At 31.3% G+C, this 57,671-nt stretch carries 52 protein-coding genes, 2 pseudogenes, 2 riboswitches and 1 other annotated feature (1 of these 57 running past the window's edge); of the genes and pseudogenes, 41 read left to right on the forward strand and 13 right to left on the reverse strand.

Annotated features, from left to right (window positions below; all coding sequences use genetic code 11):
• The first annotated feature begins 164 nt into the window (after positions 1–164).
• The 15 genes from RPL90_RS08800 (at position 165) to RPL90_RS08870 (ending at position 20,178) form a co-directional block, all read left to right on the forward strand.
• A complete protein-coding gene (locus tag RPL90_RS08800) occupies positions 165–2,060 on the forward strand; it encodes a glycosyltransferase (protein ID WP_313547869.1) in 1,896 nt (631 codons plus the stop codon).
• A gap of 1,013 nt (positions 2,061–3,073) precedes the next feature.
• Entirely contained in the window at positions 3,074–6,460 is a 3,387-nt protein-coding gene (locus tag RPL90_RS08805; protein ID WP_313547872.1) for a YSIRK-type signal peptide-containing protein, read from the forward strand.
• Between the two features lie 1,005 nt (positions 6,461–7,465).
• Positions 7,466–8,140 carry a Wzz/FepE/Etk N-terminal domain-containing protein gene (locus RPL90_RS08810; RefSeq protein WP_313547874.1) on the forward strand — a complete coding sequence of 225 codons (675 nt, stop codon included), beginning with the start codon at positions 7,466–7,468 and terminating at the stop codon, positions 8,138–8,140.
• A gap of 13 nt (positions 8,141–8,153) precedes the next feature.
• Entirely contained in the window at positions 8,154–8,840 is a 687-nt protein-coding gene (locus RPL90_RS08815; RefSeq protein WP_313547876.1) for a polysaccharide biosynthesis tyrosine autokinase, read from the forward strand.
• A complete protein-coding gene (locus tag RPL90_RS08820; protein ID WP_313547879.1) occupies positions 8,837–9,586 on the forward strand; it encodes a tyrosine-protein phosphatase in 750 nt (249 codons plus the stop codon). The genes RPL90_RS08815 and RPL90_RS08820 overlap by 4 nt, the downstream gene beginning before the upstream one ends.
• Positions 9,587–9,612: 26 nt before the next feature.
• Positions 9,613–11,415 (forward strand): polysaccharide biosynthesis protein, encoded by a 1,803-nt coding sequence (locus RPL90_RS08825; protein ID WP_313547882.1) that lies wholly within the window; start codon positions 9,613–9,615, stop codon positions 11,413–11,415.
• A complete protein-coding gene (locus RPL90_RS08830; protein WP_313547884.1) occupies positions 11,408–12,601 on the forward strand; it encodes an MATE family efflux transporter in 1,194 nt (397 codons plus the stop codon). The genes RPL90_RS08825 and RPL90_RS08830 overlap by 8 nt, the downstream gene beginning before the upstream one ends.
• Positions 12,591–13,793 carry a hypothetical protein gene (locus tag RPL90_RS08835; RefSeq protein ID WP_313547886.1) on the forward strand — a complete coding sequence of 401 codons (1,203 nt, stop codon included), beginning with the start codon at positions 12,591–12,593 and terminating at the stop codon, positions 13,791–13,793. The genes RPL90_RS08830 and RPL90_RS08835 overlap by 11 nt, the downstream gene beginning before the upstream one ends.
• Before the next feature lie 5 nt (positions 13,794–13,798).
• Complete coding sequence (locus tag RPL90_RS08840; protein ID WP_313547888.1) at positions 13,799–14,350, forward strand: acyltransferase; 552 nt, start codon at positions 13,799–13,801, stop codon at positions 14,348–14,350.
• Between the two features lies 1 nt (position 14,351).
• Entirely contained in the window at positions 14,352–15,353 is a 1,002-nt protein-coding gene (locus RPL90_RS08845; RefSeq protein ID WP_313547890.1) for an NAD-dependent epimerase, read from the forward strand.
• A gap of 18 nt (positions 15,354–15,371) precedes the next feature.
• A complete protein-coding gene (locus RPL90_RS08850) occupies positions 15,372–16,646 on the forward strand; it encodes a nucleotide sugar dehydrogenase (RefSeq protein WP_313547892.1) in 1,275 nt (424 codons plus the stop codon).
• A gap of 2 nt (positions 16,647–16,648) precedes the next feature.
• A complete protein-coding gene (locus RPL90_RS08855; protein WP_313547894.1) occupies positions 16,649–17,803 on the forward strand; it encodes a glycosyltransferase family 4 protein in 1,155 nt (384 codons plus the stop codon).
• 5 nt (positions 17,804–17,808) lie between these two features.
• The gene (locus RPL90_RS08860) at positions 17,809–18,405 is read left to right on the forward strand and encodes a sugar transferase (protein WP_313547896.1); all 597 of its coding nucleotides are present in this window, start codon (positions 17,809–17,811) and stop codon (positions 18,403–18,405) included.
• Positions 18,402–19,019 (forward strand): acetyltransferase, encoded by a 618-nt coding sequence (locus tag RPL90_RS08865; RefSeq protein WP_313547898.1) that lies wholly within the window; start codon positions 18,402–18,404, stop codon positions 19,017–19,019. Before RPL90_RS08860 ends, RPL90_RS08865 begins: the two co-directional genes overlap by 4 nt.
• A gap of 7 nt (positions 19,020–19,026) precedes the next feature.
• Positions 19,027–20,178 (forward strand): DegT/DnrJ/EryC1/StrS family aminotransferase, encoded by a 1,152-nt coding sequence (locus tag RPL90_RS08870; RefSeq protein ID WP_313547900.1) that lies wholly within the window; start codon positions 19,027–19,029, stop codon positions 20,176–20,178.
• Positions 20,179–20,476: 298 nt separating this feature from the next.
• On the opposite strand, the gene RPL90_RS08875 is transcribed toward RPL90_RS08870, so the two are convergent.
• On the reverse strand, positions 20,477–21,292 hold the full coding sequence (locus RPL90_RS08875; RefSeq protein ID WP_313547902.1) for a helix-turn-helix transcriptional regulator: 816 nt from the start codon (positions 21,290–21,292) through the stop codon (positions 20,477–20,479).
• Positions 21,293–22,976: 1,684 nt separating this feature from the next.
• On the opposite strand from RPL90_RS08875, the gene menE reads away from it, so the two are divergent.
• Positions 22,977–24,374, forward strand: coding sequence for an o-succinylbenzoate--CoA ligase (gene menE / locus RPL90_RS08880; RefSeq protein ID WP_313547905.1), 1,398 nt, complete (start codon positions 22,977–22,979; stop codon positions 24,372–24,374).
• Between the two features lie 12 nt (positions 24,375–24,386).
• A complete protein-coding gene (menC, locus tag RPL90_RS08885; protein ID WP_313547909.1) occupies positions 24,387–25,391 on the forward strand; it encodes an o-succinylbenzoate synthase in 1,005 nt (334 codons plus the stop codon).
• Here the strand turns inward: menC and yidD are convergent.
• The gene (gene yidD, locus RPL90_RS08890) at positions 25,381–25,623 is read right to left on the reverse strand and encodes a membrane protein insertion efficiency factor YidD (protein ID WP_313547997.1); all 243 of its coding nucleotides are present in this window, start codon (positions 25,621–25,623) and stop codon (positions 25,381–25,383) included. The two genes, menC and yidD, sit on opposite strands and share 11 nt — an antisense overlap.
• Positions 25,624–25,678: 55 nt before the next feature.
• On the opposite strand from yidD, the gene ytkD reads away from it, so the two are divergent.
• From ytkD to RPL90_RS08910, 4 genes and pseudogenes are all read left to right on the forward strand, one after another.
• Complete coding sequence (gene ytkD / locus RPL90_RS08895; RefSeq protein ID WP_313547912.1) at positions 25,679–26,155, forward strand: RNA deprotection pyrophosphohydrolase; 477 nt, start codon at positions 25,679–25,681, stop codon at positions 26,153–26,155.
• A complete protein-coding gene (locus RPL90_RS08900) occupies positions 26,139–26,933 on the forward strand; it encodes an alpha/beta hydrolase family protein (protein ID WP_313547915.1) in 795 nt (264 codons plus the stop codon). The genes ytkD and RPL90_RS08900 overlap by 17 nt, the downstream gene beginning before the upstream one ends.
• 54 nt (positions 26,934–26,987) lie before the next feature.
• Positions 26,988–27,179 (forward strand): annotated as a pseudogene (locus RPL90_RS08905) (hypothetical protein).
• Positions 27,180–27,303: 124 nt separating this feature from the next.
• Positions 27,304–27,506: pseudogene (locus RPL90_RS08910) on the forward strand (IS5/IS1182 family transposase); the annotation flags it as partial.
• On the opposite strand, the gene pckA reads toward RPL90_RS08910, so the two are convergent.
• On the reverse strand, positions 27,496–29,088 hold the full coding sequence (gene pckA, locus RPL90_RS08915) for a phosphoenolpyruvate carboxykinase (ATP) (protein WP_313547917.1): 1,593 nt from the start codon (positions 29,086–29,088) through the stop codon (positions 27,496–27,498). The pseudogene RPL90_RS08910 and the gene pckA overlap by 11 nt on opposite strands.
• A 154-nt stretch (positions 29,089–29,242) precedes the next feature.
• Positions 29,243–29,361: riboswitch (SAM riboswitch) on the forward strand.
• A 107-nt stretch (positions 29,362–29,468) separates the two neighbouring features.
• Between pckA and metK the strand changes: the two genes are divergently transcribed.
• From metK to RPL90_RS08930, 3 genes are all read left to right on the forward strand, one after another.
• A complete protein-coding gene (metK, locus tag RPL90_RS08920; RefSeq protein WP_313547920.1) occupies positions 29,469–30,665 on the forward strand; it encodes a methionine adenosyltransferase in 1,197 nt (398 codons plus the stop codon).
• A 93-nt stretch (positions 30,666–30,758) separates the two neighbouring features.
• A complete protein-coding gene (locus RPL90_RS08925) occupies positions 30,759–31,667 on the forward strand; it encodes a nuclease-related domain-containing protein (protein WP_313547922.1) in 909 nt (302 codons plus the stop codon).
• Positions 31,668–31,989: 322 nt separating this feature from the next.
• A complete protein-coding gene (locus tag RPL90_RS08930; protein ID WP_313547924.1) occupies positions 31,990–32,826 on the forward strand; it encodes an aldo/keto reductase in 837 nt (278 codons plus the stop codon).
• 68 nt (positions 32,827–32,894) lie between these two features.
• Here RPL90_RS08930 and RPL90_RS08935 read toward each other — a convergent pair whose 3' ends face one another.
• The 3 genes from RPL90_RS08935 to RPL90_RS08945 are packed head-to-tail and all read right to left on the reverse strand — an operon-like array spanning position 32,895 to position 33,982.
• On the reverse strand, positions 32,895–33,251 hold the full coding sequence (locus tag RPL90_RS08935; protein WP_313547926.1) for a fluoride efflux transporter FluC: 357 nt from the start codon (positions 33,249–33,251) through the stop codon (positions 32,895–32,897).
• A complete protein-coding gene (gene crcB, locus RPL90_RS08940) occupies positions 33,251–33,616 on the reverse strand; it encodes a fluoride efflux transporter CrcB (protein WP_313547927.1) in 366 nt (121 codons plus the stop codon). The genes RPL90_RS08935 and crcB overlap by 1 nt, the downstream gene beginning before the upstream one ends.
• 60 nt (positions 33,617–33,676) lie before the next feature.
• Positions 33,677–33,982, reverse strand: coding sequence for a hypothetical protein (locus tag RPL90_RS08945; protein WP_313547929.1), 306 nt, complete (start codon positions 33,980–33,982; stop codon positions 33,677–33,679).
• A gap of 289 nt (positions 33,983–34,271) precedes the next feature.
• On the opposite strand from RPL90_RS08945, the gene RPL90_RS08950 reads away from it, so the two are divergent.
• The 3 genes from RPL90_RS08950 (at position 34,272) to RPL90_RS08960 (ending at position 36,645) form a co-directional block, all read left to right on the forward strand.
• The gene (locus tag RPL90_RS08950; RefSeq protein WP_313547931.1) at positions 34,272–34,985 is read left to right on the forward strand and encodes a transaldolase; all 714 of its coding nucleotides are present in this window, start codon (positions 34,272–34,274) and stop codon (positions 34,983–34,985) included.
• Positions 34,986–35,235: 250 nt separating this feature from the next.
• Positions 35,236–36,063, forward strand: a complete 828-nt coding sequence (locus RPL90_RS08955) for a helix-turn-helix transcriptional regulator (RefSeq protein ID WP_313547933.1) — start codon at positions 35,236–35,238, stop codon at positions 36,061–36,063.
• A 132-nt stretch (positions 36,064–36,195) separates the two neighbouring features.
• Positions 36,196–36,645, forward strand: a complete 450-nt coding sequence (locus tag RPL90_RS08960) for a hypothetical protein (RefSeq protein WP_313547935.1) — start codon at positions 36,196–36,198, stop codon at positions 36,643–36,645.
• Positions 36,646–36,651: 6 nt separating this feature from the next.
• Here the strand turns inward: RPL90_RS08960 and RPL90_RS08965 are convergent, their stop codons facing one another.
• Together RPL90_RS08965 and RPL90_RS08970 are read right to left on the reverse strand one after the other, a co-directional pair.
• Entirely contained in the window at positions 36,652–36,981 is a 330-nt protein-coding gene (locus RPL90_RS08965) for a competence protein ComK (protein WP_313547937.1), read from the reverse strand.
• 103 nt (positions 36,982–37,084) lie between these two features.
• Complete coding sequence (locus RPL90_RS08970) at positions 37,085–37,564, reverse strand: sigma-70 family RNA polymerase sigma factor (protein WP_313547939.1); 480 nt, start codon at positions 37,562–37,564, stop codon at positions 37,085–37,087.
• A 212-nt stretch (positions 37,565–37,776) separates the two neighbouring features.
• Here RPL90_RS08970 and RPL90_RS08975 point away from each other — a divergent pair, with 212 nt between their 5' ends.
• Entirely contained in the window at positions 37,777–38,001 is a 225-nt protein-coding gene (locus RPL90_RS08975; protein ID WP_048794442.1) for a hypothetical protein, read from the forward strand.
• Between the two features lie 138 nt (positions 38,002–38,139).
• On the forward strand, positions 38,140–39,000 hold the full coding sequence (sagB, locus tag RPL90_RS08980; RefSeq protein ID WP_313547942.1) for a peptidoglycan release complex glucosaminidase SagB: 861 nt from the start codon (positions 38,140–38,142) through the stop codon (positions 38,998–39,000).
• A 338-nt stretch (positions 39,001–39,338) separates the two neighbouring features.
• On the opposite strand, the gene RPL90_RS08985 is transcribed toward sagB, so the two are convergent.
• Complete coding sequence (locus RPL90_RS08985) at positions 39,339–40,148, reverse strand: glycine betaine ABC transporter substrate-binding protein (protein ID WP_313547946.1); 810 nt, start codon at positions 40,146–40,148, stop codon at positions 39,339–39,341.
• Between the two features lie 180 nt (positions 40,149–40,328).
• On the opposite strand from RPL90_RS08985, the gene RPL90_RS08990 reads away from it, so the two are divergent.
• From RPL90_RS08990 to ribH, 5 genes are all read left to right on the forward strand, one after another.
• Complete coding sequence (locus RPL90_RS08990; protein WP_313547950.1) at positions 40,329–41,795, forward strand: FAD/NAD(P)-binding protein; 1,467 nt, start codon at positions 40,329–40,331, stop codon at positions 41,793–41,795.
• A 167-nt stretch (positions 41,796–41,962) separates the two neighbouring features.
• A riboswitch (FMN riboswitch) is annotated at positions 41,963–42,094 on the forward strand.
• Positions 42,095–42,236: 142 nt separating this feature from the next.
• Positions 42,237–43,280, forward strand: coding sequence for a bifunctional diaminohydroxyphosphoribosylaminopyrimidine deaminase/5-amino-6-(5-phosphoribosylamino)uracil reductase RibD (gene ribD, locus RPL90_RS08995; protein ID WP_313547953.1), 1,044 nt, complete (start codon positions 42,237–42,239; stop codon positions 43,278–43,280).
• A 6-nt stretch (positions 43,281–43,286) separates the two neighbouring features.
• Positions 43,287–43,919, forward strand: coding sequence for a riboflavin synthase (ribE, locus tag RPL90_RS09000; protein WP_313547955.1), 633 nt, complete (start codon positions 43,287–43,289; stop codon positions 43,917–43,919).
• 10 nt (positions 43,920–43,929) lie between these two features.
• Positions 43,930–45,111, forward strand: coding sequence for a 3,4-dihydroxy-2-butanone-4-phosphate synthase (ribB, locus tag RPL90_RS09005; protein WP_313547957.1), 1,182 nt, complete (start codon positions 43,930–43,932; stop codon positions 45,109–45,111).
• Between the two features lie 11 nt (positions 45,112–45,122).
• Positions 45,123–45,587 carry a 6,7-dimethyl-8-ribityllumazine synthase gene (ribH, locus tag RPL90_RS09010; protein WP_313547959.1) on the forward strand — a complete coding sequence of 155 codons (465 nt, stop codon included), beginning with the start codon at positions 45,123–45,125 and terminating at the stop codon, positions 45,585–45,587.
• 248 nt (positions 45,588–45,835) lie between these two features.
• Here the strand turns inward: ribH and RPL90_RS09015 are convergent, their stop codons facing one another.
• On the reverse strand, positions 45,836–46,837 hold the full coding sequence (locus RPL90_RS09015) for a proline dehydrogenase family protein (RefSeq protein WP_313547961.1): 1,002 nt from the start codon (positions 46,835–46,837) through the stop codon (positions 45,836–45,838).
• 233 nt (positions 46,838–47,070) lie between these two features.
• Between RPL90_RS09015 and RPL90_RS09020 the strand changes: the two genes are divergently transcribed.
• The 3 genes from RPL90_RS09020 (at position 47,071) to RPL90_RS09030 (ending at position 49,580) form a co-directional block, all read left to right on the forward strand.
• Positions 47,071–47,898, forward strand: coding sequence for an alpha/beta hydrolase (locus RPL90_RS09020; protein ID WP_313547963.1), 828 nt, complete (start codon positions 47,071–47,073; stop codon positions 47,896–47,898).
• Between the two features lie 167 nt (positions 47,899–48,065).
• Complete coding sequence (locus RPL90_RS09025; RefSeq protein ID WP_313547965.1) at positions 48,066–49,025, forward strand: L-lactate dehydrogenase; 960 nt, start codon at positions 48,066–48,068, stop codon at positions 49,023–49,025.
• Between the two features lie 153 nt (positions 49,026–49,178).
• Entirely contained in the window at positions 49,179–49,580 is a 402-nt protein-coding gene (locus RPL90_RS09030; protein WP_313547967.1) for a transcriptional regulator, SarA/Rot family, read from the forward strand.
• Between the two features lie 112 nt (positions 49,581–49,692).
• Here RPL90_RS09030 and mnmM read toward each other — a convergent pair whose 3' ends face one another.
• Both mnmM and mnmL read right to left on the reverse strand, forming a co-directional pair.
• Entirely contained in the window at positions 49,693–50,253 is a 561-nt protein-coding gene (mnmM, locus tag RPL90_RS09035) for a tRNA 5-(aminomethyl)-2-thiouridylate-methyltransferase MnmM (RefSeq protein ID WP_313547969.1), read from the reverse strand.
• On the reverse strand, positions 50,250–51,203 hold the full coding sequence (gene mnmL, locus RPL90_RS09040) for a tRNA modification radical SAM protein MnmL/YtqA (RefSeq protein ID WP_313547971.1): 954 nt from the start codon (positions 51,201–51,203) through the stop codon (positions 50,250–50,252). Before mnmL ends, mnmM begins: the two co-directional genes overlap by 4 nt.
• 106 nt (positions 51,204–51,309) lie before the next feature.
• Here mnmL and RPL90_RS09045 point away from each other — a divergent pair, with 106 nt between their 5' ends.
• The 3 genes from RPL90_RS09045 (at position 51,310) to RPL90_RS09055 (ending at position 55,543) form a co-directional block, all read left to right on the forward strand.
• Complete coding sequence (locus RPL90_RS09045; RefSeq protein ID WP_313547973.1) at positions 51,310–52,488, forward strand: MDR family MFS transporter; 1,179 nt, start codon at positions 51,310–51,312, stop codon at positions 52,486–52,488.
• Positions 52,489–52,550: 62 nt separating this feature from the next.
• Positions 52,551–52,744 (forward strand) — a binding site (T-box leader).
• Positions 52,745–52,792: 48 nt separating this feature from the next.
• Complete coding sequence (gene leuS, locus RPL90_RS09050; RefSeq protein ID WP_313547999.1) at positions 52,793–55,210, forward strand: leucine--tRNA ligase; 2,418 nt, start codon at positions 52,793–52,795, stop codon at positions 55,208–55,210.
• A 21-nt stretch (positions 55,211–55,231) separates the two neighbouring features.
• On the forward strand, positions 55,232–55,543 hold the full coding sequence (locus RPL90_RS09055) for a rhodanese-like domain-containing protein (protein ID WP_313547975.1): 312 nt from the start codon (positions 55,232–55,234) through the stop codon (positions 55,541–55,543).
• Positions 55,544–55,744: 201 nt separating this feature from the next.
• On the opposite strand, the gene RPL90_RS09060 is transcribed toward RPL90_RS09055, so the two are convergent.
• Entirely contained in the window at positions 55,745–57,010 is a 1,266-nt protein-coding gene (locus RPL90_RS09060) for a BaiN/RdsA family NAD(P)/FAD-dependent oxidoreductase (protein ID WP_313547977.1), read from the reverse strand.
• 365 nt (positions 57,011–57,375) lie between these two features.
• Between RPL90_RS09060 and RPL90_RS09065 the strand changes: the two genes are divergently transcribed.
• Positions 57,376–57,671, forward strand: the start of a protein-coding gene (locus tag RPL90_RS09065) for a putative polysaccharide biosynthesis protein (protein ID WP_313547980.1). Its footprint extends 1,342 nt past the window's final position; the window shows 296 of its 1,638 coding nt (coding positions 1–296); it begins with the start codon at positions 57,376–57,378; its stop codon lies off the right edge, out of view.

Genomic DNA, 57,671 nt, shown 5'->3' on the forward strand with positions numbered 1-57,671 from the left:
TATTATTAATATTAATTAATAAAATAGTTAAAAGAGCATATATTGATTAATAGTTACAAATAGTTTTTAAAATATTATTCTATTGATATTAATATAAAACTACTTATTTTTTTATATTTATGATAATGTATAGTGCAAGAATGTAATTTAAAGGGGAGTTATATTTGAAAAATATAATTTTTATAACTAGTAGGTTAGACAAGGATCATGGTGGTTTAACTGCTTCATTATTAAACAAAGTTCGTATACTCTATGACTATGAAGGGGTTAAATCTAAAATACTCACTTTTCATGCTGCTCATGACTTTGAACAAACGCGTGCAGCAATTATGAAACGTTATAACTTAGAGGGTAAAGTTGAAATTTTAAATTTAAATGAGTATTTTAGAAAGCAGTGTATTAATACTGATGCTGTTAAATATCAAATTAATACTGAAAATTTATTATCTGTTTATGTAAATGACAATATAAGAGAGTTTTACGATGAGGGAATAAAAAAACTTGAAATTATTTATAAAAATAGTTTAATTCATGAAGTCAAACATTTTAGCGATAATAGCATTTGTGTTCAAAAAGATATCATTGATAAAGATGGGTATCTATATTGGACAAGTTACTATTTTAATAACAAGTTAGCGAGACAGGTATTTTTTAAACTGGATCAAACACCTATTACTACAAGAGAATATGAAGCTACGAGTAATAACCAAAAAATTAAAAATGTTGTGCTGTTAGAAAAAGCACCAATAAGATTTAAATCTTTTGATGAATTTAAAGAATACTTTATAAAGCAATTTATAACTGATGATTATACTTATTTAGTAGGGGAAGCTAGAGCTCAGGATCCAAATATAATGAATATTAATGATGACAGAGTTAGAAAAATTTTTATGACTCATAGTATACATATGCGACCAGGATCAGATGTCATTAGATTGGGAAATAGAAAAGTATTAAACAATTTGAATGATATTGATGCACTCGTATTATTAACGAACAAACAAAAAGAAGATATAGTTGAACGTTTTGGATATAGAAATAATTATTATGTAATCCCACATTCAATTAAAATTTCTGAAATTTCTGAATCGAAAGAAGAGAAGAAAGTTGTTTTGATTTCTCGTTTACATGAGGAGAAGAGATTAGACCATGCAATTAAAGCGTTTAAGCAGGTAGTCAAAGTTATACCAGACGCTCAGCTAGATATTTATGGTGATGGAGAAGCGCGCATAAAACTTCAAAATTTAATTAATGACTTAAATTTGCAAGAAAATATAAAATTAATGGGGTATACCCATAATGTTAATACAATTTTACAAAGAGCAACATGTTCTTTATTAACTTCTCAATATGAAGGCTTTGCATTAGTTATACAAGAGAGTATCGCTAATGGTACACCTGTTATTGCATATGATATTAAGTATGGGCCTTCAGATATGATTGATGATGGTGTTAATGGATTCTTAGTGAATAACGGAGATATTGACGGTTTAGCAACATCTTTAATTCATTACTTAAATAAATCTCCTTCAGCGCATCAACAATTTTCTGCAGCTGCAATTGCAAAAGCACAACAATTTTCTAATGAAAACTTTGCCAAGTCTTGGATGCATTTATTTGAAAATACAGAGCATCAGGAAAAAGGATTTAATCCAGAAGCAAAACTAGTTAATATTACGCAGAAAAAAATTAATAAAAATAATTTCAAAATTGATGTGAATGTTAAATTGAATACTGAAAGGAATCTTATCCCTCATTTCGAAGGGGTATTCTATCATCGATCTACTATTGAAAGTAAAGCAACTACAAAATATAATGCTGTTGAACCAAAGGTTACTGCGCTAGAAGATAATTTGTTCAGAATTGAAATACCGTTCCATGCAGAAAAATTTAAGAAAAAAGAAATATATGATTTGACACTGGTAGTGAGAGAGGAATCACAGCATCATAAAATTAGAATTGGTAATCGAAGAGAAAATTTTAATATTAGTCAATTAGCAACTAGAAAAGTGAAACCTTATTATACAAAGGATTATGATAATTTAAGTTTTCGTTTATAATTTTTTGCAGGAATAATAAAAAACTTCGTTATACTCTTTTTCGGTATAGCGAAGTTTTTTAGTACTACAAGTAAATTATAAATTGAAGTTATTAAATTGTTTAATTCACTATCTTAAGATACTTATAGAGTGAAAACTTAAATATTTTTTGATTTAAACATTAGAAGTGATTGTATGCAGAAAATATTGATAGAAATAAATTTGAATCATACGAATGAAGCATTGACGATAAATAGTAATAAGGACTAATTTTTTACTCTGCTAGCACGATAATTTACTTAATTGAAAGTAGCTATATACTTATATCACTAGTAACAGTATTATTTTTAACGGAGATGAACTAGGTTCTCCACAACATCAATTAGCGTCTGATTTTATATTTAGACGCATATTTAGAAATCTAGCTTATATTTGAAATCGTGAAGGAGGTTATTAAGTTGAACAACACAGTAAGATTATTGGGTTTTATGAGTTTATTATTTTTAACTTTTAATGGTTACATATTAGCAATTTAAAGTAGGCTAACTAGTTATTTCAATCACATCACATTAATTTAAACATCCGTAAATATGCGGGTGTTTTTTTGAAGATGATGTTATTAAATTTACTTTTAATGTACTAATATTTACTTAAACAAGACTACTATATTAATAATTGTTAAATCTGTATATTTAACAAAAGATGATATTACTTGTAGATGTATATTTTAAAAGTATATTTATCGTCTAATCTTACAATAATTTATTTTTTTATGAAGTCCACTTATAGTAGTGGGCTTTTTAATTATTTATTGAAAAATATATTTCAGTGAATGCTCATAAAAGATAAATAAATACAATTTTCTTATGTGTTTTTTACCTGCTTATATATGTTCTTTTACTATAATCACTATATATCTTTTAATGAATGATAAAGCTTTATATAATTCAGTTCTAACCAACTCTAATAAATTTATTGCAAATAAATTATAGGGTAATGTTAGGCAAAAATTTAATAATAGGAGTAGGTCTAAATTGAAATATAATAAAGAATTTTCAGCTAGAAGATACAACAAATATTCAATTAGAAAATTTAGTGTAGGTCTTGCATCGATACTTGTAGGTAGTATCTTTTTTTATGGACAGCATGCGCAAGCAGCTGAAGGACAACAAAGTGATGTTTCAACTGAACAAAGTAACGATGGACATGTACAAAAAGATTCATCTGCCGCTCAATCAGCTTCACAAAGTAATCATAGTGCAAATGTTCAATCAGTAAATGCTGATGATAGCAGTGTTGCAGTTAGTAGCTCAAATGATGGTGTTCAACAACCCAATGCACAGGCTATTTCAAATTCAAGTCAGCCACAAGCTGTACAAGCACCGGTCCAACAAGCTAACCAAGCACAGCAAAATGTTGCTCAACAAAGCCAACAACCAGCCAAACCAGTTTTAAAGCAAGCTCAAATAGAGAAAAAAGATATTACGACACAAACAAAAGAAGTTGATGTTTTTAAATATGTAGAAGAAAATAGTAAATATTTAACAGAAAATGAACGTCAATTTTTCTTACGTACAGTAGCACGTAAAACGCCTATACTAACAAAAGAGTGGAACAACGTTTATAACAAAAATTACGGGGCCAACAGTGATAATGCGAGCACGCGTACTATTCAAGAAAAAGATGTACAAAACGTAAAAATAGCTACTGATGCTTTGCAAAGGTTAATAGAAAATAGAGACAAAGACGAATTTTACACAGATTTCAGAGCTGATAATAAGGCAGCACGAACGAATAGTTTTACTGTAAATAATAGCATTGATAAAGATAAAGATGGCAAACAATCTATCAAATTAGGGTTAAAGAAAAAGTTCGTATATGTAACTTATCCTGATAAGGGTAAATGGCTTAGTTGGAATCATAGATTTGAACATTGGGGCATACGTACAAATGATTCAATTAATAATAAGATAGAAGAAGTAAGATTGAAATATGGCTGGAATGGCAAACAATACGATGAAGTGGTAACTAGAGATAAAGACGGATTCTACTGGTTTAAAGAAGATGAAAAGCACGGTTATAAAGGACACCTAGGTGGCGCCGCAGATTTCGTAGTTAAGTTTAAAAAGAATGCTGTTATAGATAAAGCTAAAGATGCGATTTGGGGTTATATATTAAGTGATGCTGAACATAAAAACCCAATGGCTATTGTAAATTATGAATTTAAGAAATTTAATTTCGGTCAGTCAAATTTTGAAAAGAATTTTAACGATGGTTCGTTGGCTACATTAAAACAAAATGTAACGAGCAAAATTAATGATGTGACACGTGGATTCTCAGATCAAGACGCACAAAAAAATTACTACCTGGGATTAGTGAACAATGCTACAGAAACAGCAACGACACCTGAGCAATATGCAGAAGTTATGGCTAAATTATCAAATATCGAGCAACGTGTTACCCATGCTTTAAGAGAAGTTAGACCCGCTATGCCTATACGTAGAACAGTTAATGAAAATACGAAAGACGTTAATGTTTTAAAATATATTGAAGAGAATAGCAAATATTTATCTGATGAAGAACGTAAATTTTTCTTACGCCAAGTTACGCGTCATTCCGGATTCCATAACCGCGATTGGAACAACATTTATAGAAAAGATTATGACAGTATCTCTGCAAATGTAAACACGCGAACAATTGGTACAAATAACGTCGCACAAATTAATAAAATATTATCTTCAATGTATGAGTTAATTGAAGGTCGTAATAATGATCAATTTTATAAAGAATTAACTACCGATGCAGCAAGCAACAATTTGCCGAACAGTTATACGTTAGATAACAACGTAACTCAAAGCAATGGGCAACAAACAATAAAAGTTAATGTAGGTAAACAAACGCTACAATTTTCTGAGTATCAAAATGGTAGTTGGTGGAATTGGAAACACCGATTTGCACAATGGGGCTTGAGAACAAGTGAAGCACTAGATAGAAAAATTGATAAAGTTGTAGCCAAATACCGTTGGTCTGGTGAAGATAAAGAAGATGTTTTAGTAAGAGATAGCAAAGGTTTTTATTGGTTTAAAGAAGATGAAAAATTCAGCGATGGAAAATCTAAAGTTGGTGGCAATGTTGATTTCTTATTAACGTTTAAGAAAGACGCAGTCATCGATAAAGATAATGATAAGTTATGGGGTTATGTTATTAGTGATTCTAATGAATTAGAAACAAGAGCAGGTGCTAACGTAGGTTTTGGAAAAGTTGATTTCTCACCTATATTAAGCAAGTTTAATGGTCAAACAGTTTCTACATTAAAACAAGAGTTATTAAGTAATATTGAAACGTTAAAACCAGTCTTAACTGCAAATGAACAAGATGCCGATGCATTAAAAAATAAAGTTGAAGCAATAGGTACTAATAATTTAACTGAAGAACAGTTCGGACAAGTTAAATTAAAATTGGATGCCCTAACTAAAGAAGTTGCACAAGCTGCTTTGAATAATAATTTAGTATCAGTTCCTGGTAACAAAGAACATTTAAGACAATATGCTCAGACAACTAACGATAGCTATTTTTATAATTTCCAATCATTAAATACTGATCCTGTAAACTCACTTAATGCGGATGGCTCGGTAACACTCAAACCAAAAGGGTACTTATTCTATAACTTAAAAACAGAAAATGAATTAGCGCCAGGTAAACAAGTTAATTTAATTATTTTAGCTACACAAGTTGATGAGAAAGCTAAGTTTGAATATGCCGTTCAAGGTGAGAACAATAAATATATCGTTGGCATTAGCCAAATACCTAAAAAGGTTGACGGTCAATATGAATTACAAAACTTTACGATTCCGCAAGGTGCAAAGAAATTTGCAATAAGACTTGATAACCGCGAAGGCACGACAAATACTCACGTCAACGTCTTTACATTGGTACCTGAAAGCAACAAGAAAAATAAAGCTGACAACTTACTAGTTATTCCAGACAACTTACAACATATTCGTAAATATGCTGAATATACTAAGAATGGCCAATTTTTAAGTTTCCAATCATTAAATACAACACCGATTAACTCATTTAATCCGGATGGTTCATTAACACTTAAACCAAAAGGTTATCTATTCTATAATCTAAAAGCTCAAGATGAATTAGCACCAGGAAAACAATTTAATATTTTAGTATTGACAAGTCAAATTGACCCTAATACGAAATTAGAGTATGGCTTCCACGACCAAAATAATAGACTAAATAAAACAGTAACAGCAATTACTAAAACAATTGAAGGTACATATAGCATTGATAACGTTACGGTGCCTGAAAATGTAAAAGACATAGCACTTAGATTAGATAACCGTACAGGTACTTCTGATACGATTATTCAAGGTGTATTCGTCTTACCGAAAAAAGAAGCAAAAGTTTAATATAAATATGGAGCGGGACAAAAATCTCACATTTATAAGATGATTTTGTAGTCTCGCTCCGGCAAAGATGACTAGCGTTGAAAGCAGCTTGATACAAGCGCATTTTCAATTCAGTCATCTACTGCCCATATAAAAGCAGAGCCTGAGGACAATATAATATGATGTTCCAGGCTCTTTCCTACGATTAGTCAAGAAGTATTTTATAAACAACTAAATACAATTTCTAATATACCAGAAGTCCAGAAAAACATGTTTATTGATACCTTCCATACAATCGTAGAAGGTGACTTTGATAAAGCTTCTCCTTTATTAGAAAAACTTATTAATAAAAAATCAGACGATATAGTGTCAATTTTAAACAATAAGTAATATAACGATAGATGAATTTTAGAAGTATAAGTAATAGATCATTTACAAATAGCAATTTCATATTTATATCTTTTACTTATATGTATATAAATTTTACTTAGATTATAGGTTTTAACATTTTAGAAATAATTGTTGATATAATAATTGCAGGTGTTATTACACCATTTATCTCCATTAGTAACACATAGGGTTAAGGGACAATCGCAAATAGCGATTGTCTTTTTTGTGCTAATTTACATAAAATATTTTCCCGTTCAAGTACATTAACCTCATAATGTTATAGGTTTAAATTATTATAATTAATTAACAATAGACAACTTAATAAAATAATTATAATTATTAAGTAATACTCCAGCTCGGCTTCTCTTTTTTACTTTTTATTAACTTAATTTTACTTTGCTATACATAATTAAATTTCCCAGTTTAAATAGTGCTATAATGCCAATGTATATAAACATAAAATTATTTTATGTTTATATTTACTATTTAATTTCTTATTAATTAAAATGGAAATTAAATTTGCTTGTTTTATGTTCTCGAGAATGAAAATAGAAAGAGAGTTAGGAGCGTGACATGTTTGCAGACATAAAATTACAGCTCAAATATGACCATTAAATAGTAGTTATAGGAGGCAATATGAATAGTACTTTAAATTTATTAGAAATTAGGAAAATAATTAAAAAGAATATCGTTTTGCTCATAATTGTGCCGCTGATTTTTTTGTTTATGAGTATCGTCATAACAAATTACTTTGTTGATGATAAATATGTAGCGAAAACACAATTATTAGTATACGAAAAAAAAACACAGCCTCTAAACTTTAATAATAAAGTACAAGAAATTCAATCAAATTTACAACTTGTAAATACGTATTCAGAAATTATTAAAAGTCCTAGAATTTTAGAAAAAGTTGCTAAAGAAAACAACTTATCATATGAGGCAGATACATTAGCTAAGATGTTAACTGTAACTAATCAGATGGACACACAAATTTTAAATATAGCGATTGAAAGTAAGAATGCGAGTGAAGCAGAACACATCGCAAATAATGTAGCGAAAACTTTCCAAAAAGAGATACCTAAGATTATGGATGTAAATAATGTATCTATATTATCAAATGCAAATAATACTGCTGTACAAGTATCACCCAAATTATTAATTAACGCAGCTATTGGTTTAACAAGTGGTGCAGTATTAACGATTATTATAATAGTCATTAGACATCTAACAGATAAACGTATAAAAAATGAAACAGATGTAAAAGAAAACTTAGATATACCTGTACTTGGATTAATCCAAAAATATGATTGAGAAGAGGGCAAAAATGTTTAAAAGAACTATAACGAATAATTCAAAATTATTTGTACATCATCATCCTAAATCTGTGATAAGTGAAAAATTTAAAACAATTCGATCTAATATTATGTTCTCGAATGCTACAAAAAGTGTTTTAATCACATCTGAAAAACCTTTGTCTGGAAAAACGACAATTTCTTCAAATATCGGCGTAACATATGCTCAAGCGGGTTATAGAACGTTAATTATTGATGGTGATATGCGTAAACCGTCACAACATTATGTGTTTAATTTATCGAATGCTACAGGCTTGTCGAATTTAATTATTAATAAAGCATCTTATGAAGAAGCGGTTAAAAGCACTGAAATAGAAAATTTGCATGTATTAACGTCGGGCGTCGTACCGCCGAATCCGTCTGAATTAATTGGTTCAAAGCGATTTATTGAAATTTATAATACTTTAGCACAAATTTATGATTTTATAATTATTGATACGCCACCCATTAATGCCGTTACTGATGCTCAATTATTTGCGCAAGTAGCTCAGCATAGCATCTTAGTTATTGATGTACAAAAAAACGATAGAGATGAAGTGAAAAAAGCTAAAGATTTATTAGATGCTGCAGGCGCAAAAATTATAGGCGCCATTCTTAATAAAACACCGTTAGACAATACGTCGAATTATTACTATTACTATGGAAAAGATGAACAATGATAGATATACACAATCATATTTTACCTGGTATAGATGATGGTCCAAAAGATATAGCACAGACAATCGATTTGTTACAACAAGCTAAGTCCCAAGGTATAACAGGTATTATAGCTACGCCACATCATTTAAGTCCGAGATACACGAATACCATTCAAAATGTGAAGTCGTTAATAAATGAAATTGTACAAAACCCAGTGATTAGAAATATCGGTATAACTATATATCATGGACAAGAAGTACGATTAACTGATCAAATTATCAATGAAATTGCAAAAGGGCATATTTCTGGATTAAATGATTCACAGTACCTGTTGATCGAATTGCCATCAAATGAAGTGCCATTATATACCAAACAATTATTTTATGAACTACAACTCATGGGATTTATACCTATTATCGCGCATCCGGAGAGAAATAAAATATTAGCTAACAATCTTAGTATGCTATATGACTTAATTAATATAGGTGCCTTGAGTCAATTGACCGCTAGTTCACTTTTAGGAAATTTAGGCAAGAAAATACAAAAGTCCTCACTCAAAATGATTAATTATGAACTAGCGCACTTCGTGGCGTCCGATGCTCATCATAGCGTATCAAGACCTTTTGAAATAGAAAAGTTGTCTAAACATAGGAAATTAAAAAAATTAAATACCAAAATTGAAACGATGTTTAACCATTCGCAATTAATAATCGAAAATTCAACTATAAATAAGCAGCAACCTATTAATTTTACCAACAAGAGATAAATTAACACAAAGTAGAGGTGAATAGAATGACACATTTTAATACTAGACAACGCTTATTCATTCTTACTGCACTAGATTCTCTCATCGTTTCATTCTCAATATTTTTAGGGTACTTTATTTTAAAACCATTCTATGAATTTTATCCAATAAAATCATTAGTATTAAGTTCCGCTATATTACTCATATCACATTTTGGGACAGCATATTTTTTCGGTCTATATCATAGAGCTTGGGAGTATGCGAGTATTAGTGAGCTAATGATTGTTGTTAGAGCTATTACGACATCAATATTAATTACTGCAACAGTTGTGTCTCTAATTTCGTGGACGCATCTATTTATTAGATTGTACTTTATTACTTGGATGTTGCATTTAATTTTAATTGGTGGTTCACGCATGTTCTGGAGAGTTTATAGCAGGAAAGTTATTGGTCAGCCATTAAAGAAAAAACCGACATTGATTGTTGGTGCAGGCCTAAGTGCATCATTATTATTAAGACAAATGAGTAATATGGCTATGGAACCATTATTGGCCGTAGATGATGATCCTAATAAACAAAAAATGGTATTAATTGATGGCGTTAAAGTACAAGGGACGATAACACAAATACCAGAGTTAATTGAAAAATATAAAATACAAAAAATAGTTGTAGCCATACCTTCGCTAGAACAACCTAAATTAGCATGTATTAATGAAATGTGTAATGAAGCAGGTGTAGACCTTTTTAAAATGCCTAATATTAATGATGTATTGTCGGGTGAACTTGAAGTAAATCAATTGAAGAAAATAGACGTTGAAGATTTATTAGGTAGGGCACCTGTGGAATTGGATATGGCTCAAATAGCAAAAGGCATAACGAATCAAACTGTTTTAGTGACAGGCGCAGGTGGTTCAATAGGTTCAGAAATATGTCGTCAAATATGTAATTTTCGGCCTCAAAAAGTAATTTTATTAGGTCATGGAGAGAATAGTATTTATTTAATTCATCAAGAATTAATTAATAAATACGCACAGTCGATAGAAATCATACCAGTTATAGCTGATATACAGAACAAAATGCAAATAGCTTCTATTATTAATCAATACAAACCATACGCCATATATCATGCAGCAGCACATAAACACGTCCCATTAATGGAAGCTAATGCAGATGCAGCTTTTAAAAACAACGTCATTGGCACTAAAAATATAGCGGAAGTTGCAAAAGTAGCACACGTTAAAAAGTTTGTTATGATTTCGACAGATAAAGCAGTAAATCCAACTAATGTCATGGGTGCGAGTAAGCGTATAGCTGAAATGATAGTGCAAAGTCTTAACGCTAACAGCGACAAAACGCAATTTGTCGCGGTGAGATTTGGCAACGTACTTGAATCTAGAGGTTCAGTCATTCCACTATTTAAAAAGCAAATAGAACAAGGTGGACCAGTAACGGTAACTCATCCTGATATGACACGTTACTTTATGACTATACCAGAAGCGGCCAGATTAGTATTACAAGCGGGTGCACTTGCAAGTGGTGGAGAAATATTTGTTTTAGATATGGGGGAACCCGTAAAAATAGTCGATTTAGCTAAGAATTTAATTAAATTAAGTGGTAAAAATAGTAATGATATACGCATAGTATACTCTGGTATTCGACCCGGTGAAAAATTATTCGAAGAATTATTAAAAGAAGACGAAATCCACCCGCAACAAATATTTGAGAAAATATATATTGGAAAGTCTAAGGTTTATGAAACTTCTAAGCTTTATCAATGTATTGCGCAAATTGAGTTAGGTGAGCTTGATATTATTGATTTCGCTAGAAGAAGTGAGAATTACCTTGAATAAAAATTTTGGGGTGTATTTAGTTGGAAATATAGTCTTTGGATTTATGCAATGGTTAGTCATTGTCCTAATCATAAAATTAGGAGCAAAATTAGAACTCGGCGCCTATACGTATGGTACCGCCGTCATTACACCAATCTTGTTACTCATGTCATTTGGTTATAACACGTTAATAGTGACTAAACCAGAATTGCATAAGCCGATGTTATATATCACAAGATGGGTCAATATGCTTATTACGTTAGTCATTTATAGTTTGTTAATTTATTTCTTTTCAACAATTGACAGTGATTTATATAAGCTAATGGCTGTAATTGCTTTAAGTAAGCTTGCTGATAGTTTAATGGAAATAGATTATAGCTATTATATAAAAGCAAATCTTCATTGGAAAGTGGGACTTTATAAAATTGTATTTGCAATCTTCCAATTAACCTTGATTGTAATGGGCTATTATATGTTCGCTAATTTATTTATTGCGCTATTCATTTATAGCGTTATCGTGATTATTTTTGCTACATACAAAAATAGAAAGTACTTAGTAATAAAACAGTTAAATTGGCAACAATTATTGATATTAATAAAGTTTGGTATACCCTTATCAATAGCATTATTTTTATCATCATTGAATACCAATATACCTAAATATGTATTGGAGAATGAGAAGTCGTTAATCGATGTCGGTGTTTTTAGTAGTTTGATTATTATTTATTCTGCTGGTAATATTTTTTATTTTTCACTGTACAACTTTTTATTGCCACGTGTCGTTAATCAAAAATATAACAAAACGTTTTTACAACGGTTACTTTTCATAATATTGGGGGCCAATGGCGTATTAGTGTTGTCATTATTAATCTTATTACCATTTATTGCGGAACAGCTTATTCAAACACTATTTAACAAGCACTTCTTAGGTTTTAAAAAGAACTTTCTTATTATTATATATAGCAGTTTTGCCGTTTATAGCAGTATATTATTGGATTTATTTATTAATGCATTTCAAAAATATATTTATAACACTGTTACACAAATTATCAGTGTCTTAGTAGTGCTTATTGGTAGTGTTAAACTGATACCGGTTTACTCAGTATTTGGTGCGACACTTGCTTTTGTACTTTTCGCAATTACAGTGTTTAGTTTGAAGCTGATTTTATCAATTTACATTATTAGAGGAGTTAGTCATGGGGATTAAATCGATAATTGTTACTTTAGTATTGCTTGCTTTACTTATAATTTCTCTATGGCAAGGTTATGGTAATTTTTTTATTCTAATTTTTTCAAACTTATTTATTTTATCTTACATGTTAATAAAAAAATACGATATTAAGTTAATAATGCTCGTATGTATGCAATGGGTATTATATGTAATCTTTTTAATTATTCATCAATATGTACATGTTTTGCCAGGATCTGGTAGTGATGATTTACGCTTCGAAAAATTAGCAAATAATTATTATTATCATTATCTTTTTTCCACTAATGTGGATTTATTTCAAAACTCTAGAGCTTACTCACAATTTTTAGCGCTGCTATATTTTTTAGGACAACCCCACGTTTTAATTCCGGGCTTGGTAAATATTACAGTGCATACAATAACCGTTATATTACTCTATAAAATAAATATGCTTGTCTTAAACAAGTCAAGCATCTCGATAATAACTGTTACGTTATATACGTTATATCCAATTTATATTTTCACAACTGTTATTACGCTAAGAGAAATGTTTATCATTATGTTTATCATGCTATTTCTTTATGCATTACTAAAGCTACATTTAACGAAAAACATTATTTACTTTTTTATAAGTATAAGTGCATTGATAGTTGGTGCGATTTTTCACATAGGCCTTTTAGGGTTGTTATTAGTATTAGCATGCTACTTTGTTATCGCTTCAAACATACATCTGTCCTTTAGAGTTATACTGTCAATATTGTTTATATCTAGCTTTATTGTATTTATCTTCACTTCTAATGATGCTAAGGTGCAAAGTACTATTAACACTGACGACCATACTAAAGCGTTAGATCTAAATTCTAGAGCTGATTATATATCAGTCAATGAGTCTAATGGTTTGCAAACTAAAGTGAAACAAATCACTTTCTTTTTGTTAAAACCATTTCCTTGGGAAGTTCGGACTTTAGCAGATGTAATAGGATTGATTGATATTTGTATCGTTTTATTAGCTACAATATTAGCATTACGCTTATATAAAAAAACTCAAAATAAATGTATTTTAATTGTGTTAATTACCGTATATGGAATGTTTTTTACTTTTGCTATCGGAACCTACAATTATGGAACTGCTTTAAGGCATAGGGATAAAGTAACGATGTTGCTCACTATGTTTATAAATTACTACATTTTTTACAAAAGAAGGAGGTAAGACGTGTGATTTATAAATTACTCAAGTATTTAAGTAGATTGCTCAAATTATTACCTCTTAAATTACGCTATGTATTATATGAATTAAATACGACTACAAATTTAAAAATACAAATTGCATTAAGATATTGTATTGTGATGAGTATATGTAAACAAACAGGTAACAACATTTATATTGGTAAACACGTTTCTTTGAAAAATATAGAGCAAATTGAAATTGGAAATAATGTAAGTATTCATGATATGTGCTATATCGATGGCTATGGTGGCATAAAAATAGGGGACGATGTTTCAATTGCACATGCAACTTCTATATTAAGTTCGTCACATACGTGGCAAGATAGTTCGTTACCTATTAAATATAATGCTGTTATTAAAGGACCAGTAATTATTGGCAATGATGTTTGGATAGGTTGTGGAGCTAGAATTTTAAGTAATGTAACAATTGAAAATCGAACAGTTGTTGCAGCAGGAACTATCGTTAATAAAAATTTAATAACAAATCATTTAGGCGCTGGCGTGCCAATGCAAATTAAAAAGAAATTGGAGGAACACTAATATGAAAGTTTTAATAACAGGTGTCGCAGGTTTTATTGGTTCACATTTAGCACGCAAACTTATAGCTGAAAACCTGACCGTTATTGGTATTGATAATTTGAATGATTATTATGATGTTAGCTTAAAAGAACGACGCTTAGAACAAATTGGAACACATAATTTTAAGTTTTATCGTCGAGATATAGCCGATTATGAGCAGTTGGAAGCAATTTTTAAAGAAGAAAAACCTCAAGTTGTAATAAATTTGGCCGCACAAGCTGGTGTGAGATATAGTTTGACAAACCCACATACTTATATTGATGCAAACGTTAAAGGATTTATGAATATACTAGAATGTTGTCGATATTATCAAATTAAACATTTGATATACGCCTCATCGAGTTCAGTTTATGGGGCAAATAAAAAACAACCTTTTAACGTTCATGATAGTGTTAATCATCCATTAAGTATTTATGCAGCGACAAAAAAAGCGAATGAATTAATGGCTCATACTTATAGTTCTCTTCATCAATTGCCAACAACAGGCTTAAGATTTTTCACTGTATATGGACCATGGGGTCGACCAGACATGGCATTATTTAAATTTACAAAGGCTATCATAAATGAAGAAAAAATTGATGTTTATAATTATGGCAATATGATGCGTGATTTTACATTTATATCAGATATCGTTGAAGCAATTGCCAGATTGATTCATCAACCTGCAAGCCACAATAATGATTGGAACGGGATAGAACCGGATCCAGCAACTTCATTTGCCCCATACAAAATATATAACATCGGCAATAGTAAACCAGTTAAGTTGATGGATTTTGTTGTGGCCATCGAACGTAAATTAGACAAACAAGCAATTAAAAATTATATGGCATTACAACCGGGAGACGTACCCGAAACATACGCAAATGTAGATGACTTATACCGCGATATTAATTTCAAACCACAAGTAAGTGTTGATGAAGGTGTAGGACAATTTATTGATTGGTATGTTGATTATTATAAATAAAGAAAAGGAATGTTGTCAGTGAAAAAGAATATTGCAGTAGTGGGTTTAGGATATGTTGGACTTCCAGTAGCTGTCGCATTTGGCAAAAACAGTAAAGTAATAGGTTTTGACGTAAATACACAACGAATTGATGAATTAATTAACCATATTGATTGTACTAATGAAGTAACTACAAATGAATTAAAAGAAGCAAATATAAAATTTACTAATCATAAAAAAGAACTTACTAAAGCAGATTTTATAATAGTAGCTGTTCCCACACCTATAGACGAACACAACCAACCAGATTTAACACCTTTAATAAAAGCGAGTGAAACAGTAGGCTCAGTGTTACAGCAAGGAACTATTGTAGTCTTTGAATCAACTGTCTATCCTGGTGCAACCGAAGAAGTCTGTGTACCAATTTTAGAAAAGGAATCGAAACTTGTATACGGCAAAGATTTTTATGTGGGATATTCTCCTGAGCGAATTAATCCTGGAGACACGACACACCGTTTTACGACTATAAAAAAAATTGTAGCTGGTCAGAACGAGAAAATTACAAATGAAATGGCAGAAGTATATGAATCTGTAATCGAAGCGGGGATTTATAAAGCTTCATCGATTAAAGTAGCTGAAGCGGCAAAAGTCATAGAGAATACACAACGTGACGTCAATATTGCCTTAATGAATGAGTTAGCAATTATTTTTAATCAATTAAATATAGATACTTCAGAAGTGTTAAAAGCAGCAGGTACAAAATGGAACTTTTTAACTTTTAAACCCGGTCTTGTAGGAGGACATTGCATTGGTGTCGATCCATATTATTTAACTTACAAAGCGGAATCTATAGGGTATCATCCTGAAGTTATTTTATCTGGGAGAAGAATAAACGATAATATCGCCAAATTTATCGCTTTAAATATTATAAAAGCACTGATTAAGCAAGGTATAACAATTCAAGGTGCCAAAGTTAACGTTTATGGGCTTACGTTTAAAGAAAACTGCCCAGATTTGAGAAATACAAAAGTGATTCAAGTCATTAAGGAACTTAAAGAATATGGATTAGCTATACATAATCATGATCCAGTCGCTGATAAGTTAGAAGCTAAGAAAATTTATGGGCTTGAGTTACAAGACTTTGAAACTCTACCTCAAGCAGATGTAGCAATTTTTGCGGTAGCACATGATATATACTTACAACAAAAAACAAGCTATTTGAATCTCGTAAAAGATCACGGTGTTATTTGCGACGTTAAAGCTATAATTGCTGACGACGATGTTAAATCAACCCAATATCTTTGGAGGTTATAATAATGAGAATTATGCAAATTGCCGCTATAGAAATGACTCATAAAAAGTTATTGAAGCATTTGAATGAAACATGCGTGAAGCAAGGATTCGATGTACATTGCGTTAGCAAAATGGAACACTATTTTGACATGGTAACGAGAAAAGGCATTGTTTATCATAATATAAATATCGATAGAAAGATAAAAGTAATTAATAATATCAAAACGGTATTCCAACTTATAAAATTAATGAAACAAGAAAAGCCAGATATTGTTCATGTGCATACACCGGTGGCAGCAGTTTTGGGAAGAATAGCTGCTAAAATAGCAAAGGTGCCGACAGTTATTTATACGGCACACGGCTTTTATTTTCATGATGGGATGCACAAAAGTCGCTATTACTTTTATTATTTAGTCGAAAAAATAATGGCTAAATTGTTTACACATTACTTATTTACGCAAAGTAAAGAAGACTATGAAGTAGCGACAAGACACCACTTCTTGTCACTAAAAAATGCATATCACTATCGTTGGATTAGTAATGGGATTGATTTAAAAGATAAATTTAATTATGACAAAGTTAATCAACAAGATATTAAGCTATTAAAGCAAAAGTATAACATTAAAAAAGATGATTTAATCATTACGTTTATTGGCCGATTAGTAGCAGAGAAAGGAATTGTTGATTTACTGGAAGCGGTTGAGCGAGTGAAGTATCAAAAGATAAAAGTTTTTATTATTGGGGATACGCATCCAAGTGAACGTGATACAACGACTTTTAAAACGTTGGAAAAGTATAAAAAGCATCATAACATTATTTTTACAGGTTTGTTAGACAAAATAAGTGATTATTTATATTTAAGTGATATATTCTGTTTACCTTCATATAGAGAGGGGATGCCTAGATCAATCATTGAAGCAATGGCTATGAAAAACGCAATTATTGCTACAAATATAAGAGGATGTAGAGAAGAAGTCAAAGACAATGTTAATGGCTATATCATTCCAATTAACGCACCTCAATATATCGCAACTAAAATTGATACGTTAGCAAACAACCCTGAACTATTAGCTGAATTCAAAACTAAAAGTCATGAATTAGCTCACAAAAACTATGATGAAAGACAAGTTGTACAAAAACAGTTGCAAGTTTTTGAACAACTTCAAAAAGGTGAGTGAACTTAATGAAAAAGAGAGCAATGGATATCATAATCAGTGTGATAGGTTTAATATTAACATCACCAATAATCATAATATTTGCAGTGTTAATTAGATTAAATATGGGAAAACCATTATTGTATAAACAATTACGACCTGGTAAAAACGAAGTACCATTTACTTTAATCAAGTTTAGAACTATGACGAATCAACAAGATTTAAATGGTGTGTTGTTACCAGATGAATTACGTAAAACTAGATTAGGGTCGTTCATACGAAGTACTAGTATTGATGAATTACCGCAATTATATAATGTGTTAAAAGGTGATTTGAGCATTGTCGGACCACGTCCGTTATTAATGGAATATTTAAATTTATATAACGCTAAACAAAGAACACGTCATGCTGTAAAGCCAGGTATAACAGGCCTTGCACAAATTAAAGGTAGAAATGCTTTATCATGGGAAAAGAAATTTAAATATGACGTATGGTACGTCAATAATCAATCCATGAAATTAGATTTATATATTATTTTTATGACGATTATAAAAGTTGTTTTACGTAAAAATGTAAATGCTCAAAACCATACAACTATGTATAAATTTAAGGGCACAAAATCATGAAGAAAATAATATTAATAGGTAACGGTGGGCATGCCAAAGTGATAAGGGATATAGTAAAAAAATCGGAGAGCTACCAATTGGCAGGCTATCTTGATGATGCAATTGTACGAAAAAGTTATAGTAATGAAATTGTATATGATAGTTTAACTAATATTAGCAATTATTATCGCACACATCACTTTATTATAGCTATTGGTGATAATAATAAACGACAACAAATTGTTCATCGTTTTGCTAACATTAAACTAAATTATGCCACGCTCCTTCATCCCACAGCCACTATTGGCTCAAATGTAAAAATAGACAAAGGTAGTGTGATCATGCCGAATACTACAATTAATGCAGATACTACGATTGGCAAACATTGTATCATTAATACGATGAGTTGTATTGAACATGATAATGAGATTTGTAATTATGTTCATATTGCACCCAATGCCACATTGACAGGAAATGTAGTTATTAATCAAGGCACATTTATTGGTGCAAGTGCTACGATCATTCCAAATATCAATGTTGGCAAAAACGTTATCGTAGGAGCAGGATCTACTGTTATAAAAGACATAGCGGATAATCATAAAGTTTATGGCTCGCCAGCGACAAATAAGAGGTGACAACATTATGAATAACGATAGAATTTATTTATCTCGACCACACATGGGTGGTAGCGAGCAACGCTTTATCAATAATGCATTTAAGAAAAACTGGATAGCGCCTTTAGGAGATAATGTCAACAATTTTGAAAAAGAAATGCAAAGTTATACTGGTGCAAAATCAACATTAGCTTTAAGTAGTGGGACAGCGGCAATACATCTTGCACTAATAGAAAGTGGAGTAAAACAAAACGATGTTGTTTTTTGTTCATCGCTAACCTTCTGTGCAACTGCAAACCCTATTTTATATCTACAAGCAAAACCAGTATTTATTGACTCTGAGTTAGATACTTGGAATATGTGTCCGCGATCTTTAGAAAAAGCACTACAAATATATACGGCTATAGGTCAAAAACCTAAAGCAGTAATTGTAGTAAATTTGTATGGGCAGACAGCACAATTTGATAAAATCATAGCATTATGTAATGAATATAATGTTACTTTAATAGAAGATGCTGCAGAGTCTCTAGGTTCTAGCTTCAAAGATAAGATGAGCGGCACAATTGGAGATTTTGGTATATTTTCATTTAATGGGAATAAAATTATAACGACGAGTGGTGGAGGTATGTTGCTGTCTCACAATAAAAAAGCTATAAAACATGCTTTATTTTTAGCAACGCAAGCGAGAGATGATGCAGCTCATTACCAACATAGTGAGTTAGGGTTTAATTATCGATTAAGTAATATTTGTGCTGGCATAGGATTAGGACAATTAGAAGTGCTTGCAGAAAGGGTAAATCAACGACGAGCTATATTTGAACGCTATGCACAAGCTTTACAATTTATTGATGTTAAATTCCAAATTGAACTTAATAATACAGTATCAAATAGATGGTTAACGGCATTTGTATTAACAAATAATGATAATAGGCTTACACCTATGACTATAATTAACAAGTTATCAGAGCATAATATTGAAGCGAGAAGAATATGGAAGCCAATGCACATGCAACCACTATATAGTGAATGTGATTTTATTTCTGTATATGAAGATAATGCACAAGCTATTTTTGAACGTGGCGTATGCTTACCTTCAAGTTCCGATTTAACAATAGCACAACAAGATAGAGTAATTGATATTGTTAAAGATATAAGTGAAACGCATAAAATGAATAATTAAATATAATAAAAAACGAGCCTGATTACAGTATCTTCAGGCTCTATTTTTTAATTTTCCGATTTTGCCGTGCATGCTTTCCTAAGGTAAGGCTCGAGCCTGCAGTCTCTCACTCATACGATTCCCCAAGGCGTCAGCACGATACAAAATCGTTACAAACTAATCTTTTTATGTTGATAGTATGTGATTTTATTACTGTTAAGAAAATGGTTGTAGCAAGCTGTTTTCAAATCTAGTTATCCTTTCCGAAGCGAGATTACAAAACCTTCTTATAAAAATAAGATTTTGCCCCGTTCCCGTTTTAATCTATTGAATATTGTGCTAATAATTCTTTTAAATGAAGGTATAGTTCATTAGGGAAAGGCTCTTTATGCGGTTGTGTTGTTTTATATTTTTTTATAAATTCATCTGGAGACATGTTAAACACACGGTGGAAATTCTTCAAAAAAGTAGATTGTGAGCGATATCCGTATTCTTTCCATATTTCATTATAATTGGTCGTTAACATTTCTACAGCTAATCTATATATTTTGATTTTTCTGATATATTTTATGAGAGAAAGATTCATTGATTCTGAAAACACTCTAGATAGATAGCTTGCATTCACAAAGAAATGATCTGCTATATCAGCTAATGATAAATCTTCTTTATAATGATTGTTTACGTGTTCCAATACCTTTTTAACTAGTGGATTGGCATGCTCTAATGTGTTCTCTTTATAATATTGTCCTAAACGTATATAGTTAATCAATTTAATAATACAAATATCTGCATTGAACTGATCTTTTTCATAAATTGCGATTACCGTTTCGAGAAATTCTTTTTTAATAAAATGTTCTATTTTAGATTTATCTAGATAAAGTTGATCCCATCCGAAAAGTGAAAATCGATTAAAACTAAACTTATTGATAGTAAGAGCTATAACTTTACCTGAATTTATAAGTAAGTTGGGAGAGGTATAGGGTTCGAGTATAAAAAATTCATGCTTTTGAAATTTACCTAGATAAGCTTTGTCATAAAACGATACATGTCCAGACAATACAAAAAATATATGAATATTATTGAAGCTATCTTTTATATTAATATCAGAATCGTGAATTTGATAATTGTAATCCATAGTATCTCTCTTTTCATAATAAAGTAATTTTGTAATATTAGCATAGCATGTCTAAAGCTTATGAAATTTACGATAAGTGGTAAAATATTTACTTAAAGTGGTAAAAAGCAGTCACTGTTGAATGTATGATATTTCATAAATTTAGCGTACATTTTAAGCATAACGTTAAGGATCTATGTTATTAAATTCAATTGTTATTAAAAAAGCGCTAATTGATTAAATTAGCGCTCACTTGGAGATATGAATTGAATATTCAAAAGTTTAAAGAGAATAAAAACATCCCTGTAAGATATCATAGAGTAAATGACTACTACTTTAGTTAATTAAAGTAGGTAAATAAAGTATAGCAACATACTAACTAATTGGCTATATCTCTCATGAAATCAGAAAAAAATTGACAACATAAAGTAAAAAACAGGGGATAAACCCGAAAAAAACCACTAATCAAAGGATTAGTGTAAAAATAATAATCTGATTGGGTTATTAGTGCTTATGGTAGAACTGAGATGAATGTATGAATAAACCAATATAAATTCAGATTTTGTTTATTTTTAATTATGAAAGCATAGTACTAAAAACCATCTCGTCTTCCTAAAACAATAAATAGAAGACAATTAGAAGTATAGCAAATGAATTTACGGTTTTATATATAATATAGTGAATAGTAAAAATATATAACATATAAGTAAAAAATAAGAATATATTTATTAACCAACTAGAGTAATCTAACTTAAGTAAAATTTAAATGGCATTAATTGTAAAATTTATACTGTCGTATAATTTAATACTTATTTTTACAATATCTAGTGTAAATTTTACTTCTTACAAAATATTTAACCATGTTAGATATAATAAAAGTATAATAAGCATAGGGTGTTAATACACCATTTTACCTCTACTAATAATTTTTGGAAATTAGGATAAAGGATGTTCATAATTTTATTATGCTATCTTTTGTCCTATTTCTATGTAACGAAATTTGAGTAAAAAGAATAAATTTTACTTTAGCATTTCCATTCATTACTTCTTTAATAATAAGACACTAAAATAAGAATAAATACGTTACAATAATTTTGTGTGGTGAACACATACATATTTTCATAAAATATATTCCCTAGTATGAAGTAGGAGCAAGAATTTTCTATGACACTCGACCAAAAAGCGACTTTGGTTTGGTTACGGAAAGGGCTTGTTCCTCTTTTTTATCATTATTTTTGCTCTTTTTTACTATTTAAATGTTGTTTTTTACCTATCGGCTTTCAAATATGTACATTTGAACAAATACAAGCTATATTGGTTGTGAGGTAAGGCATAAACATCATGATAACTTTCAGTAGTTTACTGAATATTACACAACAAGAACATATGTACTTATCTCTTTTTTATTCGCTTTCTCCTAAGCTATTTATTAATATTTTTATAGTTCATTACAATTGTAGCGCATTGTATTAAACTAGCATATGTTATGGTAGTTAACCTTCCAAACTACCACGCTCAACTATTTAGAGTTTATTGATAAGCGACTATTTTATAAATAAACCTAAGTTAAAGCACTCTAACTATTGCTGATATATCAGTAGTTAGAGTGTTTTTTTGTATCGACTTACATAAATCCATAAAAATTTAAACACTGCGTATTATATATAAAACAGTTATAATATAAGTGATACGGAGGAATGTTAAAGTGGAATTTTGGTTAGAACAACAAGCTAAAAACAAAGGCGATAAAATTTTTATTGATGATGGGCAAACACAATTAACCTTTAACGTATGTTATAACTTGTCACTAAAGGTTGCTAATAACTTAGTAGAACTAAACAGAACTAGAATAGGGCTATATATTAACAATAGTATGGATGCCATTATTTTAATTAATGCTGCATGGATAGCTGGTATTGAATTAGCGATGATTAATACTCGGTTAACTAAACAAGAAATTTTAAATCAAATGGCTTCAATCGATGTAGATACAATCGTTTCAACGCTCGAACTTGAGTTAAAGGGCATATCAATCATAGATGGACAAGAAATGATCGCTAAAGAAGGTAATAATCATAGAACACAAAAAGTCAACTTTAATTTAAATCACATTGCTTCTATTATGTTCACGTCAGGTACGACTGGACCTCAAAAAGCAGTGCCTCAAACTTTTGCCAATCATTTAGCTAGTGCACATGGTTGCAAACAAAGTTTAGGTTTTGACGACAATACTGTGTGGTTATCTGTATTACCTATATATCATATTTCGGGATTGAGTGTTATTTTAAGAGCTATCATTCAAGGGTTCACAGTACGTATAGAACAAAAGTTTAATACACAGCGCATGTTAGAAATTATACGTGAAGCAAGACCTACACATCTATCACTAGTACCCCAAACGTTACAATGGTTACTTGATGCAGGATTGTCGCAACCGTATAATATTGAAAAAATATTACTAGGTGGGGCGAAACTATCAAGTCAACTTATTGATAAGTCCTTGCAAAGTAACTTACCTATATATAATTCTTTTGGTATGACGGAAACTTGTTCACAATTTTTAACTGCTTCTCCTGATATGTTAGCAGAACGTTATGATACAGTTGGTAAACCTAGTGATAATGTACAAGTAGCTATAGCAAACCCTGATGTTAATGGTCATGGTGAACTCCTAATCAAAGGAGACAATGTAATGAATGGATACCTTTATCCAAGTAATTTAACGAATGTATTTGAGGATGGGTATTTCAATACAGGTGATATAGCAGAAATTGATGAACAAGGTTATGTAATGGTTTACGACCGTCGAAAAGACTTAATAATAAGTGGTGGAGAAAATATTTATCCATATGAAATAGAAGCGACAGCAAAATATTATGTCGGTATTAAAGACGCAATGTGTATTGGGATTGAAGATCCAACATGGGGTCAAGTACCATATTTATACTATGTAGCTGATGAAGCTATAGATCATAATTTTTTACACAATTTTCTCAAGGAAAAGCTAGCTAAATTTAAAGTGCCGAAAAATTTTGAACGTGTTGAACAATTGCCTTATACTTCTACAGGAAAATTACAAAGAGGTAAAATTATCGGTTATTAAGGAGTTACGCAAGTGAAAATTATTAATCTAGAGCTTTACTACTATAATGAAAACTTTAAACAGCCAATTATTACGCCTAAAATAACTTTGTCTGAACGTAAGTCATTAATTATTAAACTGATAACCGATAATAATGAGAGTTATTATGGAGAGTGCAATGCCTTTGAAACAAATTGGTATTTTGATGAAACGATAGATATTGTTATTAATAAAATACAAGATTGGTATAAAAAAGTACAAGGTATGGCATTAAACTCTTTCGAGGAAATTAAGCAAACTTTAACGCAATTAGATGCTTATCCCGCAACTAGAAGTACGATTGTCATGGCTTGTTATCAAATGTTTAACGATTTGCAGTCACTCGCAGTAGGATACGGCGCAACCATAAGTGGTTTGAACAGCCATAAATACAGACAGTTGGTCGAAACGCAACCTGAACGAATAAAGTTAAAGTGGTCGACTCATATTTTGCATGACCTAGATAAATTAGCAACTTTACCATTCGATTTTAATATCGCGGTCGATGCTAATGAATCTTTATGCTTAAGTGATGTTAATTTACTTGAACAGGTGGCAACATATAATGTTATTTATGTAGAAGAACCTTTTAAATCTTTACAAACGCTAGATAAATCGGGTGTTACAGCTCAGTTGGATATTGCCATAGATGAAAAAGCACTTGAGTTTAACGCAATTGAAAGGGCGATAAAACAACACAGTATTAAAGTGGCTGTGCTTAAACCATTTCGTTTAGGCGGTATTGATAAAGTAATGGATACTCTTAAAAGTTTAGAACAGTTAAATGTAAAAACTGTAATAGGTGGCATGTACGAATATGGATTAAGTAGATATTTTACAGCTATGCTAGCACAATATGCTACTTACACAAGTGATATCACGCCTGCAGGGTTTTATTTTGCCAATGATTTCGTTGAAAATATGGGCATATTAAAAAATGGAAGGTTAGTATTTAACCCTCCAGTAATTGATTCGGCAAAATTAGTGCCTATTTATTAGTATGATTTTGTTCTTTTTTTAAAGGAACTGGATCAAAACCACTTTTGTGGAATGGATGACATTTCAAAATACGTTTTAACCCTAACCATCCACCTTTAAAAGGACCATAGACTTCTATTGCCTCTTTAGTATATGATGAACAGGTAGGATAGAAACGGCATGTCGCTGGCGTTAATGGCGAGATGAATTTTTGATAAATATAAATGATAAATAATAAAACTTTTTTCATAATGTGACCTCCAATGGAGCTTTAAACATTAATATTTTAACATATTTTGAGGTGTCTGATGACTATTAAGTATTTAGATAAAGATAATAACGAAGTATTTCTAAACTATACAACAGATAAAGACGAGGCTAATGGTCAGCATGTATTAATTATACCGATTTATAATAATAAATTATTATTTACTCAACATGATATTAGGGGTATCGAGTTCCCCGGGGGTAAAATTGAACAAAATGAATCTTCATTAGCTGCTGCACAACGAGAGTTACATGAGGAAACAGGTGCAGTTGCAACAGAATTTCATTACATCGCACAATATTATGTTGCTAGACGAAATTTATCTAGTTTTTATAAAGACGTATATGTGGCTGAAATTGACTATTTAGAAAATAAGCAAGATTATTTAGAGACAAGTGGGCCCAAACTTTATCGTAATGTTGCAGATATACCTGAACAACAACAAAGTTTCTTAATAAAAGACACAGCAATTTTAAACTGTTTAGAACGGGTGATCGAACTTGGATATTATAAGTAAAAAGCGTATGCCAATTGATATAACGACACATGTATTTGATGAAATAACTTATGAAGTTGACGGTTTACATGTTAAAGGTCTTATGGGAACTCCTACACATGAAGTTAAACGTATAGTGATGTATTTGCGTGGTGGAAAAGGACAAGTAGGTAAAGTAAGAGCTGCACGTTTATTACAATTTATTGATCACAATACTTTAGTCATTGCACCTTATTATCGAGGTAACAATGGAAGCGAAGGGAAAGATGATTTTTATGGGGATGATTTAAATGATGTAACACAGTTACTGTCAATCTTGACGCATCATTATCCTCATGCGTTTGTGCATATGATTGGTTTTTCACGTGGGGGATTACAAGGATTATTAACTTTTCAAGATTTACCTGTACATAGCTATATTATATGGGGTGGCGTAACTGATATCCATTTAATGTATCAAGAACGTGTTGATTTAAGAGGTATGTTACGTAGGATGGTAGGGCATCCAAAAAAAGATATTGAGGCTTATGGTAAAAGGGATGCTATTAAGCATATAACTCAAGATGCGCCACCAATATTAATTATTCATGGTTATCAAGATCAACAAGTCGGCATTCAACAAGCACAATTTTTAGTACAATCTTTAACTGAAATTGGTGCTGTGCATCGCACAATGTATCAACAACGAGAAGGACATGTACCGAGACCCTTTGCTTTATCAAAAGTATTAAAGCAACTTAAGCAATGGATGACAGATATTGAAAAGCAACAATTAAAAGATAACTACAACGTAGAATGAAATTTATGTAATATAACGAGTCTTGGACATAATTTCTAGATAAATAGCCAGTAAATGCGTTTTTATAAATGCATTTACTGACTTCTTTATTTACAATACTTCGTATTGTTAGCTCGCTTTCTTAGGGGACAGCTTTAGCCTGTATTCTTCAACTTGTCACGTTCTCGCAAGAGTCTCGCCAAATTACTTTTTTTAAAAATAAAACCATTTTTGTATAATTTAATAAACACTACTAAACTAAATTAACGAGGTGCCTTATGTATAAAGACTAAAACATGACTCGACTTACCCTACTCATGGAAACTTCCGTACTTATCGCCAAGATAAGTATGGATTTAAGCGAGACTTCAAATTATATAGATGTAGATCTGTTTTTTGATTTATGAATGCTATTTTGGGTTTCACTCGAATGTTCGTTCGAGGAATAAATAAAGTCAAAAGAGAACTTGGATTTGTATTAATGGCACATAATATAAAAAAGGCAAATTCTATATTATTTTAATAGAATTTGCCTTTTTTCACTTGTCCAAGAACTTTATGTCCCAGACCCGTTATACAGATATTATTTTTTAAAGCCACCTTTTAGGGCAAGTTCAGCTGTTTCTTCACCGAATTTTTCAAAGTTTTGGTTAAAACGTTCGATTAAATCGTTAGCTTGTTGTTTATAAGCTGCTTTATCGTCCCATGCGTTCATAGGATTTAAAAGTGTTTGAGGGACACCTTCAATACTAACTGGAATATTTAAACCAAATGTTTCATCTGTTGTATATTCCGCTTCAGTTAATTCTCCTGTAATAGCTTTATTAACCATTTGACGAGTGTAAGATAAGCTAATACGACGACCTTCGCCGTATTTGCCGCCAGTCCAACCAGTATTAACTAAGTACACATCAACTTCATGCTTATCAATCAAGTCACCTAAGATGTCAGAATATACTTTTGCATCTAATGGTAAGAAAGGTGAGCCGAAACAAGTTGAGAATGATGGTTCTGGTTCTGTAATACCACGTTCAGTACCAGCTAGTTTAGCAGTGAAACCACTTAAGAAATGATACATTGCTTGATCTTTAGTTAATTTAGAAATAGGTGGTAACACACCGAAAGCATCAGCAGTTAAGAATATAATCGTATTTGGATGTGCTGCTTTAGATGGCTTAACGATATTATCAATATGGTCGATTGGATATGCAGCACGTGTATTTTCAGTATAGTAGTTGTCATCGAAATCGATATCACCATCATTATCAACTACAACATTTTCTAAAATGGTACCATATTTAATCGCGTCGTAAATTTGAGGTTCTTTTTTCTTAGAAAGATTAATAGCTTTAGCGTAACATCCACCTTCGATATTAAAGATACCATTAGCATTCCAACCGTGTTCGTCATCTCCAATTAATTTACGTGTAGGGTCGGCAGATAAAGTTGTTTTGCCAGTACCAGATAAACCGAAGAATAATGCTACGTCACCTTTTTCTCCTACATTGGCAGAACAATGCATACTCATAATATTATCTTTAGGTAATAGATAATTCATTACTGAGAAAATACCTTTTTTCATTTCACCAGCGTATTCAGTACCACCAATAAGGATAACTTTATGTTTAAATGAAGTGATTATAAAAGTTTCAGAATTTGTACCATCAACCGTTGGATCTGCTTTAAATCTTGGTGCAGAAACAATTGTGAAGTCTGCTTTGATTTCTTCAGCTTCTTCTTTAGAATCAGGTTTAATAAACATATTTTGTGCAAATAAGTTATGCCAAGATAATTCATTAATAACTGAAAGATTTAATTGCGAATCTTCGTCGCTCCCAGCGTATCCATTAAAAATATACAATTCATCACGTTCATTTAAATAATCTAAAACTTTGTTATATAGATTTAAAAATGTCGTTTCATCAATTGGCTGATTGATATTACCCCAATCAATATCATCTTTATAAGAAGGTTCAGTTACTATAAATTTATCTTTCGGTGAACGACCAGTATATTTGCCGGTTCTAGCATTAATTGCTCCAAGCTCAGTCAATTCACCTTCGTTATTTTCTAACATCTTGTAGTACAATTCGGTTGTTGATAATTGAAATAAAGAAGTTGTTTTATTATAAATGTTTTCCAGTTTATTAGTGTAAGTATACGTATCTACCGCCATACTTAATCCCTCCAACGCTATTTTTTATGTAAGCCTTTACAATAAATGAGTATAACATAATTACTCTATTATGCCATAAAAATTATTATAAAATTTGGTATTGTGTAAAATTGACATTACTATGCAGTTTAGGTACTATAGATACTAACGGATTCTCTTATCCTGAGTGGCGGAGGGACATGGACCCAATGAAGCCCAGCAACCTCTTCTTTATACATTAAAGAAGGAAGGTGCCAAACCGTTTGCAGACAAATACCGTCTGAACGATAAGAGCGAATGGACGTATTGAGCCTTCTCTCTATTTTATAGTGATGAAGGCTCTTTTTTTATTAAGCTCACAAAAGAGAATTTTCGTAATTTAATAACTAAAGGAGCATATTATGACATACAATAGAAGATTATTTACTTCAGAATCAGTTACAGAAGGACACCCAGATAAAATTGCGGATCAAGTATCTGATGCAATTTTAGACGAAATATTAAAAGATGATCCGAATGCTAGGGTGGCTTGTGAGACAACAGTTACAACAGGTATGGCACTTATTTCAGGTGAAATTTCGACTACGACTTACGTAGATATTCCAAAAGTAGTTCGTGAAACGATTAAAAATATTGGTTATACACGTGCAAAATACGGTTATGATAGTCAAACAATGGCAGTATTAACTGCTATTGATGAGCAATCTGCAGATATCGCACAAGGGGTAGACACAGCTTTAGAATATAGAAATGATATTTCTGAAGAAGAAATTGAAGCTACGGGTGCTGGAGATCAAGGTTTAATGTTTGGTTATGCAACGAAAGAAACAGATACCTATATGCCATTACCAATTTTCTTATCTCATCAATTAGCTAAACGTTTATCTGATGTGCGAAAAGATGACATCATTAAATATTTACGTCCTGATGGCAAAGTACAAGTTACGGTTGAGTATGATGAAAATGATCAACCTCACCGTATTGATACAATTGTAGTATCAACACAACACGCCGATGACATAGCACTTTCTCAAATTCAAGATGACATTAAAGAACACGTTATTTATCCTACTGTTCCAAAAGCATTGTTAGATGAAAAGACGAAATTTTACATTAATCCAACTGGACGATTTGTTATTGGTGGACCCCAAGGTGATGCCGGTTTAACAGGAAGAAAGATTATCGTAGATACATACGGTGGTTATGCACGTCATGGTGGGGGATGCTTTAGTGGTAAGGATCCTACAAAAGTAGATAGATCAGCGGCATATGCAGCAAGATATGTTGCTAAAAATATCGTTGCAGCTGATTTAGCGGATAAATGTGAAGTACAACTTGCATATGCTATTGGTGTAGCTGAACCAGTCTCTATTTCAATTGATACGTTCGGTACTGGTAAAGTAAGTGAAAGTGAATTAGTTGAAGCAGTAAGAACTCATTTTGACTTAAGACCCGCAGGCATTATTAAAATGTTGGACTTAAAACAACCAATTTATAAACAAACAGCAGCTTATGGTCATTTTGGTCGTACTGATGTATTATTACCATGGGAAAAACTAGATAAAGTTAATGTCTTGAAAGATGCAGTAAATGCATAATTAATTTGTTATAACTTTATTAGTGTTTTTATCGAATGATTAAACAATTTTTATTATAATGTAATTAATGATATATAAAGGAGCGAAATTGTTATGAATTCATTTGGACCAATTCAAATTGGTTTGATTGTAGCTATCGTGATAGCAATTATTTGTTTCATCCTATTTTTAGTCGCTTTAAAAAGTAAGAAAAAAGCCCAACAAAAAATAGAAGAACAATATCAATCAAAGCAACAAAAATTGAGTGACGAACACGCAGAGGAATTAGAAAAAGAAAGAATAAAAAATAAAAAGACTGTTACGAAACAACAAGAAGAGTATGAGGCAACGGTTAATTCTAAAGACAGAGAAATTGATGCACTAAAATTATTCTCTAAAAATCATAGTGAATATGTTACTGATATGAGATTAATCGGTATACGTGAGCGACTAGTAAATGAAAAACGAATTCGTCCCGAAGATATGCACATTATGGCTAATATCTTTTTACCTAGAAATGAATTTAATGATGCACAACGTATTAGTCATTTAGTGTTAACACGTACAGGTTTATATCTTATAGATTCTCAATTATTAAAAGGCCACGTATTCAGTGGTATTAGTGGCCAACAATTTGAAGAACAACCGATGATGTCACAAGTGTTTGACACACTTGATTTAGACAAAAATGAGCCACAAACGTTAGTTTTAGATCAAAACGATGATAAAAGTTCATTGTCATTTGTAAATTACTCAAACCACCTAGAAGCGGTAGAAAAGTTAGCTGGGGATTTACAACGACAATTAGATTTAAAATATACACCTACTACTATTCTTTATTTCAATCCTAAGAATGAAGGGGCAGTGACAATATCTAATTATGCTCAATCTTCTAGTAGCAAAGTTTTAGTAGGACCAGAACAACTTGATGAGTTCTTTAACAAATTTGTGTTCCACGGTAGAATTCAATACAATGTTGAAGATTTACAAAACATTATGGATAAAATTGAATCATTCAATTAATATTTTAGAGCCTGGGACTTAATTGTCTTCAGGCTCTACTTTTATATAGGTAGTAGATGACTGAATTGAAGATGCGCTTATATCAAGCTGCTTTCAACTATAGTCATCTTTGCCGGAGTGGGGTTACAAAACCTTCTTAAGCATATAAGATTTTTGTCTTGCTCTTTTAAGATTTTGCCATGCATGCTTGCCTGGGGACTATAAAATCTTCTTTTAAAAATCAGATTTATGTTCCGCTCCCCATTTTTTTAAGCATTTTAATATGATAATAAGACATAATTTATTATGATATTATTAAGTTAACTTGGAAGGAGTTATTATAATGCAAACAACTAAATTCTATAATGGAAATGAAATGCCAGTACTTGGTTTAGGGACATTTAGAGTTGAGAATAGCGATGAATGTAAAGAAGCGGTGAAACATGCCATTATAAGTGGTTACAGAAGTATAGATACAGCTATGATTTATGAAAACGAAGCCAAAGTGGGTGAAGGTATTGCCGAAGGTTTAGCGGCTACTGGGTTAGATAGAAGTGAATTATTTATTACTTCAAAATTATGGTTAGCTGACTATGGGCAAAACAATGTACAACAAGCATACGAAACAAGTTTGAAAAAATTAGACTTAGAATATTTAGATTTATATTTAATGCATTGGCCTGGTACAGATGAAGCAGTAATGATAGACACTTGGAAAGGTATGGAAGATTTATACAAAGCTGATAAAGTGAAAAATATTGGTGTGAGTAACTTTACGCCTCAACATATGGAAGCACTGTTAGCTCAAGTATCAATTAAACCTGTTATTAATCAAGTTGAATTCCATCCTTACCTAACTCAAAATGAATTAAGAAGATACTTAGAAGTTCAAGGTATAGTAGCAGAATCTTGGTCGCCGTTAATGAACGCTCAAATTTTAAAAGATGAGCAAGTTAACGAAATTGCTACAGAAGTAGGCAAAACGCCAGCACAAGTTATTATTCGATGGAACATTCAAAATGATGTAGTTGTTATTCCAAAATCAGTGACGCCTTCAAGAATCGAAGAGAACTTAGCTGTCTTTGATTTTGAATTGACTGAGGACCAAATGACTAAATTAAACAACTTAAATGAAGATAAACGTATTGGTCCAGATCCAAACGAGTTCACAGGACAATAAAATATTATTCATAAAAAAGCTAGTAACTATAGCGTATATAATTTATACGTTGTTAGTTTACTAGCTTTTTAAAATAATTTGTATCCAATTAAACATGCTGCAAAGCAACCACCATATTGTAAAACTGAATAACTAATAAATAAAGGTAAATTAGATTTTGCTTCAATAATTTTCACTAATTCTGAAGCTAAAGTTGAAAACGTAGTTAAACCGCCTAATATTCCTGTTACTAAAAATGAATTAATCCAAGAAAGTTGTGTGGTATGTCCTAGAATAATGCCGATAGTTAAGCTTCCAATTACATTTACGATAAAAGTTGCTATTGGAAATTGACTTGGAAACTTATTAACACATATTTCAGTTATGCCACCACGAATTATTGCTCCAATACCACCACCTATACAGACTAATAGTAAAGTTAACATTATAATTTACCTCCTATTTTAACGCCAATATAGCAGAAACTAATTCCTAGAATATAACTACTAATGCCATAAATAAATAATGTGAGAATAGATTGTGCATTGTACATAGACACTAATTCATATTGAAATGTAGAAAATGTAGTTAATGCACCAACGAAACCTGTTGTAATACCTTTTTTGAGCTGAGGGTTATTGCCAAAATATGTCACTGCTAATGTGCCTAGAAACCCCATCAACAAAGCACCTATAAGATTAGCTATAAAAGTTCCAATAGGTATAGTAGCACCTTCATTATTAACAAAAGATAATAAATACCTTAACAGAGCACCAATGGCACCGCCGAAAAAGATATATACATATTGCATTTTAAATACCTCCATTTAAAAATAAACACTACAAAAGCAAGTATACTTTTGTAGTGTACATTAGAAAATAATGCCAAATGTAGTTAATGCAGCTATAATATGTATAATTATAACGATTAATAATATATATGGCAGTAATTTGCTAAGTTTGTTAACCCAATCTGTTCTGTCTTTTGAATGTTTTATTGCTTTATCTGCCAAAATTATTGCAATAATTAATATAACAGCATTAATAATACTGCAAACAAAAATTAATTTGATCATTGAATTAAATAGTTGACCTAAAAGTGGGTCACGTGTATTAAAATAGAAACTAATAATTATTAACACAGCAGATAAATAAAAATATAGTTTTGAACGTGCCATATTTACCTCCTACTATATATCATTAAATAATAATAACACATAAAACTTAAAATTGAATAGTAATAATCATATACTAAACTACATAATAGTAGATTTGCTAAATTTGTTAGTGGTGTATATAAGTAATGATAAACAATGATAAACAATGAAAGTGTATTATAAATTTGATATTAGATAAGCAAAAAATTAGAATTTTAAGCTTAATAGTGGTATAAATAAACTGAATGGTTAGTAAACCGTTAGAGATAATTTATTATTAAATTATCATTTTAGTCAGGAGGAATAAGTAATGGCAAAATTAAATGTCGAAGTGTTTGCAGATGGTGCAGATATTGAACAAATGAAAGCAGCTTACAAAAATAAAGAGGTTGATGGTTTTACTACAAACCCAAGCTTAATGGCTAAAGCAGGCGTTACAGACTATAAAGCGTTCGCTGAAGAAGCTGTTAAAGAAATTCCTGATGCTTCAATTTCTTTCGAAGTCTTTGCAGACGATTTAGAAACTATGGAAAAAGAAGCAGAAATCTTAAAACAATATGGTGATAATGTTTTTGTTAAAATTCCTGTTGTTAACACTAAAGGTGAATCAACTATTTCTTTAATTAAAAAATTATCAGCTGATAATGTACGTTTAAACATTACTGCAGTCTACACTTTAGACCAAGTAAAAGAAATCACTGAAGCAGTAACTGAAGGGGTACCAACATATATTTCAGTATTCGCTGGACGTATCGCTGATACTGGCGTTGACCCAATACCAATGGTTAAAGAAGCTGTTGAAATTGCACATAGCAAAGCAGGCGTTAAATTACTATGGGCTAGCTGTAGAGAAGTAATTAATGTTATCCAAGCTGACGAAGTGGGTGCTGACATTATTACTTGTCCTGGTGACGTTGTTAAAAAAGTAAACAATAACTTAGGTCGTGACATTAATGAACTTTCTGTTGATACAGTAGAAGGTTTTGCGAAAGATATAAAAGCGTCTGGATTATCTATCTTATAAACTAACTATCCTGTGTAAATAGATAGCAGGGTTATTACATTAATAACTTTGATGATTAGTTGATAAATTGAAATAATCAGTAGCTTAAACTACACAATAAAGATTTAGCGCTAACTTCAAAAGTTAGCGTTTTTTTAATACATAAAAAGTATCATACAAGATTTTTATAATTGTTAAGATTAAATATTTAGTACATAATTACATATAAAAATATAGATTTATTAAATTATTTTTAGTGGAGGGGATGAGAGTGAATTATTTACACCAAATTTATATGAATAGCGATGAGTTACATACTTTAAGCACACCACATTGTGTTAATATTTTCTTGATTTTAGAAGGACAAATTAAGCTAAACAAGTATTATGAAGAAAAAGTTTATGAAAAAGGACAAGCCTTTGTCGTCTTTGATTATGAAGATAACTATATAATAAAAAGAAACGGTATATTAGCGTGTATTTCTATAAATAATCAAAGTTATAATAGATTTTCGTTGGCTAATCGTAAAACATTATTCGAAATCGATAATGCAGATACAATGATTATTAAAACGTATATAGAAACGTTGAAAGCAATTATCGAAAAAGACTATTTTAATAGTGATATAGGTGTAGTAAAACTAATAAATTGTGTGGCGGTTATATTAACCCAGGAACAACAGGAAATGAAAAATAATTCTCAATCAAGTGAACTTATTAAAAACATCGTTCAATTTATAAATGAAAATTATAAACGACCATTAACTTTGTCATCATTAGCGCAAGTATTTTTTGTTAATAGAAGTTATTTATCACGTGAATTTTCTCGTAAAATGAATATGACATTAATGAGATATATAAAGAAAGTTAAAATTTATAACGTCTCTAGAGAATTATTAGAAAATAGATCGCCAGATTCAACGTGGCGTGAATATGGATATGCTTCATATAAAACTTTTCTCAATGATTTTAAAAATATTATGGGTACGACACCATCTGATTTTTTAATAAATCAAAAATATCGTCAATATACTGTTAATGAAAGTGATAATAATATTTATGAAATTATAAATACTTATTATCAAGAATTAATAAGCTAATTATTATAATTTTAAAATAGTGAAAATTATTAATATTCATAAAAATTATTTTTGCATAGATTGAATCGCAAATTGTTTTAATATATGATTTAATAGAATAAAAGCTTTACCAAATCTAGAGAGGTAACAAAAATGAGCGTAAATATTTTTAAGCAAAAAGTTAGAAAACAATTGTGGTTTTTGAATAAAAAAGAAAAGCAAGAGCTTAACGAGGTATTGGAGAAGGTAACGAGTGAGGACAATCAAATTGATACTCGTAAACCAATAAGGTTTTCAAACCAATTTTTAAAAGAGTATGTTTTTAAAGAAAAAGTAGTATCTTTTGCCAATCTATTTCCATTATTATTAGCTATGTTATTCACCTATATATTATTAATCGGCGTATTTATTTTTGGTTTTTTAGCAAGTTTATCTTCGGTACAATATTTTATAAAACCAGAAGTACAACTCACAACGACGACCGTTATACTAACGTTCGTGGGTTCTGTGTTACTCATCATTATTAGTTTATACTGTTTTCAAAAAGTTACTGCATTTTTTACTAAAAAATTATTGGAATATAGACATAATAGAGAATTGTAGGTTAGCTTAATTTTTTGTCAGTAAATATTTTAAAGCACAACTTTCTTTCCATTTTTTTAAAACTAAATAAAACTGTTCATCTACTATTAGATAGTGACCGTTTTCAAATTGAATCGTAGATAAATTACGTTTACTTTTGAGTCCGATGATAAAGTGCGCATTAATATAATATTGTATTGGTGCGCGCTTTTGTTTTAGTGGAAATAATACAAGTTGTTTATGTATGTAAAGTGGTACTAACTTATTAATATCTAATAATCGTTTGGCAATCTTTGTTTGTGTAGCCAAAGATTTATTGTGTAATTCTAAATAATAGGTTAAAACATTTTTAATCACCGTAGGTTAAATATAGTCGTGCGTTTTATAGCGACATAAAGTTTGAATATTTTTACCCTCATGAGTTTTAATAAATAGTAAATCTTGGAAGTCTGCCATATTGTTACTCCTTTCCATAATTTAAAAAAGAAAAGAATTTGTTTTTAACTGATTTTTTGTATAATTTTACAGAAGAAAGTGAACGGTTCATATGATGTGCGATTTCATATTGTTTATAGCCCAAATAAGCTAGTTGTATCCATCTTTGTTCATGAGTATTTAGTGTTTTTAAAAATTGCTCGAGTAATATTTGGTTTTCTGTAATGCTTATTGAGTCTATGGCATGTAAATGTGTATGGGCAATGTCGGCCATTGCTATTTGACGAGCCTTAGAGCGAAGTAAATCGAACAGATAATAGCGTAAACGGCTATATAAGTAGGAGGATAATGAAAGTGATAAAGTAGGGTCGTATTGTGTTATGAGTTGCCACATGCGTATCAGCAATAATTGAAAAAATTCGTCATAATCATAAGTGATGTTGTAGCGATGAAGTAAATGATGAATAATATATTGATATTGTTCAAGGTCATCCTTTTTTAACATTTTGAACCTCAATTAGTGTAATTACAACTTTTATTTCCGGATATAGCTATTTTATTTCAAAAATGAGAAAGTTTCATTTGCTAAATTGACATAATAAGTGTTAAATATTAGTAATAGATGTAATATAATGTTGGTATACACATAAATCAATTGTTTAACTTAAACATATATCACTTTGTCAAAGTTTGTTTGTATTACAGAGGAGGGTAAATATGGATTATGCACATTTAAATTTAGAGCATTTTTTCTCTAGACACGACGACTTAGATATTATTAAAGATAAATCAGATTTTGTAATGATTAATAATATGACTAACGAAATGTTTTATCGAGATGGCGAAGTTGAAGGTTCAATCGATTTAAATCGTTATTATTATAAAAATAGATCACAAGCGGTAAGTTTTATAATGATGGACTACAATAAAAGTCAAGAGTAATGAAATTAAAATTTCATTACTTTTTTTATGAATATGTAACAACACTTATATTGAATTGTGCATAGCTAACATAAGTGTTAAACTCGATTAGCAGATATAGAAATTTAAAAATCAATTTCAAACCTAAGAGGTGTAGACATGAAAAAGCATAGAAAAGGCGCTTTATTATCAATAATAGGACTATTGATAATCTTAGGTATTGTTGCATGTATCGGCTTTTCAATGATTTCTGATCAAATATTTTTCAAGGAAGTTAAACAACAAGAAAAAGTTGAAGATTTAAAAGTAACATTAGAAAAAGCCTCAAAAAAACAAATACATAATTATACAAGTCAGCAAGTATCTAGTAAGGATAATAAATCTTGGCGTGATGCGTCTTCAACAGAAATCAAAAGTGCCATGGATAGTAAAAAATTAATCGATAGTGATACGCAAAAATATCAATTTTTAGAATTAGATAAGTATCAAGGCATCGATGAAAATAGAATTAAACGAATGCTAATTGATAATCCGATGTTATTAAATCATACTAATGATTTTATCAAAGCAGCTAAAAATAAACATGTAAATGAAGTTTATTTAATTTCGCACGCTATTTTAGAAACTGGTTCTGCAAAAAGTGAACTAGCAAGTGGTGTGAAAATTGATGGTAAGAAATATTATAATTTCTTCGGTGTAGGCGCATTAGATAAAGACCCAGTAAAAACTGGTGCTGAATATGCCAAAAAACACGGTTGGGATTCACCTAGAAAAGCAATTGAAGGTGGCGCAGGTTTCATTCATGGCCATTTCTTATCTAAGAAAGACCAAAATACTTTATACAGTATGAGATGGAATCCACAAAACCCTGGTGAACACCAATATGCTACTGATATTAAATGGGCAGAAAGTAATGCTAGCTTAATGGCTCATTTCTATAAAAACATGAAGACTGAGGGTAAATATTATAAATATTTCGTTTATAAAGATGATAAAAAACATCGAGACGAAGATAAATAATAATTTAATCTGAGCCTGAGACATCATATTGTCTTCAGGCTCTATTTTTATATAAGTAGTAGATACTGAATTGAAAATGTGCTTATATCAAGTTGCTTTCAACTCTAGTCATCTTTACCAGGGGGGACTACAAAATCTTCTTGTAAAAATAAGATTTTTGTCCTGCTCCTTTCTAAAAAAAGATTGATTAAACTGCTAGAGCTTAATCAATCATTAAAAAATTATTTAGCTTTATTTTTACTATTAAATATCGCAAAAACTAATAAAGTAGAAATAAATACTTTAAATATAAATTTCATGTCTTCACATCCTTAGTATTTGTTTACTATAAATTACTATTAATGCTGATCAAAGTATTGGTGCTTTTGTAAAAATTGTTGTGCAACTACTGCGGGTTCTATCCCTTTACCATCGGCTTCATAGTTTAACTTTTGCATTTCTTCTGTTAACACTTTTAAGTGATACGCTGCAATTCTGCCATCGGTTGTATAACCTAATGCAACATCAAGTTTATTGTTTTTTAAGGCATCATATACCAAGCCAATTTGCATTGGTTTTAATTGTTTAAACCCAAAACCATAATACGATTTAAAAGGTGCGTATCCGTCACCACCACGTTTAATCCAAGTCGTATCTGTACCAACTTTAACATCATCTTTTATTTTTCTTAAATCAGAAACTTTATGTAAATGATACTTTTTTGCAGTTTCCTGAGTTACCATAAATGCAAATGTATTTTCAAAACCATATGAGTTAAAGAAAGTTTGATTAAATTTCTTTTTAAATAATGACTGTGTGATAGACATTGCGTCTTTAGAATTTCTCACAGGCTTATGATTTAATGCACCTATTAGATCTGTTCCAGTGTATCGCGTGCTAGACACTTCTGCATTGCCATTAATTATTGCGTTATGTTCGATAGATGCTGAACCTAAATTATTTATAATAGAGGCTGTATATTTACCATGCGAATCATGTTCGATTTTATCTTTTAACATATAAGCCATTATTTGAGACTCACTCGTCGCTAGAGCAGTAATTTTAATGTCTTTTTTTGACTGACCTCCATTTAATCCTGGGAGATCACAGCCTGTTAAAAATATAGCGCAAAATATTATAGATAAAGTGAAACATTTTAAAAATTTCATAATTCAACCTCTTAACTAATAAATTTCTGTTGAAATGGTGTGAAAATTAATTTAATTACTTTTTTAGAATATCATACATTTTAAATTTTTTTAACTTTTAATAAACCATTCTGTTAGTAAATGCTATTATAGATGTAGTATCTTAAAAATAAGTAATTAACATTGTTATGAGGTGTATGCATGAAAATAGCAATAGTAGGTGCTGGAACGGCAGGCGTAACGTTATTAAAAGAAATGGTTAAATATGATGAGTTTAATGACGTTAGCGTTGATATTTATGATAATAAAGTCAATATGGGACAAGGCGTGCCATTTCAAAATGACAGTGAGCAATTATTAATCAATCTACCAGCAAGACAAATGTCTATTAATTTAGATAATCCACAAGAATTTTTTGAATGGTATGAACAACAAAAAGAATTCAAATATATGAACCCTGAATATTTACCGCGATTTATTTTTGGACATTATATGAAGTCATACCTTAACAAGTATAATGATGAATATGACAATATTTCATTGATTTCCGAAGAAGTACAGGAAATTTTTATCGAGTCAAAAATTGGTGAAACAGCTTTAAAATATAATATTTGTACTTCGGATGATATAAATTCAAGTCGAACTTATGATTGTGTCTTTTTAACAATAGGGACATTATCTTATCATGATCCATATCACCTGAAAGGTACTAAAGGGTACATCCAATCACCTTATCCAACATATAATACGTTAGATGAAGTTGATGACACGGATAGTATTGCGGTCATTGGGACGGGGTTAGCAAGTTTAGATGTCATCAGATATGTGACAGAACATCATCCTAATTTACCGATTACAGTTACAAGTAGAAGAGGGACATTACCACGTGTAAGAGGAAATATGCCTGATCTTGAATTTAAATATATTACGCCACACAATTTTAATGAATTAAAACGACAACATTTTGGTACGGTACCACTTGAAGAAGCCATGAAATTATTTGATTTGGAGTGTGATTATTATAATATTCAAGTTGAAGAAATGTTAGACGTTAATATGGAAAATCATATAGAACAATTAGAATTTGACTTAAATCATCCAGATGAATTAGGCATTTTTCAAAGTTTATTAGAAGGCATCAAAGAAAATATGAATTGGATTTGGAATAGTTTTTCGAGAGCGGATCAAATTAAATTTTTAAATAGATACCAACGCATTTTAAAAGCGAATTCTAACCCAATGCCACCAAGGACGGCAGAGTTAATTATTCATGGCATCAAAAATAATCTGATAAAAATTAAGCCGAATTTAAAAAACGTAACTTATACGAATCCTAATTTTAATTTTCAATATGATGATGGAAACGACACTATTGAACAATATGATGTCGTTATTAATGCTACTGGTTCTAAAACGCATTTAGCAGATTTAGATGCCGACGATCAACTAGTAATAAATTTGGAGAATAGACAACTTATACAAGCACATCCACTTGGTGGAATTCAGATCGTAGCAGAAACGAACCAAGTGATTAGTCCGAGATACGGCACGTTAAATGATGTATATGCGTTAGGTCAATTAACGAATGGTATCAATCAATCAAGAAATGGCGTTATGATGATAGTTAAGCAAGCGGTTGGTGTTGTAAGCCAATTATTTAAATCATAAAGTCACATCACTTTACTAAGAAAATTCAAGGTGTTTCTGTTAGAAAATTCAAAGTTTTAATCCCGACTTAATTCATATGTATTGTAATTGTGATATAAATATAGTATTATAATTTTGTAACTTAGCAGTAGGTTACCTGACTCAATCGTTAATTAAAATTTCATAGTAAATTCTTTCGGGGCAAGGTGAAATTCCTAACCGGCAGTATAAAAGCCTGCGACCCATAAATAATTTTATTTATGGCTGATCTAGTTCGATTCTAGAGCCGACAGTTAAAGTCTGGATGGGAGAAAGAATGATATATAACAACACTCTTGCAGTGTTTATTTTGAGCTACTATCAAATTGGATAAGTATGCTTATTTAAAGTTATAAAAATTCCCACACCTGAAGTCTATCTTTTTTCAGGTGTGTTTTTTTATTTTTATTGAGGTGATTTAATTTGAGTCAATTTTTAAAACATGCAGTTGATTTGGCCAAAATGGTTGAAGGTCAAACTGGTGTTAACCCACCTGTAGGTGCAGTCGTAGTTAAAGATGGTCGTATCGTTGGACTAGGCGCACACTTACAGCGAGGAGATAAACATGCAGAAGTACAAGCGTTGGAAATGGCACAAGACAGAGCTAAGGGTGCTACAATTTATGTTTCGTTAGAACCATGTTCACATTATGGTACTACGCCACCTTGTGTGGAGAAGATAATTGAGTATGGCATTAGTAAAGTTGTTTATGCTGTTAAAGATACAACTTTAATGTCGGATAGTGACGATATTTTAAATGAAGCCGGTATTGAAGTTGAGTTTAGTTATGATGATGAAGCAGCACAATTATGTAATGACTTTTTCAAAGCGAAAAAGAATGGCAAACCCGAGATTACTGTAAAAGTTTCTTGCAGTCTAGATGGTAAACAAGCGAATGATAATGGACAAAGTCAATGGATTACCAATAGTTCGGTTAAGAAAGACGTGTTTAATTTAAGACATAAACATGATGCGGTACTAACTGGTAGAGAAACTTTAATAGCTGATGACCCCCAATATACAACGCGCATAGAAAATGGTAAAAATCCTGTAAAAGTTATCTTAACCAAAACTGGCAACATTGATTTTGATCTAAAAATATTTAGTGATGAATCTACGCCTATATTAATTTATACAGAAAATAAGGCGCTAACAACTACGCTTCCACAAGTAAAAATTATTTACATGGAAGACAGTAATATTGCAAATATATTAGAAGACCTATATCTACGTGGTGTTGGTAAATTACTTGTTGAGGCAGGTCCAACAATTACGTCCAAGTTTATAGAAGCAAAAGAATTTAATCAACTCATCATCTACTATGCCCCGAAAGTGATAGGTGGTTCTGGTAAATATCAATTTTACTCAACGGACAATGTTTTGAAATTATCAGAAGTACAAAACTTTGAAATTGTTAATTCTCGAATGCTTGAAAACAACTTAAAATTAGAACTACGAAAGAAGTGAATTAACATGTTTACAGGAATCGTTGAAGAAGTCGGTACGATTAAGCAAAGTAATAATAAGAGTACAATTGTAGAACTTACGATTGCATGTCATAAAATATTAGAAGATGTGCATATTGGTGATTCAATTAGTGTCAATGGAGCGTGTTTAACAGTAACTGAATTTACTAAAGACAGCTTTACTGTTCAAGTTATAAAAGGTACAGAAGCCAAGACATATTTGAATAAATTGAACCAAGGTGCTGAAGTTAATTTAGAACGTGCTATGAGTGGTCATGGACGTTTTGGTGGACACTTCGTATTAGGACATGTTGATGAAGTTGGTACTATTACCAATATAAAAGCTACTGATAATTCAAAAATTGTGTCAATTAAAACGACATCTAAGGCAATTGGTGAAATGGTGCAACAAGGATCAATTGCAGTTGATGGTGTAAGTTTAACGATATTTCAATTGAATGAACAAAGTTTTGATATTCATTTAATTCCAGAAACTAGAAAATCAACAATTTTAAATGATAAACGTGTCGGAGATGCTGTGCATATAGAAACAGATATGTTGTTTAAATATGTGAATCGTATTATAAGTAGCAATAATTCCACACTAACTGAAGATAAATTAAAAGCTTTTGGCTTTTAGGAGGGGTCTTATGCATTTAGATGATATAGAACAAGCGTTAAGCGAACTTAAACGCGGTAAAAGCATAATTGTTGTCGATGATGAAGATAGAGAGAACGAAGGAGACTTAGTTGCCATAACAGAATGGATGCAAGATAATACAGTCAATTTTATGGCGAAATATGGTAGAGGGTTAATCTGTGCGCCTATAAGTAAAGATATTGCACATCATTTGGAATTAGATGCTATGGTTAAAAACAACTCCGATGTTTATGGTACTGATTTTACAGTCAGTATTGATCATGTAGATACAACTACAGGTATTAGTGCACCAGAAAGAATGTTAACTGCACGTGCATTAATAGATGAACATGCACAACCAACTGCTTTTAATAGACCTGGGCACCTATTTCCACTTATAGCTAAAGATCAAGGTGTAATGGAGAGAATTGGTCATACTGAAGCTGCGGTTGATTTAGCCAAATTGACTGGTGCCAAACCTGCTGCCTTAATTTGTGAAATTATGAATGAAGACGGCACGATGGCTAAAGGTGATTCATTACAAGCTTTTCGTGAACAACATGGTTTAGTGATGATTTCAATAGCTGATTTAGTCGAATATAGAAAAGTCCGAGAAACGCATATCGATGCCAAAGCTGAAGTAGCGATGCCTACAGAATATGGCGATTTCAAAATGATTGGTTTTACAACGTCTAGTTCAAGAGATGAATTAGTTGCTGTCATTAAAGATAAACCAAGAGCAACTGAAAATGTGCGTATTCATTCATCATGTTTAACAGGCGATATTTTCCATAGTCAACGTTGTGATTGTGGTGAACAATTAGCCGAATCAATGAAGTATATTGAAGAACATGGTGGTATTATTATTTACCTTCCACAAGAGGGGCGAGGTATTGGCTTAATAAATAAATTAAGAGCATATGAATTAATTGAGCAAGGTTATGATACTGTAACTGCGAATACTGCATTAGGATTTGATGAAGATTTACGTGATTATAAAGATGCAGCAGCAATACTAAAATATTTAGGCGTAGAAAATGTTAATTTGTTGAGTAATAATCCAACCAAATTTCAAAGTTTAGAAAAATACGGAATTAATATTACTAAAAGAATAGAATTGATTGTGCCAGAAAATGAGCATAATCATGACTATATGACAACTAAAAAAAATAAAATGGGTCATTTATTATAGGAGGAAAAATTATGAATTTTGAAGGTAAACTAATAGGAACAGATTTGAAAGTTGCGATTGTAGTAAGCCGTTTTAATGATTTTATTACGAATAGATTATTAGATGGTGCTAAAGATACATTAGTTAGACACGAAGTACTAGAGAATAATATAGATGTAGCATATGTACCAGGCGCATTTGAAATTCCATTAGTTGCTAAAAAGTTAGCACAAAAAGGTAAATATGATGCAGTAATTACTTTAGGCTGTGTGATCAAAGGGTCTACATCTCATTACGACTATGTTTGTAACGAAGTATCAAAAGGTGTATCTAAAGCAAATGATGTAGCGGATATTCCAGTTATTTTCGGTATTTTAACTACTGATAATATCGAACAGGCTGTCGAAAGAGCAGGAACTAAAGCAGGGAACAAAGGTTCTGAAGCGGCAGTAAGCGCAATTGAAATGGCAAACTTATTAAAAACAATCAATGCGTAATTAAAAATTAAGTTCGAAATACTAAAATCTCTAATAATTGAACGTCAATTTCTATGGTAATTTTATAGAAATTGACGTTTTTAATATTTGAAGCTATTTTTGGTAAACGACAGTGTTTCTGAATTCTACAATGATTCGTCCATGTAGATATGGAAGACTAAAGCAACAAGAAAGCGAAGCCATTATGGCTTTACTTTCTTGTATTGTGAATAAGTATAGCTACTTTAAACCCGCTGTATAAACGCTTGTTATTTTTTGCTGAATTTAAATAATGCTGCAATACTTCCGGTTACTGCCAAAGTACCACCTAAAATTAATCCTAATTTTTTAAGCATTTGAGGACTAGTAAATTCTTTATAAGCTAATACTAAGTTTTGAGGTCTCTCTGCTAATCTACGCATGAAATAGCTAAACCAATCGTCACCAAAAGGTACATATATACAGAAGTTATAACCTTCTCTGGCAATTTCTTCCGCAAGTTCTGTTCTGAAGCCATATAACATTTGGAATTCATATTGCTCTTTATCGATGTGGTTGTCTTTAACGAATTGTTTAACGTGATTTATAATGGCGTCGTCATGTGTTGCGATAGAAGTCACGTGATTGCAATTTAATAAGCGTTTTTCAATAATATCTATGTAATTTTTGTCTATTTCTTCTTTAGTTTGATAGGCGATAAATTCATTTTCTTTGTAAGCACCTTTAACTAAACGTAAACGTAGCTCAGGATATTTATCAATTAGAGCTTCAGCTTTAAATAAATATGCTTGAATGACGGTTCCTACATTTTTAAATTCGCCTTTTAAACGATCTACAGTTTGGATTACACCAAATAATGATTCGTATTTTTCAGTATCTATGTTAATATGCATATTATTAAATTCATTTGCTTTTAATAATATTTCCCTTAAATTTTTATAGGCAAGTTCTAAGTCGAACTCTGCACCTAATTGGCTAATTTTAATAGACATATGTGCATCTAAATTATTGTCATAAATAGCATACATAACTTCTAAAATTCGATCTTTAGCTTGAATAGCTTCACCTTCATTAGCAACGTATTCGCCTAAATTATCAACTGTAACAACGATTCCCTTGTCGTTTAGACGTTGTATTGTTTCCAATAACATTGGAATAGTGTTGCCAGCTACTACTTTTTTTGCACCAAACATGGGTCCTAATTTTTTCGCAGTAGCGTTTAAAAATTGACTATTAGATAAAGCAATAAAGAAATCTTTTACGATTGGCATTTTCATTCCTCCTAACGTTAACTCTATTCTACAACAGTGTATCATGAATTTAATAGTGAGGAAAACGTTCACAAATATTTATTATACTATTTATATTACATATTACACAATATTTGCCGTTCTGACTACAACAGAAATGATTCCCTTGATTGCGGGATAAAAAATGGTAATTTAGTGTAATTATTTGATACAATTAAGTTAATGAAATATTACGAGAAGGAGAAGTATACGATATGTGGAAGTGGGAAACTGAAAACGAAGCCAAAGGTGTAATTGTAATCGTACATAACATGTTAGAACATACTGGTAGATATGCCTATTTGATAACTATGCTTCGTCGTAATGGATATCACGTAATAATGGGTGATTTACCAGGGCAAGGTCAAACTTCACGTTCCAACAAAGGTCAAATTAAAAACTTTGACGTATATCATGAAAATGTCTTGGAATGGGTTAAAATCGCGAATGAATATAAAATTCCAACATATGTTATAGGGGTCGGTTTAGGTGGGTTAATTATGCTAAATCTACTTGAACGTGTGGAAGTTCCAATAGAAGGATTAGCACTTATTTCTCCAATATTAGAATTTAAAAAAAATGGAAAATCACGTAAAGATAAAATAGTTGCTAACGTTAGTCACATTGCCAAGGATACGCGATTCAAAGTAGGCATTGACGCTAATGATTTAACTCGTAACTCTGAAGTGATTGAAGAAACTTTAGAAGACCAATTAATGTTAACTAAGGTTACTTACCATTGGTATAAACAAGTCTGCGAGGTAATGAAAGAAACTGTAACACATTTGACAGATATTAATAAAATACCACTATTATTAATGTATGGTACCGAAGATAAAGTTGCTGATACCAAACTTATGGCAGAAATTAAAGATAAAGTGAAGTCTGATGAACTATACTTCAAAGTTTGGGAAGGTTTATACCATGAAGTGCACAATGAACCTGAAAGAGATGAAGTGATGCGTTATATACTATCATTTTTAAATAATAGTTCTAGTGCAATGGGTTTTATAATCGATGATGAAAATAATGTAAATAACTAGAAGCATTGTAGCTTGAGCATTGAATAATTGCGATATTATTGTATATTCAATGTTCAATTTTTATAGTCATATGTGAAAATAATCACAAAATTAATTGTATTTCTTTTAGGGAAGTGTTAAATTAATATTGTGAAAAAAATCACAATAAAAATGATTGGTGTGATCTTATGGAATATACAAAAAGTAATAAAGTAGTTTTAATAGGTGATGGAGCAGTAGGTTCCAGTTATGCTTATACATTAGTAACACAAGGCATCGTAGACGAATTTGTAATTATAGATGTAAATGAAGAGAGAGTAATAGGAGATGTGAAAGATTTAGCACATGCCTCTGCATTATGTACTAAAAATACTAATTTAAAAGTTGGGACGTATGAAGATTGTGCTAATGCTGACATCATAGTAATTACAGCCGGCATTAATCAACAGCCACACGAAACGCGATTAGATTTAGTAACGAAAAATACAGAAATATATAAAGAAATTATTAATCATATTATGGCGTATAAATTTTCGGGCATATTTATTATAGCAACTAATCCTGTTGATATTATGACTTATGTGACAAAGAAACTTTCTGGTTTTCCAAAAGAAAAAGTGATTGGTTCAGGGACGGTGCTTGATAGTGGACGCTTTAAACATGAATTAGCACTATTAACTGGCATCGCGCCAACGAATATCGACGCACAAATTATTGGTGAGCATGGTGATTCTGAATTGGCTGTATGGTCCAACGTACAAATTGCCGGACAATCTATGGAAAATTTTAGAACACATTATACATTAATTGAAAATGATTTAAACCAAGCGTTTATTAACGCTAAAGAGGCTGCTTATCATATTATTAGAGCAAAAGGGGCGACGTGTTATGGTATTGCTACGGCATTAACAGAAATTACTGTTGCCATTTTAAGTAATCAAAATAAAGTGCTAACAGTTTCAAGCTATTTAGAAAATAATTATGGCTATAATGATGTCTATATCGGAGTGCCCACGTTAATAAATAGAAATGGTGCCATGCAAGTATATGAAGTTGTATTAAATAGTAAAGAAAAAGAACAATTTAAAAACTCCATACTGATTTTAAAGGATACTCAGAAAAAATTAAGTAATTACTTTATTGCATAAACCTTAAAATAATTTTAAAATGTGTATAAGATTAATTTTAATAAAAAATGTAATTTTTAATAAACGTTATGTTTACGACTATTAAAATTATGTTAAATGTTTTAAAATTAATTTTACATGTTTTACTATATATTTTTATATGGGGGGATTGTTATGGGGAAGGCGTTAGATAATAAGGTTGCAAATGTCTTGAATTTGAACCAAATTTTAGAAGAAATTGAAAGTATTTTCAAAAGTATTAAGAAAGAATATAAAATGTCTAAAGAAGAGATTTTAATCTTACTTACACTATGGAAAGAAGGTTCAATGACGCTAAAACAAATGGATGAATTTGTACACATCAAATCATATAAACGTACACGTACGTATAATGATTTAGTTGACAAGAAATGGATTATTAAAGAAAGACCTCAAAACGATGAACGTACAGTTATTATTCATTTTAATGACAAGTTAGAAGATGAAAGGGAACGTCTTTTAAACTTTATAATTGGTGAGATTAATTCAAGAAAAGAAAGTTTTCAAGAAAGTTTAACTGCAATTTTAAACTTATAGAAAGCTTAGGGATTTTGTAACGAAGAATGAAACATAACAGCCTATTTATGCATAAAGTCATAAATAAAAAGATTGCCATCACATGATGTGGTGGCAATCTTTTTTCTGTTTTTTAACGTTTTTCTATCGCACAAATAAAAGGTGGGTCATTTTGTTGGTTAATAAATTGGTACTGAAGCACATGGGCAACTTGTTGATCCAATGTAGTTAAATAGTTAAGTACTTGGTCACGTTCAACTTTACCTTCTTCATGGCCAGGATAAATAACTAAAATGATTATACCTTCTGGCGCTAATATTTCAAAAATACGTTTTATGGCAGAAATCGTACTTTCTGGGTGAGTCACAATTTGTTTATCGCCTTTAGGTAGGTAACCTAGATTAAAGATTGCAGCATCTACATGCCCATGGTATGCGTTAGGAATATACACTTTCGCATTAGCATGACTGTCATGTATAAGTTTGACATTGTCATAATCTTTAATTTTAGCTGAAGTATGCTCAATGGCTTGAAGTTGAATGTCAAATGCATATACTTCACCATTGGGCACTTGCTGCGCTAAAAATAAAGTGTCATGTCCATTACCACAAGTAGCATCTATAACAATGCTTTGTTCGTTTACATGCTCTGATAATAAAGTCTTAGCATAAGGTAAAATTCTTGTTAGTTTCATACGTGATGTACGCTTTCAAAGTGTTTGCCTTGATAAGAATTACGACGAGCAAGTTCGTTATCAATTTCGTTTAATACTTCCCATTTATTAACACTCCACATAGGTCCAACCATTAAATCAATCGGACCATCTCCAGTAATTCTATGTACAATCATCTCAGGTGGTATTAATTCTAATTGATCACATACTAGATTTGTATATGCTTCTTGTGACATAAACTCAAGCATACCTTTTTCATATTGTTTAACCATTGGCGTACCTTTTAATAGATGTAGTAAATGTATTTTAATACCTTGGACATCCATTTGAGCAACTTCTCTGGCAGTCTCCATCATCATGTCATAGTCTTCGCCAGGTAAGCCATTAATAATATGTGTACAAATATTTATATTATGCTTTCTTAATTTAGCAATACCTTCATAATATGTTTGCATGTCATGCGCACGGTTAATTAAATCAGACGTTTTTTGATGTACAGTCTGTAGGCCTAATTCTACCCATAAATATGTGCGTTCGTTTAATTCGGCTAAATATTCTACTACATCATCAGGCAAACAGTCTGGTCTAGTTGCTATAGATAATCCTACAACGCCTTCTTCTTTTAATGCAGCTTCATATTTTTCGCGCAAAACTTCAACTGGGGCATGTGTATTTGTGAAAGCTTGGAAATATGCAATATATTGGCCATCACTCCATTTTTCATGCATCCTGTCTTTAATTTGTCTAAATTGCACTTCGATTGGATCAGCACGATTACCTGCAAAGTCACCACTACCAGCTGCAGAACAAAATGTGCAACCGCCGTGAGCAACAGTGCCGTCTCTATTTGGGCAATCAAAACCACCATCTATAGCGACTTTAAATATTTTTTGTCCAAATTTATTTTTTAAGTGGTAATTCCATGTATGATATCTTTTATCTTCGAATGCGTAAGGGAAAAAATTACCCATTTAACATTTTCCTTTCTAAAATCATTATAGTTAAAGATTTTAACATATTTTGTGTTATATTGTTTACTGTAGTTATTGAAAAATTAAAAGTAGAGGGGCTTTTAATATGAATATGCCTAGATCAGTATGGTGGTTAGTTATTGGTATGGCATTAAATATAACCGGCTCAAGTTTTCTATGGCCATTAAATACAATTTATATGAATCATGAATTACATAAAAGTTTAACAGTAGCAGGTTTTGTGCTACTTATTAATTCATTTGGCATGGTAATTGGAAATTTGTTAGGTGGTACGTTTTTCGATAAATATGGAGGTTATCGAACGATAATGACAGGGACAGTCATCTGTTTGATAAGTACCACGTTACTTAATTTCTTTCATGGTTGGCCATGGTATGCGGTTTGGTTAGTTTGTCTAGGCTTTGGTGGGGGGTTAATCATTCCAGCAATTTACGCTATGGCAGGAGCAGTTTGGCCTAATGGTGGTAGACAAACATTCAATGCTATATATTTAGCCCAAAACATTGGCGTAGCACTTGGTGCTGCATTAGGTGGTTTCGTTGCAGAAATTAGTTTTAATTATATATTTATTGCTAACTTAGTTATGTATGTGTTGTTCGCATTTGTAGCAGTGTTTAATTTCAATATTGAATTGGAAGTTAAAGTAAAACCTAATGAAACATTTAAATTATTTTCTAAACAATATAGACCACAGTTTATATCGTTATTGTTATTATGTGCGATGTTTATAATTTGTTGGATTGCATATATTCAATGGGAAAGTACCATTGCCTCATTTACACAACACTTAAATATATCAATGAGACAATACAGTTTATTATGGACAGTAAACGGTATATTAATATTAGTCGCACAACCATTTATAGCCCCAATAATTCGATTGTTAAAAGGTAACTTAGTACATCAAATGTTTGTCGGTATCGTCATATTTATGTTGTGTTTCTTTGTAACAAGTTTTGCTGAACAATTTTCAATTATGATGATTGGCATGGTTATACTAAGTCTGGGAGAAATGTTTGTCTGGCCAGCAGTACCGACAATCGCGAATAAATTGGCACCGCGTGGCAAAGAAGGATCATTCCAAGGTTATGTAAATTCTGCGTCCACAGTAGGGAAAGCGTTAGGGCCGTTGTTGGGTGGCGTTATCGTCGATACATTCAATATTAGTGCGATGTTTATTGGTATGATAGCACTATTATTTATTGCGTTAATTTTTCTGTATGTTTTTGGCAAAAGTTTCTATAGAAAAGATGAAACTTCATAATAGTTGTCATAACAAGTTAGGCTAATTTTTCTACTTGAAAAGCGTCAAGTTTTACAATATTATTAATAGAGTATAGGAGTAGTAACTTATCAAACTTTTCTACAGAGAGCTAGGTTGGTGTGAACTAGTGTAAAGTTTTAAGTGAACTTACCAATCGTAAAAATTGATTTTATAAATAACATCTCTAACTATTTAATTAAGTGAGTGCACTTTTTAAGTGAACGAGGGTGGTACCGCGGCTGATGTCGTCCCTTTAATATGCTAAATAGTTTGAGGTGTTCTTTTTTATTGAATAGGAGGAAACATTGTGAATTATAATCATAATGATATCGAAAGAAAGTGGCAACAATATTGGGAAGAAAATAAAACATTTAAAACGAGCGATAATTTCGGTCAAAAGAAATTTTATGCGTTAGATATGTTCCCTTATCCTTCTGGTGCTGGTTTACACGTAGGGCACCCAGAAGGTTATACGGCAACGGATATTGTTTCTCGTTATAAGAGAATGCAAGGGTATAATGTACTACATCCTATGGGTTGGGATGCATTTGGTTTGCCAGCCGAACAGTACGCATTGGACACTGGTAATAATCCAAGAGCATTTACTCAAAAAAATGTTAATACATTCAAGAGACAAATTAAAGAACTAGGATTTAGTTACGATTGGGATAGAGAAATTAACACAACTGATCCAGAATATTATAAATGGACACAATGGATTTTTATTCAACTTTATAACAAAGGTTTAGCATATGTTGATGAAGTTGCGGTTAACTGGTGTCCGGCATTAGGTACAGTATTATCAAATGAAGAAGTCATCGATGGCGTATCTGAACGTGGTGGACATCCTGTATACAGAAAACCTATGAAACAATGGGTTTTAAAAATTACGGCATATGCTGATAGATTGTTAGAAGATTTAGAGGACTTGGACTGGCCTGAATCAATTAAAGATATGCAACGTAATTGGATTGGTCGTTCAGAAGGCGCTGCAGTTACATTTAATGTGGAAAGCACACAAGATAATATTGAAGTCTTTACTACAAGACCAGATACAATTTACGGTGCGACTTTCTTAGTACTTAGTCCAGAACATGAATTAGTTAATAAAATTACAACGTCTGACAAAGAAGAAGCTGTTAAAGCTTATCAAGAGGAAGCGGCTAAAAAATCGGATTTAGAACGTACAGGTTTATCAAAAGAAAAATCAGGTGTGTTTACGGGTGCTTATGCGACAAACCCATTATCAGGTGAACGAGTACCTGTTTGGATAGCTGACTATGTATTATCAACTTATGGTACAGGTGCAGTGATGGCCGTACCAAGTGGTGACCAACGTGACTACGAATTTGCACAAGCATTTGATTTACCTATAGTAGAAGTAATCGAAGGCGGAGACTTAAGTAAAGAAGCATACACAGGCGATGGTCCACATGTTAATTCAGGTGAATTAAATGGTTTATATAATGAAGGTGCTATTACCAAAGCGATTGACTTATTAGAAGAAAAAAATGCTGGTACACGCAAAGTCAATTACAAATTACGTGACTGGTTATTTAGTAGACAAAGATATTGGGGCGAACCTATTCCAGTTATTCATTGGGAAGATGGTACGATGACGACTGTACCAGAAGATGAATTGCCTGTATTACTTCCTGAAACTAATGAAATTAAACCATCAGGTACTGGTGAGTCACCATTAGCCAATATTCCTGAGTTTGTTAATGTCGTTGATGAAGAAACTGGTATGAAAGGGCGTCGCGAGACAAATACTATGCCTCAATGGGCAGGTAGTTGTTGGTATTATTTAAGATATATTGATCCTAATAACGATCAAATGTTAGCTGACCCTGAAAAACTTAAACATTGGTTGCCAGTTGATTTATATATTGGCGGCGTCGAACATGCAGTGTTACACTTGTTGTATGCAAGATTTTGGCACAAAGTATTATATGATTTAGGTGTAGTACCTACCAAAGAGCCATTCCAAAAATTATATAATCAAGGAATGATTCTTGGTGAAGGTAACGAAAAAATGAGTAAATCCAAAGGGAATGTAATTAATCCAGACGACATTATTAAAAGTCATGGTGCAGATACATTAAGACTATACGAAATGTTTATGGGACCATTGGATGCAGCAATCGCATGGAGTGATAATGGACTCGACGGTTCTCGTAGATTCTTAGATAGAGTTTGGAGATTGTTAGTGAACGAGGATGGAACATTATCTGACCGTGTGGTAGGCGATAATGACGGTACTTTAGATAAGTCATATCATCAAACAGTAAAAAAAGTATCTGAAGACTTCGATACACTAAACTTTAATACTGCAATCAGTCAATTAATGGTATTTATAAATGATTGTTATAAAGCGGATACGTTGTACCGTTCTTATATTGAAGGATTCGTTACAATGTTAGCACCAATTGCGCCACACATAAGTGAAGAGCTTTGGCATATATTAGGACACGAAGGCACAATTACGTATCAACCATGGCCAACTTATGATGAAACGCTACTTGTTGATAATGAAGTAGAAATCGTTGTGCAAGTTAATGGTAAAGTAAGAGCTAAGATTAATATACCTAAAGATACGTCTAAAGAAGATATGGAAGTTATCGCTTTAGATAACGATAGTATTAAGAGTGAAATAGAAGGTAAAGATATTAAAAAAGTAATTGCAGTTCCGCAAAAACTTGTTAATATTGTAGCCAAATAAATTTAGATTGGAGTTTTATTAATGGAATCTATTACAGTAGATGAATTGAAGAAGAAACTTGTCGATACTAACCCAGTAAACATCGTTGATGTTAGAACTAGGGAAGAAACTGCTATGGGAATTATTCCAGGCGCGAAGACGATACCCATGAATGAAATTCCTTCTAATCTTAGTTATTTTAATGAAAATGAAACTTATTACCTAGTATGTAAAGCTGGTATGAGAAGTGAACGTACAGGTCTATATTTAGAAGAAAATGGGATTAATGTTGTTAACGTCGAAGGCGGTATGGATGCATGGGGTGATGACGGCCTAGAGATTGACAGTATTTAATAGTAATACAAAGTTATAATATAATCGGTTAATGTGTGGAAAGCTCATACATTAACCGGTTTTGTTATTATTGACAGATTTAAGTTGAAGCTAATTATGAGGCGAGGTTAATATGGCTATAGTGCCATTTATACATTGATATAAAAAATGACAGTGTCTATTAAAGAAGACATTGTCATTTTTTAATTTATTAGTTTTCGTTTATTGTTCTTTTTTAAATTGACCGGCCGAAGTACCTGCAACATGCCCAGTCACAAGGGCGCTAGTAATATTATAGCCACCAGTATAACCATGAATATCGAGTACTTCTCCACATAAAAATAATCCTTCACTTATTTTAGACATCATAGACTTAGGGTGTATTTCTTTTAATGATACGCCACCACCTGTAACAAATGCTTTGTCTAATGGTAATGTGCCATTGACTGTAAATTTAAAGCCTTTGAATAGATTAACTAGGTCGGTAATTTGGGCATTAGCAAGATGATGTGACGTCAAATTATCATCTATTTCGGCTTGTTTTAGTATAAAGAGTAAGTAGCGCTCTTCAATAAGGCCGTGCAAACTATTTTTAATTACTTTATCAGGTGCTTCTTTAAGTAAAGCACGTATTTGTTGTTCGACTTGATAGTGGTTTAATTCTGGAAAAACGTCTAGTTGCATAAATATATCTTGCTTCTTTTGATTTTTTTGTTCTTTATAAACAAATTGACTACATCTTAATGCGGCTGGACCACTAACACCAAAATGCGTAAATATCATATCCATTTGATGCGTGATTCGAGTTTTACCATTTTTCTTTAATACACTTAATGCAACATCTTTTAAACTTAGCCCTTTTAAATCTTTAGATTTAATAAAGGGTTCTGGTGAAGTAATCGGTACTTCAGTTGGGAACAATTCTGTGATTGAATGGCCTAATGCCTCGGCAAATTTATAGCCGTCACCCGTTGAACCAGTTTGAGGCACACTAGTACCTCCAGTCGCAATAATGATAGTATGTGCATGGAATGATTTTTGATTATCTAGCATAACCGTATAGGTACCATCTTGTTCTACATTAATAGACGTTACGGTCGTTTCTTCTAATACATCCACATTATTGTTATTCAATGTATTAACTAATGCATCGACAACGTCTTGTGCTTTGTTAGAAATAGGAAACATTCTGCCGTGATCTTCTTCTTTTAATTTAACTTCTCTGCTTTCAAAGAAATTGATAATTGATTCATTATCAAAGAGCGAAAATGGGCTATATAAAAATTTACCATTACCTGGTATATTTTTAATAATTTCTTCATAAGGTAATCTATTTGTCACATTACAACGACCACCACCTGAAATTTTTAATTTACGGCCTAATCCTTTTTTCTTTTCAATTAATAAAATATTAGTGTTTTCTTGGCTGGCGGCAACTGCTGCCATTAATCCGCTAGGGCCTCCACCAATAATAATAGTTTGATACATTGCTATGCCTCCATTAAATTTGTTCTTTATTTAATATAAGAATAATAAAGAACATATTATTTCATTTAGGAAAGTAGTACTTATATTGTCTTACTCTTACATTAATACCATTATATAAATTATAATATATCTTTACTTATTGCCAACTTTTAATTAAAATTTTTAAGGTACATAGTGAAAGATGTGTTAATTTTTTAAGAGACTATTAAACTCAAGTATCTAGTACTTATGTGCCACCTAGTGTAATATATTTATGAGACTATTTTTTATAGCTATGTTATATTAATTTTGTTTTGAAAAAATATAGACAGCACGTTATGATAAAGTTTACGATTATTAAATTTAATTTGAGAAGGAAGATACAGATGAGTGAAAGTAAAGAATTGGTCCGAGGCACCTTCCTAATTACTCTTAGTATATTAATTACCAAGGTGTTAGGTGTCCTATTTATCATTCCATTCTACGCAATCGTTGGTGGAGAAGAAAATTTAGCGCCGTTTAACTACGCGTATCAACCATACAACATTGCAATAGCTGTAGCAACAGCGGGAGTGCCTTTAGCGGCTTCAAAGTATGTATCAAAGTATAATGCTTTAGGTGCATATAAGGTCAGTCAGAAATTATATAAATCAAGTTTTGTCGTTATGACGATAATGGGTGT

Origin of the sequence: Staphylococcus kloosii (assembly GCF_032139365.1) — a bacterium.
GTDB lineage: Bacteria > Bacillota > Bacilli > Staphylococcales > Staphylococcaceae > Staphylococcus > Staphylococcus kloosii_A.

What these genes read in the sequence shown, in the direction of transcription:
- RPL90_RS08810 (WP_313547874.1), top strand. Translation starts at nt 7,466, where the DNA reads ATGAATAGTACTTTAAATTTATTAGAAATTAGGAAAATAATTAAAAAG.
- ribH (WP_313547959.1), top strand. Translation starts at nt 45,123, where the DNA reads ATGAATTTTGAAGGTAAACTAATAGGAACAGATTTGAAAGTTGCGATT.
- RPL90_RS08930 (WP_313547924.1), top strand. Translation starts at nt 31,990, where the DNA reads ATGCAAACAACTAAATTCTATAATGGAAATGAAATGCCAGTACTTGGT.
- metK (WP_313547920.1), top strand. Translation starts at nt 29,469, where the DNA reads ATGACATACAATAGAAGATTATTTACTTCAGAATCAGTTACAGAAGGA.
- RPL90_RS08990 (WP_313547950.1), top strand. Translation starts at nt 40,329, where the DNA reads ATGAAAATAGCAATAGTAGGTGCTGGAACGGCAGGCGTAACGTTATTA.
- RPL90_RS08950 (WP_313547931.1), top strand. Translation starts at nt 34,272, where the DNA reads ATGGCAAAATTAAATGTCGAAGTGTTTGCAGATGGTGCAGATATTGAA.
- RPL90_RS09020 (WP_313547963.1), top strand. Translation starts at nt 47,071, where the DNA reads ATGTGGAAGTGGGAAACTGAAAACGAAGCCAAAGGTGTAATTGTAATC.
- RPL90_RS08835 (WP_313547886.1), top strand. Translation starts at nt 12,591, where the DNA reads ATGGGGATTAAATCGATAATTGTTACTTTAGTATTGCTTGCTTTACTT.
- crcB (WP_313547927.1), bottom strand. Translation starts at nt 33,616, where the DNA reads ATGCAATATGTATATATCTTTTTCGGCGGTGCCATTGGTGCTCTGTTA.
- RPL90_RS08865 (WP_313547898.1), top strand. Translation starts at nt 18,402, where the DNA reads ATGAAGAAAATAATATTAATAGGTAACGGTGGGCATGCCAAAGTGATA.
- pckA (WP_313547917.1), bottom strand. Translation starts at nt 29,088, where the DNA reads ATGGCGGTAGATACGTATACTTACACTAATAAACTGGAAAACATTTAT.
- RPL90_RS08845 (WP_313547890.1), top strand. Translation starts at nt 14,352, where the DNA reads ATGAAAGTTTTAATAACAGGTGTCGCAGGTTTTATTGGTTCACATTTA.
- ribB (WP_313547957.1), top strand. Translation starts at nt 43,930, where the DNA reads ATGCATTTAGATGATATAGAACAAGCGTTAAGCGAACTTAAACGCGGT.
- RPL90_RS08825 (WP_313547882.1), top strand. Translation starts at nt 9,613, where the DNA reads ATGACACATTTTAATACTAGACAACGCTTATTCATTCTTACTGCACTA.
- RPL90_RS08985 (WP_313547946.1), bottom strand. Translation starts at nt 40,148, where the DNA reads ATGAAATTTTTAAAATGTTTCACTTTATCTATAATATTTTGCGCTATA.
- RPL90_RS08875 (WP_313547902.1), bottom strand. Translation starts at nt 21,292, where the DNA reads ATGGATTACAATTATCAAATTCACGATTCTGATATTAATATAAAAGAT.
- RPL90_RS08870 (WP_313547900.1), top strand. Translation starts at nt 19,027, where the DNA reads ATGAATAACGATAGAATTTATTTATCTCGACCACACATGGGTGGTAGC.
- ribE (WP_313547955.1), top strand. Translation starts at nt 43,287, where the DNA reads ATGTTTACAGGAATCGTTGAAGAAGTCGGTACGATTAAGCAAAGTAAT.
- RPL90_RS08820 (WP_313547879.1), top strand. Translation starts at nt 8,837, where the DNA reads ATGATAGATATACACAATCATATTTTACCTGGTATAGATGATGGTCCA.
- RPL90_RS09060 (WP_313547977.1), bottom strand. Translation starts at nt 57,010, where the DNA reads ATGTATCAAACTATTATTATTGGTGGAGGCCCTAGCGGATTAATGGCA.
- RPL90_RS08925 (WP_313547922.1), top strand. Translation starts at nt 30,759, where the DNA reads ATGAATTCATTTGGACCAATTCAAATTGGTTTGATTGTAGCTATCGTG.
- RPL90_RS08970 (WP_313547939.1), bottom strand. Translation starts at nt 37,564, where the DNA reads ATGTTAAAAAAGGATGACCTTGAACAATATCAATATATTATTCATCAT.
- RPL90_RS08975 (WP_048794442.1), top strand. Translation starts at nt 37,777, where the DNA reads ATGGATTATGCACATTTAAATTTAGAGCATTTTTTCTCTAGACACGAC.
- RPL90_RS09015 (WP_313547961.1), bottom strand. Translation starts at nt 46,837, where the DNA reads ATGCCAATCGTAAAAGATTTCTTTATTGCTTTATCTAATAGTCAATTT.
- RPL90_RS09045 (WP_313547973.1), top strand. Translation starts at nt 51,310, where the DNA reads ATGAATATGCCTAGATCAGTATGGTGGTTAGTTATTGGTATGGCATTA.
- RPL90_RS08855 (WP_313547894.1), top strand. Translation starts at nt 16,649, where the DNA reads ATGAGAATTATGCAAATTGCCGCTATAGAAATGACTCATAAAAAGTTA.
- RPL90_RS08860 (WP_313547896.1), top strand. Translation starts at nt 17,809, where the DNA reads ATGAAAAAGAGAGCAATGGATATCATAATCAGTGTGATAGGTTTAATA.
- ytkD (WP_313547912.1), top strand. Translation starts at nt 25,679, where the DNA reads ATGACTATTAAGTATTTAGATAAAGATAATAACGAAGTATTTCTAAAC.
- sagB (WP_313547942.1), top strand. Translation starts at nt 38,140, where the DNA reads ATGAAAAAGCATAGAAAAGGCGCTTTATTATCAATAATAGGACTATTG.
- mnmM (WP_313547969.1), bottom strand. Translation starts at nt 50,253, where the DNA reads ATGAAACTAACAAGAATTTTACCTTATGCTAAGACTTTATTATCAGAG.
- RPL90_RS08935 (WP_313547926.1), bottom strand. Translation starts at nt 33,251, where the DNA reads ATGTTAACTTTACTATTAGTCTGTATAGGTGGTGGTATTGGAGCAATA.
- RPL90_RS08945 (WP_313547929.1), bottom strand. Translation starts at nt 33,982, where the DNA reads ATGGCACGTTCAAAACTATATTTTTATTTATCTGCTGTGTTAATAATT.
- RPL90_RS08815 (WP_313547876.1), top strand. Translation starts at nt 8,154, where the DNA reads ATGTTTAAAAGAACTATAACGAATAATTCAAAATTATTTGTACATCAT.
- mnmL (WP_313547971.1), bottom strand. Translation starts at nt 51,203, where the DNA reads ATGGGTAATTTTTTCCCTTACGCATTCGAAGATAAAAGATATCATACA.
- RPL90_RS09030 (WP_313547967.1), top strand. Translation starts at nt 49,179, where the DNA reads ATGGGGAAGGCGTTAGATAATAAGGTTGCAAATGTCTTGAATTTGAAC.
- RPL90_RS09055 (WP_313547975.1), top strand. Translation starts at nt 55,232, where the DNA reads ATGGAATCTATTACAGTAGATGAATTGAAGAAGAAACTTGTCGATACT.
- RPL90_RS08960 (WP_313547935.1), top strand. Translation starts at nt 36,196, where the DNA reads ATGAGCGTAAATATTTTTAAGCAAAAAGTTAGAAAACAATTGTGGTTT.
- RPL90_RS09025 (WP_313547965.1), top strand. Translation starts at nt 48,066, where the DNA reads ATGGAATATACAAAAAGTAATAAAGTAGTTTTAATAGGTGATGGAGCA.